The 57671-nt window shown below is 65.1% G+C and carries 46 protein-coding genes (2 of these 46 cut by a window edge); 38 read left to right on the top strand and 8 right to left on the bottom strand.

Annotated elements, in window-relative coordinates; all coding sequences use genetic code 11:
• The 4 genes in view from NTV05_11245 to NTV05_11230 are tightly spaced (at most 60 nt apart) and all read right to left on the bottom strand, a layout consistent with a single transcriptional unit that may run on beyond the window.
• On the bottom strand, positions 1 to 364 hold the beginning of the coding sequence (locus NTV05_11245) for a glycosyltransferase family 39 protein (GenBank protein ID MCX6544970.1). 1652 nt of this gene lie to the left of the window's left edge; the window shows 364 of its 2016 coding nt (coding positions 1-364); it begins with the start codon at positions 362 to 364; the stop codon falls past the left edge of the window.
• 60 nt (positions 365 to 424) lie between these two features.
• The gene (locus NTV05_11240; protein MCX6544969.1) at positions 425 to 2239 is read right to left on the bottom strand and encodes a glycosyltransferase family 39 protein; all 1815 of its coding nucleotides are present in this window, start codon (positions 2237 to 2239) and stop codon (positions 425 to 427) included.
• Positions 2236 to 3027, bottom strand: a complete 792-nt coding sequence (locus NTV05_11235) for a glycosyltransferase (GenBank protein MCX6544968.1) — start codon at positions 3025 to 3027, stop codon at positions 2236 to 2238. Before NTV05_11235 ends, NTV05_11240 begins: the two co-directional genes overlap by 4 nt.
• A 19-nt stretch (positions 3028 to 3046) precedes the next feature.
• Entirely contained in the window at positions 3047 to 4264 is a 1218-nt protein-coding gene (locus tag NTV05_11230; protein MCX6544967.1) for an aminotransferase class I/II-fold pyridoxal phosphate-dependent enzyme, read from the bottom strand.
• Positions 4265 to 4513: 249 nt separating this feature from the next.
• On the opposite strand from NTV05_11230, the gene NTV05_11225 reads away from it, so the two are divergent.
• From NTV05_11225 to NTV05_11150, 16 genes are all read left to right on the top strand, one after another.
• Positions 4514 to 4753: an Arc family DNA-binding protein gene (locus NTV05_11225; protein ID MCX6544966.1), complete on the top strand. Its 240-nt coding sequence runs from the start codon at positions 4514 to 4516 to the stop codon at positions 4751 to 4753.
• Positions 4750 to 5151 carry a type II toxin-antitoxin system VapC family toxin gene (locus NTV05_11220; GenBank protein ID MCX6544965.1) on the top strand — a complete coding sequence of 134 codons (402 nt, stop codon included), beginning with the start codon at positions 4750 to 4752 and terminating at the stop codon, positions 5149 to 5151. The genes NTV05_11225 and NTV05_11220 overlap by 4 nt, the downstream gene beginning before the upstream one ends.
• A gap of 48 nt (positions 5152 to 5199) precedes the next feature.
• Positions 5200 to 5940 carry an SDR family NAD(P)-dependent oxidoreductase gene (locus NTV05_11215; GenBank protein MCX6544964.1) on the top strand — a complete coding sequence of 247 codons (741 nt, stop codon included), beginning with the start codon at positions 5200 to 5202 and terminating at the stop codon, positions 5938 to 5940.
• Between the two features lie 76 nt (positions 5941 to 6016).
• Positions 6017 to 7201, top strand: a complete 1185-nt coding sequence (locus NTV05_11210) for a pyridoxal phosphate-dependent aminotransferase (GenBank protein ID MCX6544963.1) — start codon at positions 6017 to 6019, stop codon at positions 7199 to 7201.
• A gap of 113 nt (positions 7202 to 7314) precedes the next feature.
• Complete coding sequence (locus NTV05_11205) at positions 7315 to 8343, top strand: hypothetical protein (protein MCX6544962.1); 1029 nt, start codon at positions 7315 to 7317, stop codon at positions 8341 to 8343.
• Positions 8344 to 8373: 30 nt separating this feature from the next.
• A complete protein-coding gene (locus NTV05_11200; GenBank protein MCX6544961.1) occupies positions 8374 to 11034 on the top strand; it encodes a TonB-dependent receptor in 2661 nt (886 codons plus the stop codon).
• A 141-nt stretch (positions 11035 to 11175) separates the two neighbouring features.
• Positions 11176 to 12159, top strand: coding sequence for a pyridoxal-phosphate dependent enzyme (locus NTV05_11195; GenBank protein MCX6544960.1), 984 nt, complete (start codon positions 11176 to 11178; stop codon positions 12157 to 12159).
• The gene (locus tag NTV05_11190; protein MCX6544959.1) at positions 12156 to 13544 is read left to right on the top strand and encodes an MBL fold metallo-hydrolase; all 1389 of its coding nucleotides are present in this window, start codon (positions 12156 to 12158) and stop codon (positions 13542 to 13544) included. Before NTV05_11195 ends, NTV05_11190 begins: the two co-directional genes overlap by 4 nt.
• 64 nt (positions 13545 to 13608) lie before the next feature.
• Positions 13609 to 14802 carry a phosphodiester glycosidase family protein gene (locus NTV05_11185; protein ID MCX6544958.1) on the top strand — a complete coding sequence of 398 codons (1194 nt, stop codon included), beginning with the start codon at positions 13609 to 13611 and terminating at the stop codon, positions 14800 to 14802.
• Between the two features lie 65 nt (positions 14803 to 14867).
• The gene (locus NTV05_11180; GenBank protein ID MCX6544957.1) at positions 14868 to 15914 is read left to right on the top strand and encodes an SIS domain-containing protein; all 1047 of its coding nucleotides are present in this window, start codon (positions 14868 to 14870) and stop codon (positions 15912 to 15914) included.
• Positions 15915 to 15963: 49 nt separating this feature from the next.
• Positions 15964 to 17193, top strand: coding sequence for an FAD-binding oxidoreductase (locus NTV05_11175; GenBank protein ID MCX6544956.1), 1230 nt, complete (start codon positions 15964 to 15966; stop codon positions 17191 to 17193).
• Positions 17186 to 18400 (top strand): geranylgeranyl reductase family protein, encoded by a 1215-nt coding sequence (locus NTV05_11170; protein MCX6544955.1) that lies wholly within the window; start codon positions 17186 to 17188, stop codon positions 18398 to 18400. Before NTV05_11175 ends, NTV05_11170 begins: the two co-directional genes overlap by 8 nt.
• 40 nt (positions 18401 to 18440) lie before the next feature.
• Entirely contained in the window at positions 18441 to 19424 is a 984-nt protein-coding gene (locus tag NTV05_11165) for a thiamine pyrophosphate-dependent dehydrogenase E1 component subunit alpha (protein ID MCX6544954.1), read from the top strand.
• Positions 19425 to 19432: 8 nt separating this feature from the next.
• Entirely contained in the window at positions 19433 to 20416 is a 984-nt protein-coding gene (locus NTV05_11160) for an alpha-ketoacid dehydrogenase subunit beta (protein MCX6544953.1), read from the top strand.
• A 46-nt stretch (positions 20417 to 20462) separates the two neighbouring features.
• Entirely contained in the window at positions 20463 to 21146 is a 684-nt protein-coding gene (locus tag NTV05_11155; GenBank protein ID MCX6544952.1) for a lipid-binding SYLF domain-containing protein, read from the top strand.
• Positions 21147 to 21159: 13 nt separating this feature from the next.
• Positions 21160 to 23280 carry a hypothetical protein gene (locus NTV05_11150; protein ID MCX6544951.1) on the top strand — a complete coding sequence of 707 codons (2121 nt, stop codon included), beginning with the start codon at positions 21160 to 21162 and terminating at the stop codon, positions 23278 to 23280.
• Here the strand turns inward: NTV05_11150 and NTV05_11145 are convergent.
• On the bottom strand, positions 23273 to 24190 hold the full coding sequence (locus NTV05_11145) for a TIGR01777 family oxidoreductase (protein MCX6544950.1): 918 nt from the start codon (positions 24188 to 24190) through the stop codon (positions 23273 to 23275). The two genes, NTV05_11150 and NTV05_11145, sit on opposite strands and share 8 nt — an antisense overlap.
• A gap of 30 nt (positions 24191 to 24220) precedes the next feature.
• Between NTV05_11145 and NTV05_11140 the strand changes: the two genes are divergently transcribed.
• The 8 genes from NTV05_11140 (at position 24221) to NTV05_11105 (ending at position 35392) form a co-directional block, all read left to right on the top strand.
• The gene (locus tag NTV05_11140; GenBank protein MCX6544949.1) at positions 24221 to 25261 is read left to right on the top strand and encodes an efflux RND transporter periplasmic adaptor subunit; all 1041 of its coding nucleotides are present in this window, start codon (positions 24221 to 24223) and stop codon (positions 25259 to 25261) included.
• Between the two features lie 21 nt (positions 25262 to 25282).
• Positions 25283 to 26209, top strand: coding sequence for an ABC transporter ATP-binding protein (locus NTV05_11135; protein ID MCX6544948.1), 927 nt, complete (start codon positions 25283 to 25285; stop codon positions 26207 to 26209).
• Positions 26210 to 26221: 12 nt separating this feature from the next.
• Positions 26222 to 27583, top strand: coding sequence for a TolC family protein (locus tag NTV05_11130; GenBank protein ID MCX6544947.1), 1362 nt, complete (start codon positions 26222 to 26224; stop codon positions 27581 to 27583).
• Between the two features lie 87 nt (positions 27584 to 27670).
• Positions 27671 to 28606: an ABC transporter ATP-binding protein gene (locus NTV05_11125; GenBank protein ID MCX6544946.1), complete on the top strand. Its 936-nt coding sequence runs from the start codon at positions 27671 to 27673 to the stop codon at positions 28604 to 28606.
• Positions 28603 to 29721 carry an ABC transporter permease gene (locus NTV05_11120; protein ID MCX6544945.1) on the top strand — a complete coding sequence of 373 codons (1119 nt, stop codon included), beginning with the start codon at positions 28603 to 28605 and terminating at the stop codon, positions 29719 to 29721. The genes NTV05_11125 and NTV05_11120 overlap by 4 nt, the downstream gene beginning before the upstream one ends.
• Position 29722: 1 nt before the next feature.
• The gene (locus NTV05_11115) at positions 29723 to 30850 is read left to right on the top strand and encodes an ABC transporter permease (protein MCX6544944.1); all 1128 of its coding nucleotides are present in this window, start codon (positions 29723 to 29725) and stop codon (positions 30848 to 30850) included.
• Positions 30850 to 33120: a TonB-dependent receptor gene (locus tag NTV05_11110; protein ID MCX6544943.1), complete on the top strand. Its 2271-nt coding sequence runs from the start codon at positions 30850 to 30852 to the stop codon at positions 33118 to 33120. Before NTV05_11115 ends, NTV05_11110 begins: the two co-directional genes overlap by 1 nt.
• Positions 33121 to 33184: 64 nt before the next feature.
• Positions 33185 to 35392 (top strand): hypothetical protein, encoded by a 2208-nt coding sequence (locus NTV05_11105; GenBank protein ID MCX6544942.1) that lies wholly within the window; start codon positions 33185 to 33187, stop codon positions 35390 to 35392.
• A gap of 3 nt (positions 35393 to 35395) precedes the next feature.
• On the opposite strand, the gene NTV05_11100 is transcribed toward NTV05_11105, so the two are convergent.
• A complete protein-coding gene (locus tag NTV05_11100; protein ID MCX6544941.1) occupies positions 35396 to 35995 on the bottom strand; it encodes a sulfur transferase domain-containing protein in 600 nt (199 codons plus the stop codon).
• A gap of 125 nt (positions 35996 to 36120) precedes the next feature.
• Here NTV05_11100 and NTV05_11095 point away from each other — a divergent pair, with 125 nt between their 5' ends.
• Entirely contained in the window at positions 36121 to 37515 is a 1395-nt protein-coding gene (locus NTV05_11095) for an amidohydrolase family protein (GenBank protein ID MCX6544940.1), read from the top strand.
• Positions 37516 to 37548: 33 nt separating this feature from the next.
• Positions 37549 to 39153, top strand: a complete 1605-nt coding sequence (locus NTV05_11090; protein MCX6544939.1) for a serine hydrolase — start codon at positions 37549 to 37551, stop codon at positions 39151 to 39153.
• Positions 39154 to 39161: 8 nt separating this feature from the next.
• Here NTV05_11090 and NTV05_11085 read toward each other — a convergent pair whose 3' ends face one another.
• A complete protein-coding gene (locus tag NTV05_11085) occupies positions 39162 to 40229 on the bottom strand; it encodes a hypothetical protein (GenBank protein ID MCX6544938.1) in 1068 nt (355 codons plus the stop codon).
• 259 nt (positions 40230 to 40488) lie between these two features.
• On the opposite strand from NTV05_11085, the gene NTV05_11080 reads away from it, so the two are divergent.
• The 10 genes from NTV05_11080 (at position 40489) to NTV05_11035 (ending at position 55543) form a co-directional block, all read left to right on the top strand.
• Positions 40489 to 41220: an isoprenylcysteine carboxylmethyltransferase family protein gene (locus NTV05_11080; GenBank protein ID MCX6544937.1), complete on the top strand. Its 732-nt coding sequence runs from the start codon at positions 40489 to 40491 to the stop codon at positions 41218 to 41220.
• Between the two features lie 3 nt (positions 41221 to 41223).
• A complete protein-coding gene (locus NTV05_11075) occupies positions 41224 to 41724 on the top strand; it encodes a MerR family transcriptional regulator (GenBank protein MCX6544936.1) in 501 nt (166 codons plus the stop codon).
• 45 nt (positions 41725 to 41769) lie between these two features.
• Positions 41770 to 44679, top strand: coding sequence for a M14 family zinc carboxypeptidase (locus NTV05_11070; GenBank protein ID MCX6544935.1), 2910 nt, complete (start codon positions 41770 to 41772; stop codon positions 44677 to 44679).
• Positions 44680 to 44694: 15 nt separating this feature from the next.
• A complete protein-coding gene (locus NTV05_11065; GenBank protein ID MCX6544934.1) occupies positions 44695 to 46773 on the top strand; it encodes a S46 family peptidase in 2079 nt (692 codons plus the stop codon).
• A gap of 97 nt (positions 46774 to 46870) precedes the next feature.
• The gene (locus tag NTV05_11060; protein ID MCX6544933.1) at positions 46871 to 47545 is read left to right on the top strand and encodes a zf-TFIIB domain-containing protein; all 675 of its coding nucleotides are present in this window, start codon (positions 46871 to 46873) and stop codon (positions 47543 to 47545) included.
• Positions 47546 to 47668: 123 nt separating this feature from the next.
• Positions 47669 to 50842, top strand: a complete 3174-nt coding sequence (locus NTV05_11055) for a glycoside hydrolase (GenBank protein ID MCX6544932.1) — start codon at positions 47669 to 47671, stop codon at positions 50840 to 50842.
• Positions 50843 to 50884: 42 nt separating this feature from the next.
• Positions 50885 to 51184 carry a DUF485 domain-containing protein gene (locus tag NTV05_11050; protein MCX6544931.1) on the top strand — a complete coding sequence of 100 codons (300 nt, stop codon included), beginning with the start codon at positions 50885 to 50887 and terminating at the stop codon, positions 51182 to 51184.
• Positions 51185 to 51247: 63 nt separating this feature from the next.
• Positions 51248 to 52786 carry a sodium/solute symporter gene (locus NTV05_11045; protein ID MCX6544930.1) on the top strand — a complete coding sequence of 513 codons (1539 nt, stop codon included), beginning with the start codon at positions 51248 to 51250 and terminating at the stop codon, positions 52784 to 52786.
• Between the two features lie 11 nt (positions 52787 to 52797).
• A complete protein-coding gene (gene acs, locus NTV05_11040) occupies positions 52798 to 54756 on the top strand; it encodes an acetate--CoA ligase (GenBank protein MCX6544929.1) in 1959 nt (652 codons plus the stop codon).
• Between the two features lie 4 nt (positions 54757 to 54760).
• A complete protein-coding gene (locus tag NTV05_11035) occupies positions 54761 to 55543 on the top strand; it encodes a dimethylargininase (protein MCX6544928.1) in 783 nt (260 codons plus the stop codon).
• On the opposite strand, the gene NTV05_11030 is transcribed toward NTV05_11035, so the two are convergent.
• Positions 55521 to 56183, bottom strand: coding sequence for a hypothetical protein (locus tag NTV05_11030; GenBank protein ID MCX6544927.1), 663 nt, complete (start codon positions 56181 to 56183; stop codon positions 55521 to 55523). The two genes, NTV05_11035 and NTV05_11030, sit on opposite strands and share 23 nt — an antisense overlap.
• 127 nt (positions 56184 to 56310) lie before the next feature.
• Here NTV05_11030 and NTV05_11025 point away from each other — a divergent pair, with 127 nt between their 5' ends.
• Positions 56311 to 56808, top strand: coding sequence for a rubrerythrin family protein (locus NTV05_11025; protein ID MCX6544926.1), 498 nt, complete (start codon positions 56311 to 56313; stop codon positions 56806 to 56808).
• A 104-nt stretch (positions 56809 to 56912) separates the two neighbouring features.
• Positions 56913 to 57671 carry the 5' end (the start) of a DPP IV N-terminal domain-containing protein gene (locus NTV05_11020; GenBank protein ID MCX6544925.1) on the top strand. 2055 nt of this gene lie beyond the right edge of the window, so the window shows 759 of its 2814 coding nt (coding positions 1-759); its start codon is at positions 56913 to 56915; its stop codon lies beyond the right edge, outside the window.

Below are 57671 nucleotides of genomic sequence, written 5' to 3'. Positions count from 1 at the left end.
CCCAGAACCGGAACCCGAACTCAGTGTGGGGGAGCAAGCCGACTCGCATCGGCAGGGCGACGAGCCAGAACTTCAGCGGCGGCTTTTCGACGAACACGATATCGGGATTCGGGCTGCTGCTCGGGTTCAGCCAGTCGCCCGTCTCCAGGATGCTGTCGACCGCGTAGGAGTAGATCGCCTCGTCGTTGTCCAGATCCGTCCCGCCAAGTCCCACGAACAACGGCGCACAGAACATCACCATGACGAGCGCCAGCCACAACGGCTTCTGCCAGCGTTGCAGCCAGATCCAGACCGCGTCCGCAAGGGTTCGCGCGCGGGTTTCGTCGGCGATCATCGCGCCACTCCCACCATCAGGCTTGAACACGCCACCTCCCGAGAACCCGAGGCCAGACCGACACGGAGGACGCTCGCCGCGACGAAGCCATCACCGACGTAGGGCGCGGACGTAATCGATCGCGCACGCACCATACGGACCCGGCAGCAGCAGCACGTCGCCCAGCACGGGGACCGCCAGAACATCCGCCAGGCCACCGCCTGTCGGCCCCGCGCCTTCCATCGTATGGAAACGGGCCTCCGCCAGCAGAACCGGACGCGGCTTCAGATAGACAGACGCATGGACGCTGGCATCAGACGGAGCCTCAGGCGACCACCTGCCGAGCGTGCGCAGGTAGAAGGCGGCCGGATGACTGATGTTGCCGTTCTCCACATAGACGGGCGGCCGGCCAGCCGCGTTGGAGTCGCTTGTGGCGACTTGCCGAACGCAGTCCCGCAGCGAGCGCAGGGGATGATGTTCCACCGTCATCTGCGAAAGGTCGCGCCGATACGCATCGAGAGGAAGCATCGCCGCGACCATCAGCAGGGCGACCATCATCGCCAGCGGGCCGGCTCGCCGGCAGAAGATGAAGGCCAGCACGACGATCGGGAGCACGCGGTACGGCGACGAGGCACGCAGCAGCACCGCCCCCCAGAATGCAATCTTGACGGGACCGAGGACGAGCGTCGATATGACGATGAGGCTGCTCGCCACGATAACGATCAATAGCAGCCGTCGCACCGCCGGCAGATCCAGCGCTTCTCGCGCCGCGCGCGGGAGGATCCGGTCCCCCCGCTCGTGGAGCCAGGAGAACGTTTTCACAAGGGCCCTGAGCGCGACGGAAGCCAGGTAGCCTGCCGCCAGGGCCAGAGGCGGCAGGAAGGGATACGCGTAGTGATAGAGCTTCGACGTTCCGAGCGAGATGAGACCGAGCGGCAATCCAAACCAGAGCAGGATCGTGGCCCCATCAGACCAACCCGTCCGCATCGTTCTCCAGACGATCAGGCCGAGGCCGCCCAACGTCCACACCAATGTCTGCGCGGCTGCCAACTCGCGCCAGATCGTGCTGAAGTAGAAGTGCCAGGGCTCGACGTGGGTCGGATCGAGGTAGGACGTAAACCGCGTATAGACCGCCGCACCGAACAGGCTCTCCCAGAACAACGCACCGAAGCGGACGTACTGGTAGATAAACCACGGCACAATCAACACCCCGGCCAGCGTGGCCGCCGCCAGCCAGACACGCCACCGCCGGGCAAACCGCAAACGATCGTCCCGGCTCAACACAAGGGACGCAGCGATGATCACCGGCAGGAACAGCGCGGCGACGAACTTCGTCATGAACGCCAGCACGAAGCACAAGGCGATGGCGAAAACGTGGATCCACCCTCGCGAGTCCTCGCTGGATGTTCTCCACTTCAGGAAGTGAAAAAGGCCTCCGCAGTAGGCGAGCACGAGTGCCGCTTCCATGTTGTTGCTGCGCAGGCCGTGCTCGAACAGCAGCGGACGATGAACGAAAAGCATCAACACGGCGGTCACGCCGCACATCGGGCCGCCAATCCGGCGACCGATCGCGAACAGATACAGGAACGCCGCGCTGCCGAAGACCGCATCCCAGAAGCGGAGCCCGAATTCGTTGTCAGGCAGAAGGCCCAGGCGAATGGGCGCGGCCACGATCCAGAACTTCAGCGGAGGCTTCTCGAGAAACGCGACGGTCTCCCACGGACAACTCCTGGGCGTCAGCCAGTCCCCCGACGCCGCCATCGCGTCGGCGCCGAAGGAATAGATGGCCTCGTCGCTCTGCATGTCAATGCGCCCGAGGCCGACGAAGAGCGGAAGGCAGAAGAGCGCCCCGACCAGCAGCAGCCAGAGGCCGTCGTGCGACATCCGGGCGGTCAGCCGTCGGAAACGACCCCGGCCGTCGGTCACGCGATCTCCGACCGGCGAGGCACCGCGCCTTGCATCCGAAGCCGCTTCCTGAACTTGACCAGGTGCCAGATCATCACCAGAGGATCGCGCACCATTGACACTTTCGAACCACCCGCTTCCCGCCAATCAACCGGGAACTCGTGAATCCGCTCCCCCGCGTACAGCATGGCCATGAGAAGCTCGGTATCCCAGACCCACCGATCGTCGTCGGGGGTTTCCAGGTGGCACTGCAACGCCTCCCGTTCGAAGATCTTCAGACCGCACTGCGTGTCGTAGACGGCCTGGCCGAACCACTCCGAGACGAACGTGGCAAAGATGCGCCCGAGATAATGCCGGAGCGGATTGCGCACCACCGATCGGCCAAGCATGCAGACACGAGACCCGATCACGCCGGCGACGCCTGCGTCTCGATGCGCCCCCACCAGATACACCAGCGCACGGTGCATTTCCGGCACGGAGACGGCACAGTCTGCGTCGATAAAGCCCAGGTAGTCGAACGCTTCGGCCAGCCCGATTCGGAAACCCGCGCGGATGGCGCCGCCCTTTCCCTGGTTGCGGTTGAGGCGAATAAGCCGGACCGCCGCGCCAAACCCGCACTCGCGCACCAGTTGTTCCGCGGCCGCGAACTGTTCCTGGCGGCTTCCATCGTCGACGATGCAGAAATGAACGACGAGGCCCGCTGTCCGGGCGGCGTCGGATCGCAGATAGTCTGCCAACTGAGCCAGGAGCCCCGGCAAGCGGGCTGATTCGTTGTAGGCGGGGATGACGATGAAGGCTCGCACGCTCACCCCAGATCCTTCGTAAGCGCTATCCTCGCGCGAGGTACTCCCTCGTGAACTGCGCCACGTCGTCGTAGATCCGGCTCAATTCGGCAGGCGAGGCGAGGAAGACAACGCGAAAGAATCCCTGCTCGGGCGGCATGCCGAATCCGGATCCATGCACGCAGAGCACGCCAGCCTCGCGCAACAGGGCCAGCACGTAATCCTCGTCTGTACGGCCCGCCGGCAACGTCACTTGCGGCATCGCATAGAACGCGCCTTTCGGCGCGACGCAACGCATTCCGGGGATTGCGTTCAAGCGAGCGACCGTCAACGCGGCCCGTTCGCGAAGCGCGGCCCTGAAGGCCACCTGGTGCGACCGGTCGCCGGTGAGCGCGGCCGTGATGGCGTACTGCATCGGCACGGTTGCGCACAGCCGCCCGTCAGCGAGTTTGCGAATGCCCGCCAGCACGCCCTCGAGGCGCGGGTTCGTCCCGACAGCCATCCAGCCTGCCCGCCAGCCAGGCGCGAGATAGGCTTTCGACAGACTGCCGAACGAGATCACTGGCGCGTCAGTCGCGAGGCTGGCCATCGGCGGGGCCGTCGCGGCGTAAGACAGATCGGCGTAGACCTCATCGGCCAGCAGCACGAAGCCGTGCGTGTCGGCGAGGGTCAGCAGTTCGCGGCGGATGCTGTCGGGATAGATGGCGCCGGTGGGATTGTTGGGATCGATGACGACCAGCGCACGAGTGCGCGGCGTGATGAGTGACTTGATCTGATCGACGTCCGGCAACCACTCTCGATTCGGATCGGTCCGGTAGTAGATCGTCCGCGCCGAGATCTTGGCTGTCACCGCGGTGTAGAGCGGATAGGTCGGCATCGGGATGAGCACTTCGTCGCCCGGATTGACGAGCGCGTTCAATGCGATCTCGATGCCTTCTGACGTGCCCGCGGTCAGCACGACGCGATCGGGGGTCATCGGGACGCCGCGAGCCGAGAAGTCGGCGGCCACCGCATCCCGCGCGGGCTGAATGCCGGGCGAGGGGCCGTAGCCGTTGTGGCCGTCGCGCAGGGCTTTGATCACGCTCTCGATCAGGTGGGCTGGCGTCTTGAAGCCAAACGGGATGGGATCGCCGATGTTCAGGTACTTCACCGTTCGCCCGGCGGCCTCGACTTTCCGAGCCTCCGAGACGATGTTCCGAATGGCGTAGGTGAAGCCCTCGACGCGGTTGGCGACCGGGATGGCCGTTTGTCTTTCTGCGTTCATCGTCGGCATGCTGAACCTGAGTAACACTCCCGGAGTGATTACCGCCGCCCAATTACTCCCGGAGTGATTACAGTTTCGTAATTACTCCGGGAGTGATTATCACACCGGGAGTGATTGACGGCCGCGAGTGACTGGCGGAATCAAGTATGCCACACGCGAGCGGTCCGGTCTGCGGGGCCATTCCGATGCAAGGTATTGACACTGCCTCCGTAATGGATTCATAATAGCTCCATATTGGAGGCAAAACAGATGCCCGTCAATCTCTCAATCAAGGAAGTGCCCGACGAACTGGCAGAGGCGCTGCGGGATCGCGCGCGATGGAATCATCGGTCGCTGCAGGGCGAGTTGATGGCGATGGTTGAAACGCACACTCGCGCCCGGCCGTTCAAGGCGATGGCGCTGTGGCAGGAGATTCAGAAGCTTGGGCTCCACACCGACGACGATTCGACGCAGATCGTCCGTGAAGATCGCGATGAGAGAAGCCGATGAGGCGCGTCGTCGTCGACACATCAGTGCTTGCGGCGATCACGTTCGGCGAGTCGATGGCTCAGGAGTGGAGCGTGCGACTTGACGGCGCGACTCTGTATGCCCCGACGTTGCTCCAGTATGAGATGGCGAACGTGGCGCGCAAGAAATGTCGGCAGCGCCCTGAACGGACACGCGAGATTCTGACGGCTCTTGAACTGACGCTCGATCCTCGGAAGGGTATCGTCTGGATGGATCCGAATCCGATGGATGTCGTCGTGTTGGCGAATGCCACAGGTTTGTCGCCATACGACGCGAGCTATATGTGGCTTGCCGGGTTCCTCGGTGCAGACCTGGTGACGCGCGACCGCGCTCTCGCGGCTGCCGTCGATCCGTTCACCGGGGTCGAGCTGGTTGAGTAGGCTAGGGGACGCCCGAACCGCTACTGGCCCCGGCGGTAAGATAGCGGTATGGAATTGAAGGGTCGGGTTGTTCTCATCACGGGCCCGAGGCGAATCGGCGCCGTTCTGGCGACTCAGCTTGCGGATCGCGGCGCGGATGTCGGGCTGAGCTTCAACCGGTCTCGCGAAGAAGCCGAACTGGCGGCGGCGGCTGTTCGCGGCGCTGGCCGGCGAGCTGCCTGCATCAAGGCCGATCTCGCACAGGCGGACGATTGCCGCGCCCTGGTTGCCGAGACGGTGAAGCAACTCGGGCGGCTCGATGTGCTGATCAGCATGGCGTCGACCTACGCATCGACGCCGTTCGACGAATTGACCGAAGTTCAGTGGGACCGCGGGCTGACCGTTGACTTGCGGGCGGCGTTTCTCTGCGCCTCGGCGGCGGTGCCGCACATGCGGGCGGCGGGAGGCGGCCGTATCGTGAACTTTGCCGACTGGCTGCCGGCCAGTCGACGGACCCGCTACACAGGATATCTGCCGTACTACGTGGCCAAGGGTGGCGTGATCGCCCTTACCGAGGCGCTCGCACTCGAACTGGCCGGGGATCAGATTCTCGTCAACGCGATCGCTCCTGGACCCATCCTTGCGCCGCCCGGGTTGGATGAGGAAGGCATCCGGGCTGTCGAACAGGCCACGCCGCTCGGCCGATGGGGAGGGGCGGCGGAGGTGGCGAAAGCGGTGCTGTTTCTGATTGAATCGGATTTCATCACAGGAGAAGTGATTCGCGTCGACGGCGGGCGACATCTGAAGTAGTGAGGGCACGGCATGCCGTGCCCCTACGCGTTTCTACTGGCCACCGACTACCGTCTAACTCGTAGTGGAGAACCCCATGGGCGTATTTCTGGATTCGGTTCCGACCTCGGGCATCATTCGCGTTCGGGATCTTATGTACTCGGTCGACAAGCCGTTCCGGCTCGATCAGGGCGATGTGAGCTTCGACGCGCCCGATTCGCTCAAGGCGGCGCTCAAGGCTGCGGTTGACGCCAACCAGACGCACTATATCCAGACCGCGGGCCTGCCGCGGCTGCAGCAACTGCTGGCCGAGAAGCTGCGCGCGAAGAACCAAATCCCGGTGGCGAGCCCCGACGAAGTGATGATGACCAACGGCGGCGTCCACGCGCTCTATCTGGCGTGCCAGGCCCTGATCGAGCCGGGAGACGAGGTGCTGATTCCCGATCCGATCTGGCCGCAGATGTTCAGTGCACTCGTGGCTGCGCACGCGGTCCCGGTCCGGGTACCGCTGCGGGAATCGCTCGGCTGGCGGTTTGACCTCGACGAACTGGCGTCGCGTGTGACGTCCAGGACCAGGGGCCTCTACATCAACTCGCCGCACAATCCCACGGGCGGCATGCTGACGCAATCGGACCTGGCTGGCGTGGCCGACCTTGCGGCCGCGCACAACCTCTGGGTGATTGCCGACGAGGCGTACGAGGACGTCGTGTTCGACGGCCACGTGCATGTGAGCCTTGCGTCGCTGCCCGGCATGCACGAGCGGACGGTGTCGGTTTTCACGTTCAGCAAAACCTACGCGATTACCGGTCTCAGGCTTGGTTATGTCGTGGCGAAGGACGCGACGGTGCAGGACCGGGTTCGCAAGCTCATCGGCCTCACGACCAACAACGTGTCGTCGGTTGTGCAGTTCGGCGGCATCGGTGCCCTCGAGGGGGCGCAGGATGTTGTCGCCCAGTTTCGCGCGGAGCTTCAGGCACGGCGGGACCTGTTCTGTGCCCGTGCGGCTGACGTTTCGCGGGGTGCGCTGACCGCCTCGCCTCCGCCCGGCGCCTTCTACGCGTTCCTCCGCATCGCGGATGCGTGGCACCCGCCGGAGGCAGCCACGTCGGAGTCGCGATCGTGGGCAATGGTGGAGCACCTGATCGGCCGGGGCCGGATTGGCTGCGTGCCTGGCGTGGATTTTGGTCCGGCCGGCGAGAACCACGTGCGCTTCTGTTTCGCCCGCAGTCGCGCCGAGCTCGATGGGGCGCTCGAATCGATGCAGGAAGTGTTTCGGGCGTGATGGCGCGGAGCTGCCGTCGGGCGCCTCTTTTCCGCCACATATTGGGCAGACCGGGAGCGGCGTCGAGTCGTCTAACACTGGTGGCACGGCAGGATTGGGTTCAGGAGGAGTGTATGAGACGGAACGTTATGTCGGCGGCGATGGCGGTCGTCGCGATTGAAGCGCTGGTGGCCGGGCAGGGCAAGGACGTGAATCAGGTGATGGCCGACGCGCGCGCGGCGCTTGGCGGCGACAAGATCGCCACGGTCAAGACCATCACCGCTCTCGGCCGGACGCTGCGAACCGGTCCCTCCGGCAACACGACGGAGAGCGAATTCGAGATGGCAATGGAGCTGCCGGACAAGTACCTCATGCGCAGCGTGATGGCGGCGATGGGCAACATGAGCGTGTACCGGAACACCGGTTTCAACGGCGGCCAGGTGATCGAGGAGATCGACCGACCGCCAAACCTTCAGGGCGGCAACATCGTGATCCGGATCGCGGGTCCCGGCGGCGCGACGCTGGATCCAGCCAAGATGACACCGGAGCAAAAGGTGGAGGCGAACCGCCTGCGTCTGATGGTCAACAAGAAGGAATTCGCCCGATTGACGCTCGGCATGTTTGCGTCATCGCTCGCCGCCTTTCCGCTGGAATTCACGTACGCGGGGCAGGCCGAAGCCGCAGAAGGCAAGGCGGATGTGATCAATGTGAAGGGTGAGGGCGATTTCCGCGTCACGCTCTTTCTTGATGCGCAGACGCACATGCCGCTGATGCTGAGCTGGACGGACAAGGAGCCCCTCGTCATTCAGACGACCAGGACTAGCGGCCCCGGTGGTTCGGACGCATCTGGCGGCGGCGGCGGTGGCAGCAGCACGTTCACCGCGGCCGCGCCAGGCGCCGCGCAGGGCGGCGCCCAGAAGATGTCGAAGGAAGACATCGACAAGATGCAGAAGGACTTCGAGGAGCGCCGCAAGGAAGCCGAGGCCAAGCGCCGCATGGTCGAGTTCCGCGTCTACTACAGCGAGTACAAGTCGGTCGGCGGCGTGAAGCTGCCGTTCAGGATTGCGCGATCGATCGACGGGAAGACTACCGAGGAGATGCTGTTCGACACGATCAAGCTCAATCCGAAGATCGACGCGAAGAAGTTCGAGGCGTCGAAGTAGGCCGTGCGGGCGCGTAGCAACTCCAGAGACATGACGCGACGTACGCCGCGCCGGGCGTTGTTTGCCTGCGGATTCGCGCTGGCCGCCGCTGTGCTGGCGGCGGGCGGAGCCTCTGCGCAAACGCCAGAGCGGCGAGGGCGTCTGGTCATGACGGTGGCGGACCAGTCGGGGGCGGTGATTCCGCTGGCCGTCGTAACCGTCACGGGCAGCGAGAGCCTCACGCAGTCGGCCGCGATCCCGCCGACCTCCACGAACGGCGTCGGCATCGCGGTCGTCGAGGGCCTGCCGGAGGGTCGCTACACGATTCACGTGGAGTTTCCCGGCTTTGACCCGGTCGACGTCCGTGATGTCCGCGTGCGCGGCGCCGAAACACGGCGTCGGATCACGCTGCGCATCAAGAAGCTGGATCAGGAAATCACGGTGCGGCGCGACCGACAGTCGTCGTCTCTGGATCCGGCAGGCAGCGCCTTCAGCACTGTGCTCACGCGCGACCAGATCGACGCCTTGCCCGACGATCCAGACGAGATGGCGGAGGTGCTCAAGGCGATGGCCCCGCCCGGCTCCGTCATCCGCGTCGACGGATTCACCGGTGGCCGGCTGCCGCACAAGTCGCAGATTCGTTCGATCCGCCTGCCGCGCCTCGACATGTTCGCGGCCCAGAATCACGGCGGCATGAGCGGCATGATGTTCATCGACATCATGACGATGCCAGGCAATGGACCGATCCGGGGCAGCGTCGACGTGCACTTCCTGGATGATGCCTTCAACGCGAGGAATCCGTTCACCACCACGAAGCCCCAGGAACAACTGCGGCAGTACGGCGCCAGCCTGTCCGGCACGATCACGCCCAACAAGACGTCATTCTCATTGAATGGCGGCGGCTCGTCGCAGTACACGTCACCGAACCTGCTCGCGGTGCTCCCGAGCGGTTCGACGGTGACCGACACACTGCGCCAGCCGCGGGACGCCTACAACTTCAGCGCCCGCCTTGATCACGCGTTGACCAGGGACCACGCGATGCGCCTCAGCGTCGACCGCACCAGCAGCACGTCCCGCAGCCTTGGCGTGGGCGGTTTCAACCTGTTCGATCGCGCCTACGACAATTCGTCGTCTACCAACCTGCTGCGCATGTCAGAAAACGGCGCGCTTGGGCGCAAGTTCTTTACCGAGTCGCGTTTTCAGCTGAAGACGACCGGCGCCAGCAACCGATCGGCGGTGGAGGCGGAGACGATTCGCGTGCAGGACGCCTTCACGAGCGGCGGTGCGCAGCAGCGGGGCGGCCAGCGCTCAACCGAGTTCGAGCTGGCGAGCGATCTCGACTACGTGCGGGGGGCGCATTCGTGGCGGACGGGAGTCCTGCTCGAAGGCGGTCGATACCGATCCGATGACACGACCAATTACCTTGGCACGTATGGGTTTGCGAGCCTGACGGACTTTCTGGCGGGACGGCCGATGAGTTATTCGCGCAGGATCGGCGATCCAAATGTTACGTACTCGACGTATCGCGCGGCCATCTATGTTCAGGACGACTACCGCATCACGCGCAGCCTGCTGGTCTCGCCGGGGGTGCGGTATGGCGTGCAGAGCCAGGTCTCAGACCGGTGGAACCTCTCGCCCCGCATGTCGGCGGCGTGGTCGCCGTTCAAGGACGGGCGAATGACTCTTCGTGGAAGCTATGGTTACTTCTACGACTGGCTCGCGGGCGATCTATACAAACAGACACTGCTCGTCGACGGGTACCGGCAGCGCGAGTCGAACATCTTCAATCCGTCGTATCCCGATCCCGGTGTCGATGGGGCGACCGCGCCAACCAATCAGTACTTGTGGTCCGACAGTCTGGTATTGCCATCGGCGAATCGAGTGAGTCTGGGCGTTGACCGGACGCTCTCACAGAATGGACGCCTCAGCGTGAGTTACACGCGCGGCTGGGGCATCGACTTGCTGCGCGGCCGGAACCTGAACGCTCCGGCGGGCGGCGTGCGGCCGGATCCCGCCTTCGCCAACAGAGTTGAACTGGTCACCGACGCCGCATCGCGATCTCAGGCCGTCAGCATGTACTACAGCTTTGTGCGGATGGACAAGAAGCGGATGTTCCTCATGCTCAACTACACGTTGAGCAAGAGCGAGACCAACACCACTGGAGCGTTCTCGATTCCTCCGAGCGGCGACTCCCTTCAGTCCGAGTGGGGCCCGAGTGCCGGGGACATTCGCCACCGGGTTGGCGCGTCATTCAACATCTCGCCGATCCCCAACGTCACCGTCGGCATCAACCTGCGAGGCCAGTCGGGCATGCCCTTCAACATTACGACGGGCCGCGATGACAATGCCGATGGGGTGTTCAACGATCGTCCTGCGGGCGTCGCGCGCAATTCCGCGCGAGGGGCGGCGCAGTGGGATCTTGGCGGCCGAATCTCGTATGGATTTGGATTCGGGACGCCGAGACAGGCGGGCGGTCCGGGGGGCGGGCAGGTGGTCATCAATGCCGGGGGCGGCGGTGGTCTGGCGCCAGGATTTGGCGGCGCGGCCGCTGACAAGCGCCTTCGGCTGGAGTTCTATGTATCGGGTCAGAACCTGCTCAATCGCACCAACTACACCGCCTACAGCTTTGTGATGACGTCGCCGTTCTTTGGCCGGCCGCTGGCCGCCTCACAACCCCGCAAACTCCAGGTAGGCGCCCGGTTCACATTCTGAGCGTGAGCAAACCACTCCGGAGTGATTAGCCACACCCTAATTACTCCGGGAGTGAGTAGCCACTACCCAATTACTCCGGGAGTGATTGGCCACGACCTAATTACTCCGGGAGTGATTTTCCAGCGGGGATACAATACGCGGATGCTGTCGACCGCATTCATGCGAGAACGTCTGGCCGCGATCCCGGCGCTCGATCTCTGGCCGGCGCCATCACCTGTCCAAGAACTGTCGCGGCTCCGTCAGGCGCTGGGCGGCGGGCCCCGTCTGCTCATCAAGCGCGACGATGCCATCCCGTTCGGATTCGGGGGGAACAAGGTCCGGAAGGTTGCGCTCGTGGCCGCGCGCGCGGTCGCCGAGGGCGCCGACACCTTGTTGAGCATCGGCGGCGTCCAATCGAATTCTGCGCGCGTGGTGGCGGCGACGGCGGCACGCCTGGGATTGAAGTGCGTGCTCGTCGCCAATGGCACCCGGCCGGAGCGGCTGACGGCGAACGCCCTTCTCGACGACCTGCTGGGGGCCGAGGTGCACTACGTGGCCACCCGTGAGGAGCGCGCGCCCGCAATGGCGGCGATGGCCGATCGGCTGCGGCGGGAGGGCCGCCACCCGTTCGAAATCGCCCTGGGGATCTCGATGCCGCTTGGCGCGCTGGGTCTTGCGCGCGGCGTCGGCGAACTCGTCTCGCAGGGCGTCCGGCCCGACGTCATCGTGCACTCAACCTCGTCGGGGGGCACGCAATCCGGCCTGGTGGGCGGCTGCGCCATCTACGATCTGCCGGCACGCATCGTGGGAATCAGCGCCGACGATCCGGTGGCCGTGATTCGGGACACCGTTCGAACCGTGATGACGGGGATGGGCAATCTGCTCGGCGTCGACGGGCAGGCTCTCGCCGACGCGCAGGCGATCGAGGTTGACGACACGTTTATCGGTGACGGCTACGGCGTGCCGACTCCCGCGTCGCGCGAGGCAGTGAGTCTGCTCGCGCGCCACGAGGCGATCTTCCTGGATCACACGTACACGGCGAAGGCGATGGCCGGCCTTCTTTCCTACGTCCGACGGGGAGTCTTCCCGGCGAGCCAGACGGTGCTGTTCTGGCACACAGGTGGACAGGTAGGTCTGTTTGCATGACAAGCACACTGACGTTTCTTGGCGCGGCGCGCACGGTCACCGGATCCAAGCATCTGGTCGAGGCGGGCGGACGGCGCATCCTGGTTGACTGCGGCCTGTTCCAGGGATTAAAGGAGCTTCGCGAACGAAACTGGCAGGCGCTTCCGGTTGATCCGAAAGCGATCGACGCCGTCGTGCTCACACACGCGCACATCGATCATACGGGCTACCTGCCTCGCCTGGTGAAGGACGGCTTTCGCGGCCGCGTGTTCTGCACTCCGGGCACGGCCGATTTGTGCCGCATCATGCTGCCGGACGCGGGCCGGCTCGCCGAAGAAGACGCGCGCGAGGCGAACCGCGGCGGTTACACCAAGCACGCTCCGGCGTTGCCGCTGTTCACCGAGGAAGATGCGCAGCGGGCGCTGACGCTGCTGCAGCCGGTCGGGTACGACCGGCCGGTGCCAGCCAGCGGCGATATCACGATTACCTTTATCGACGCGGGGCACCTGCTCGGCTCGTCATTCGTCCAGATGACGCTTGGCGGTGGAGACGGGGGCCGGCAGATTCTCTTCAGCGGCGACCTGGGCCGCTACCAACGTCCGGTGTTGCCGGATCCCACCAGGATCGAAACCGCCGACGTCCTCCTGGTCGAATCGACCTACGGCGATCGTCTTCACGAACAGGACGATGACGGAGAGCATCTAGCCGGAATCATTGCCGCGACGATCGCGGGTGGCGGCAAGGTGATCATCCCGTCGTTTGCGGTGGGCCGCGTCGAGGAAGTGATCTACTGGCTGAAGCGGATCGAGGCCGCCAGGCGGATCCCAGTCGTGCCCGTGTATCTGGACAGCCCGATGGCCGTCGAAGCGCTTCGGCATTACGCCAATCACAATCGCGATCTCGATCCGGACATGCAGACGGGGCGGGGACAGGTGTCAGCGTTCACGACGCAGCGGTTCACGGCCGTGTCGTCGGTCGTGCAGTCGCGACAGATCCAGGCATCGCCGGCGCCGTGCATCGTCATTTCATCGAGCGGCATGGCGAGCGGCGGGCGCGTGCTGCACTACCTGAAGGCAGCGCTGCCGAACCCGCGGCACACGGTGCTCTTTGTCGGCTATCAAGCTGCCGGCACCCGCGGACGCCAGATGCTCGAAGGTGCGGCCACCGTCAAGATCCACGGCGAACTGATACCGGTCGCCGCGCGCGTCGAACGCATCGATTCGATGTCGGCTCACGCGGATCAAAACGAAATCATGAGGTGGCTTGGCGGGTTCTCGCGTCCTCCGGCGATCACCTACATGGTCCACGGCGAGCCGCCCGCTCAAGAGGCGCTCCGGGCACGAATTGAGAAGGAGCTGGGATGGAAGCTGCACGTGCCGGAGTACCGGGAACAGGTCCAGATCTGATGCGGACATTCTGACGCCCGGGTCCCTTCTTCCTGCGTTGAGGCGATAATAGGCGCGCGTGGACATGATCGGCAGAATTCGCGTTGCGGCACTCAGGCGGTGGTCGCCGATTCTGCTGCTGCTCTCGGTGGCCGCGCTCTCCGCGGCCTGCGAACGCGAGACCACGCTCAGTCTCGGCAAGTCCGAGAAGATCGCCGACGGCGTCCAACTCTACAAATTGAACGACCCCGGCCTTATCGACCCTCCGGGCGCCATTGCGATCCAGATTCTCCGCATCGATCCGTTCAGCGTCGACCTGCGATGTGCGCTTGCCCTGGATCGCCCGATGAACCTCGAGACGGTTCCAGACATCGCGGCCCGTCACCATGCCATCGCCGCGATCAATGCCGGATTCTTCGTCTTGAAGAACGGCGATCCGGCTGGCGTGCTCGAGCTCGATCGCGAACTGGTGAGCGATGCCGCGCTGACGCGAGGGGCCGTCGGCATCGTGCGGGCGCCCGGGAAGCCGCTGCGCTTGCTGTTTGATCGAGTCGGCGCGTCGGTGACGCTCACGTACCGGCAGGGCACCGAGACGGTCAACGTCCCGGTCGACGGCGTGGACACGACGCGCGCGCGGAGCAAGCTCATGCTATATACGCCCCGGTTCGGGCCAGACAGCGACACCGCCGACACGGGCATAGAGTGGCAACTGGCCGGGTCGCCGCTTCGGGTCACAGAACGGCGGCCCAATGCCGGCAAGACGGCTATCCCCAGGGATGGCGCGGTGCTGTCGTTTGGAGGCACGGTCCTGCCGACCGGCCTCGAGACGCTCGATCGCGATCAGGTCGTGGCGCTCGACACGCGATTCGAGACACGGCTGGGCACGCCAGTCGCCGACTGGGCGGCCGCCACCGACGTCGTGGGCGGCGCCGGACTCCTGATCCGCAATGGCCAGATGCTGACCGACTGGGTGGACGAGCAGCTGCGCGCCGGCTTCAACACGGAGCGGCATCCGAGAACGATGATTGGCTCCAGCCGGGGCGGCATCATCTGGCTCGTGACGGTCGACGGCCGGAATCCGGACGTCAGTGTGGGAATGACATTCAGTGAGCTTCAGAAGCTCGCGACGGGCCTGAAGCTGGAGAATGCCCTGAATCTGGATGGCGGCGGCTCGACGACGATGGTGGCGGGCGGGACCGTCGTGAATCACCCATCGGATCGAACCGGGCCGCGGAAGGTGAGTGACGCGCTGCTGGTCGTGGCGCGCGGGCGAAACTAAGTTTGGCCTGCGCCGGGGTGACGCAGCCAATACAGAATCCCGTCGCGAGACTCGAGGGACGTGAATTGACCGACTCCGTGCTGCGCGCCGAAATCGCCGAACAGCCAGAGGTGCTCTGTCGCCTCCTGCGTGACGGCGTGTCCGATGTTGAGAGAGTGGCCGAGCGGCTGCGGGCGCACCCGATCCGGCACATCGTGATTGCGGCACGCGGATCGTCCGACAACGCCGCCCGCTACGCGCAATACGTGTTCGGCGCCTACAACCGCCTCGTCGTGTCCCTGGCGACGCCGTCCTTGATGACGCGGTATCACGCGGCGCCACAGATGGAGGGCGCGCTGGTGGTTGGTGTCTCCCAGTCGGGCGAATCACCGGACCTGGTGGCCGTCGTATCGGAGGGGCGCAGGCAGGGCTGTCAGACGCTGGCCATCACCAACGCCGCGGACTCGCCGTTGGCGAAGGCGGCCCACCACGTGATTGAGCTTCGTGCGGGACCCGAGCGGAGCATTGCCGCGACCAAGACGTATACCGCCCAGCTCACCGTGCTGGCGATGCTCTCGACCGAACTTGCGCAGGACGAAGCCAGGCGGCGCGATCTGACGCGCATTCCGGAGTTCGTGGCGAGCGCGGCGGGCGTCGATGACGAGATGGTCGTGGCGGCGGCCGAGACGCTGCGCGGCGCACGGGGCGGAGTGGTCCTGGGCCGGGGATTCAACTTTGCGACGGCGTTCGAGCTGGCGCTCAAGGCCAAGGAACTGGCGCACGTGGCGGTGGAACCGTATTCGTCGGCTGATTTTCAGCACGGGCCGATTGCGTTGATTGAAACCGGGTTTGCTGCGATTGTCATTAACGTGGCCGGCGCGGTGAGCGAGGAAGTGGATGGGCTGATCGTCGACATCAACGGGCGCGGCGCGCGTCCGGTTGTGCTGTCGAATCTCCGTTCGTCGCTCGATCTGGCGGCGGCGCCGATTCCGCTCCCGGCCGACATGCCCGAGTGGCTGTCTCCCATTGCCGCGATCGTGCCTGGGCAGTTGCTCGCCTTTCACCTGAGCCGCATTCGTGGGCTTGATCCCGATCACCCGCGTGGCCTGCGCAAAGTAACGAAGACGACGTAGCGATTGTTCGTGTAAGATCGCGTCGCTCGGGATACGAGACTCTTCTGTCATGAAAACCCGCTACGGCGTTTCGTACTGGCTGGACCGGTTTCCGAAATCGCGACAGCCGCTGTACCCCAGGCATCGCGGGGAACTGACCACGCAGGTCGCCATTCTCGGCGGCGGCCTCACGGGCTGTGCGACGGCGTACGTGTTTGCGGCGGCCGGCCTTCGCGTGGCGTTGTTTGAAGCCGATCGTCTCGCGCAGGGCGGCACGGCGCACCATCCAGGGCTCCTGCGGCTCGAGCCTTCCGTGCCGTTCCGGTCGCTCGAGGAACGGTACGGCCGGCGCGCCGCGCGCCACATCTGGCAGACATTCAGGCGGGCGGGACTCGACTTCGCGGCGACGATTCGACGGCTGCACATCCGCGGGGAGCTCGTGACGGATGCCGCACTCCGAATAGGGACAGACGGGGCCGACGAGCAGGCTTTGCGCCGCGAGATGAAGGCGCTGCGTGACAGCGGCGTCGACGGCACGTGGCTGACACCGGGGCGTGTGCGTCTCGAGACTGGTCTGGAGACGACCGGCGGCATCAGGTCGGCCGGTGATGGCTACGTAGATCCGTACCGGGTTGCGATTGGTCTGGCCGCGTCGGCCGCAGGACGCAAGGCGGCGATTTTCGAGCGCACGCCCATCACGAGGGTACGCTCCCGATCGCGCGGCGTCGAATTGACCGTCGATGGCGGCCTCGTGAAGGCCGAGACGCTGATCGTGGCGAGCGATCATCCGCCGGCCGCCTACGCGCCATTGCGCCGCCACTTCAGCGTGATGGACGCGTACTGCGTCCTCACGGCGCCGGTTCCCTCGTTTGTACGCCGCGGGTTCGGGCGGTCGCGCGCCCTCGTTCTCGATCAGGAGGAACCGCGCCACGTGCTGCGCCGGACCAGCGACGAGCGAGTGCTGTTCATGGGTGCCGACCAGCCTCGCGTTGCGCCGCGGTCGCGCGAGAAGGTGCTGGTCCAACGTACCGGCCAGCTCATGTACGAGTTGTCCAGGCTCTATCCCGCCATCTCGGGCATCCGACCCGAATACGGCTGGGACGTGCCGGTATCGACAACGGCTGACGGCTTGCCGTGCGCGGGGCCGCACCGTAACTACCCGCATCATCTGTTTGCAATGGGCGTCGGCCACAACGGGAGCGCGGCGTCCTACCTGGCCGCGCGTGTGCTGCTGCGTCACTTCCTGGGCCAGGCCGAGAAGGGCGACGAACTGTTCGGCTTTGCGCGGATCCTTGGCTAAGTCTCCTGACGTCATCGTTGTCGGCGCCGGGCCAGCTGGCTCGACGGCCGCCCGCACCCTTGCGCTTGGCGGAGCGCGCGTCCTGATCGTCGACCGGGCCACGTTTCCGCGCTACAAGCCGTGCGGCGGGGGCCTGACCTGGCGAGTGCTTGCCAGATTCCCGTATCTGGAATGCGTCCTCCCGCGCATTGAGACCCACGCCGTCACGCGGCTCTACATGGAGGGACCGGGCGGACAGGCCGTCACCGTCGAAGGCGGCCGCCCGACCGTCCTGATGGTTCGCCGCACTGAGTTCGATCACCTGCTGCTGCAGTTGGCTCAGGAGGCGGGTGCCGAGTTGATTGAAGGTGCCGAGATCTCCCGGGTGGAGTATCGGGGCGGGATGGTCCACCTCGAAACGCGCGAGGCCCGCTCGTTCGAGGCCCCGCTCGTGGTGGCCGCCGATGGCGTCCACAGTGTGGTGGCGAGGCGCCTGGGGTTCAACCGGGGATGGCCTTCGTCGAGCGTGGCGCTCGACATGATGGAGGAGACGCCGGCCGACCAGTTGCGCGCGACCGACGGAACAACGCTGTGGGTATCGTTTGCGCCTGATGCCGCTCACGGGTACGGCTACATCTTCCCGAAGACGAACTGGGTCAATGTGGGCGTGGGCTACCTGCTGTCGTCATTCAAGGCCGATGTGTCCCGGCCGCCGTACCAGGTGCACGAATCGTTCGTGGCGAAGGCGAAGAGCCGCGGCTTGCTGATTGGCGCGTCCGATCGGGCGCGGTTTACACCGTACCAGATTCCAATCGGGGGACCGTTGCCGGTGACCGCGCGGCGGGGCGTCTATCTGGCGGGCGACGCCGGCGGCTTCGTCAACGGGTTTTCCGCCGAGGGCATGTTCTTTGCGATGGTAACTGGTGATCTCGCCGGCCGCGCGATTCTCGCCGGCCCGTCGCCTCGCCGGTACCGCCGGTACTGGCGCCGGGAGATTGGCACGGAACTGCGCGATTCGCGCCTTCTCAGCCGGTACCTCTTCGCGGATCTATCGCGCGTCGATCGGCTCGTGCGAGCCGTGCGCGTCATTCCGGACGTCAACCGGCTGCTGGTGTCCTACGCGGTCGGCGAACTGAGCTACCAGGAAGCACGACGCCAGTTCCTGATCCGCTTCCCTCGCGTCGGCATGCGGCTCGCGGCGAACTTTCTGCTGGGCCTGGCGCGGTAGACCGGCAGGCGGTTGGTGCTAAACTGCCTTCAGGCCTTCTATGCCATCGATCAAACGACACAAATTCAAGCTGTCGTCTGAACAACTGCTCGAGATGTTGTACTGGCTCAAGCTCATCCGGTCGTTCGATGAGCGACTGAGCATTCTCGTCCGTCAGGGGCTTGTGCGCAGCGGCGTCTATTCCGGCATCGGTCAGGAGGCGATCGTCGTCGGCACGTGCTACGGGCTGCGGACAGAAGACTACATCTGTCCACTCCATCGCGATCTGGGGACGTTCCTGATCAAGGGCGTGCCGGCGGGCGTCATGATGGCGCAGATGTATGGAAAGGCCACCGGGCTGTCGAAGGGCCGCGACTCCGCGCTGCACAGCGGTGTGCCCGAACTGGGCATTTTCGGAAACACGAGCATGCTCGGCGCGAACGCACCGGTTGGCGCCGGACTGGCGTTGACGTTCAAGCTCGAGCAATCCGACAACATTGTCCTGGTTTATTTTGGAGAGGGCGCGTCGAACACGGGCGACGTGCACGAGGCGATGAATTTCGCCGCCGTCCACAAGCTTCCGCTGGTGTTCATCTGCGAGAACAACATCTACTCGTACTCGACGCCGATTGAGAAGTCGATGGCCATCGAGGATGTGGCCGATCGCGCCGACGCGTACGGATTCGACGGCGTGGCCATCAATGGCAACGACGTGCTGGCCGTGTACCAGGCCACGCAGGGCGCCATCGCGCGTGCGAGGGCCGGAGAGGGCCCCACGCTCGTCGAATGCAAGACGTATCGCTGGCACGGCCACTCGGAGCACGACAAACCGTTCTACCGGACGGCCGACGAGGAAGCGGTGTGGAAGAGTCGCGACCCGCTGCCGACCTTCACGTCGTATCTTCGAGGCCAGGGCGTGCTGACCGACGACATCCTTCAGGGGATCGACCAGCGCATTCGGACCGAGATTGACGCCGCGGTGGCGTTCGCCGAGAGCAGCCCGGAGCCGTCACCCGAAGACGCGGCGACGGATCTCTATGCGTGATCGCTGACATGTCCCACGAACTGACCTACCTGGAAGCCATCCGCGAGGCGCTCGTCGAAGAGATGCGCCGCGACGACAAGGTGTTCGTGCTCGGCGAGGACGTGGGTGCCTACGGCGGGGCGTTCGGCGCCACCAAGGGGCTGTACGACGAGTTTGGCGAGTACCGCTGTCTTGACACGCCGATCTCCGAATCCTGCATCATCGGCGTCAGTGTCGGGGCGGCCCTGCGCGGCTACAGGCCGGTGGCCGAGATGCAGTTCGGCGACTTCATCACCTGTGGTTTCGATCAGATCGTGAACCAGGCCGCCACGCTTCGCTACCGCTACGGCGGACGCGCGGCATGCCCCCTGGTCGTTCGCGCACCGGTCGGGGGCAACGTGGCCGGGGGACTCTACCATTCGCAGAATCCCGAGTCGTGGTTTGTTCATCGCCCGGGATTGAAGGTGGTCGCACCAGGCACCGCGTGGGATGCGAAGGGCCTGCTCAAGGCCGCCATCCGGGACGACAACCCGGTGATCTACCTGGAACACAAGTACCTCTACCGGCGAGCCAAGGGGCCGGTGCCCGAAGGCGACGAGATTGTGCCGATTGGGAAGGCTGCCATCCGGCGCGAAGGTCGCAATGCTACGCTGGTCACCTATGGCGCGATGGTGATGCCGGCGCTCGAGGCGGCAGACCGCATGGCGGGCGAGGGCGTCGAAACAGAAGGGATCGATCTGCGGAGCCTGGCGCCCTGGGATAAAGAAGCTGTGTTTGCCTCGCTCGACAAGACCAATCGCGTCGTGGTCGTGCACGAGGATGTGAAGACGCTTGGGATGGGGGCAGAGATTTCGGCGGCCATCATGGAAGAGCGGTTCGACAAGCTCGATGCCCCGGTGATGCGCGTGACGTATCCCGACGCGCACTGCCCGTTTTCGAGCGTGCTCGAGCAGCACAATCTACCGAACGCCGACAAGATCACCGAAGCATTGAGACGGCTCGTGGCGTACTAATAGGGATCAGGCTGTGTTTGTTTTCGAGTCATGACTGGAGGCGATGATGAAGTGGCGAATCGTGGCATGTGCGGCGCTGGTCACCGCGTTCCTGTGGCCGGTCCGCGCGGTCGCGCAGCAGGACCAGGCGGATCGCATCCGGCGCGCCATTGCGGTGTTCGAGGAGATCATGCAGGCGCCCGACAAGGCGGTGCCCAATATCTATCTCAAGAAGGCCGAGGCCATCGTCGTGCTTCCCGGGACAATCAAGGGCGGATTCGGCGCCGGCATCCATCGTGGCCATGGCATTCTGAGCGTTCGTGATCCCAAGACCAACACGTGGTCGCCGCCCGCGTTCATGACGCTCACCGGAGGCAGTTTCGGCGCGCAGATTGGCGTGGAAGAAGTCGACATCGTGCTGATCGTGCTGAATCAGCGAGGCATCGAGAATCTCCTGCGCAACCAGTTCAAGATTGGCGCTGATGCCGGCGTCGCGGCTGGTCCTGTCGGCCGCGATGCCGAGGCCTCGACCGACATCCAGATGCGCGCTCAGATTCTGAGCTACTCGCGCACTCGCGGCTTGTTCGCGGGAGCGACGCTCAAAGGGTCGGCTCTCACGTCCGATGGCAACGCGAACTCGGATTTCTACGGCCGGCGGCTCTCCACCAGCCAGATCGTGTACGAAGGCGTGGGCGCCACCGTTGATCCGGTTCCGGCGTGGATCGCCATGCTGAAAAGGTATTTCCAGTAAGGCCAGATCCTTGATGTTTCAAGCGCGCCGCTTTCGAAATTTCGGCTTCGCGGCGACGTGCGCGCTTGTTGTGCTGTTGCCGGGTCTGAAGACCCGGCCTCCAGATCCAAAGACCCTGCCGACAGCTCTCCCGGTTCTCGCCGGCAGCGTGATCGCCGCGCAACAGACGCCACCGGCCGGACAGGTTCCGGCCATTCCGGTCGAGATCGTCGTCGTGACCAGGGATGGCAAGGTCGCCGACGGCCTGACACCGTCCAGTTTTGCCGTCGCCGTCGATGGCAAGCCACGGCGCGTGTTGTGGGTGCGTTATGTGAGCCGAGGCCCTGGTGCGACAGGCGAGGCTGCGCGGCGCCTGTCCGGTCGCACGGACACACTCAGCTTTGCTGCCGAACCGGCTCGCAACGTCCTTGTCGTAGTCGACGAGTTTTCGATTCTGCGTGGAAGCGAACGCCTGGTGGGCCAGGCGGCTGCAGCGCTGGTCGACCGCCTGGGTCTCGACGATCGCGTCGGGGTTCTCCGCATTCCTGTCGCGCGCGACGGGCAGTTGGCCCTGACGACCGATCGGCCGGACGTTCGGAAGGCTTTGGGCCAGATTGTCGGGCAAGCCGCGCCATCGCCTGGACTGGGCGTGGCTTCACCCTTTGCCAAGCCACAGATTCCCGTAATCGACTCGAGCCGCGCGGCCGGCGATCCCGACCGGTCCGCACCTCCAGAGCGCGAGCGCCCGCCGGACGAACACCGCGTTTCGGGCCGAGTAGACGACGAGGCCGCTTTGCAGCCAGGATTTCTTCACCACTTCCAGCGTACGCTGGACGCGGTGCGGGAGTCGCGCGGCCGCAAGATCATTGCAATATTCTCGACAGGATTTTCCCAGGGCGAGGAATCGAGAATCGCCGATGTTGCGCGCGCGGCCCTGGCGGCGCACGCGACCATCTACGCGATTGGCCTGCCCGGTGCCCGCGACGACGTGGCCGACCGGTTCGATGTCGGGGCAGTGGAGCGGCTGGCCAGGGCGACCGGCGGCACGTTCACGATGCTCGGCAAGAACGCGGACAAGAGCCTCGAGCGTGTGATGCCGGAACTCGCTGCGAGCTATGTCCTGGGAATCGAAGCGGGACCGGCCGATGCCGATGGCGGCCGCCACACCCTGCGCGTCGAGACACCGCGACAATCGCTCACCGTTCGCGCCCCGGGGTGGTTCGTTCCGCGAGCGGACGTCGACGACCTGGTTCCGGCGGTGGCCGCGCCGCCGATCGAGAACGCTACGGCCGCTCCGGGCGTGGTGCCCAGCCGGTCGTCAAACGCGCGGGCGAGCTCACCGGCAGCCGCGCCTGCCACCCTGTCGCCGCGCGAGATCGAACTGCAGCGACTGGTGGCCCGCGCCGCCGACTATGTCGCCGGGTACGAGCGCGAGTATTCGCTGCTGGTGGCCGAGGAGACCTACATTCAGTCGACGAAGTACCAAAGCCAGCAGATCCGATCCGATCTCCTGCTGGTCCGGCCGGAGCGCACCGACGGCTGGGTGTCGTTCCGCGACGTCTACGAAGTGAATGGCCAGGCCGTGCGCGATCACGATGATCGCCTGAAGCGGCTCTTTCTCGATTCGAGCACCGAAGCCCAGGCTCAGCTGGTGCTGATCAAGAACGAGAGCGCCAGGTACAACATCGGCCAGATCCAGCGGAATATCAACGTGCCCCTTTTCGCATTGTCGTTCCTGGAGCACAAGAACCTCTGGCGCGCTCGCTTCAAGCTCGGCGGGACCGAGGAGGTTGGCGGTGTGGTCTCCACGCGGATCGACTACGAAGAAACGGGGCGGCCCACGCTCGTGCGGCACAACCAGGATACCGACATTGCCGCTCGCGGGTGGTTCCTGATCGATCCCGCAAGCGGCGCGATCACCGGTTCGCGGATGGAGTTCACCTTTCCCAGCGAGAGCATTATCGAGTTTACCGTCAAGTACACAAGGGATCCGACGTTAGGTTTGTGGGTGCCGGTCGAGATGAAGGAGGCCTACTCTCGGAGCCCGTACAGCTCGATCGACGCGACTGTCGGGGCAATCGACGCGGTCGCCACGTATTCGAAGTTCCGGCGCTTCCAGGTGAAGGCCGAGACCGAAATCAAGATCGTCAAGTGAGCAGATTCGACAACGCGCGCTCCAGCGTGGCGTACCTGAACGAAAACCCGGCGCTGATCGCGCGCTCGGGCATGACGCGCTGGCTGAACAGGAGCAGCGGGCCGGCCATCTCGCCGAGCGCCGCTCTCAGGGCGAAGGCCGGGGCGGGCAGCCACGACGGTCGGCGCAGCGCGCGACCGAGCGTACGAGCGAACTCCGCATTGGTCACCGGGGCTGGCGCCGTTGCATTGACCGGACCCGAGACGTTCTGTGCAGCAAGCAGCCACACCGCAAGGGCCACCCAGTCGTCGCGGTGAATCCACGACACAAACTGGCGGCCCGATCCGAACGGCCCTCCCGCGAACAGCCTGAACGGCAACAGCATTTTGGCCAGCGCGCCGCCGCGTGGGTCGAGGACGAGGCCGGTGCGCAGCAGAACGACCCTGGTTTCGCCGCTCTGTGCCAGGCGCGCTTCGGTTTCCCAGTCATTGCAGAGCGAGGCGAGAAAGTCTGAACCGGCTCCGGCGTCTTCGGTCAGGACGTCGTTGCCGCGATCACCGTAGAAACCAATCGCCGACGCGTTGATCAGCAGCGATGGCCGGGGCGATGCCCGATCGATGAAGTGCACGAGGGTTCGGGTGGCGTTGACGCGGCTGGCGACGAGCGCGGCCTTGCGCGCCGGCGACCATCGGCCGTCGCCAATCGACTCGCCGGCGAGGTTAAAGATGGCGTCGATCGGGCCGCAGGCCTTCGCCCAGAGACCCGCTGAGCCATCGGGTGTCCAGGCGATCGTCCGCGGGCCCGTCGCGCGGCTTGCAGATCCCGGATTCGCCCGACGTGAGAGAATGCTGACATCGTGGCCGGCGGCGGTGAGGGCAGTCGTAAGATGGCTGCCAAGGAAGCCCGATCCGCCGGCGACAAGGATTCGCATCGGTACAGAATATCAAGACGGAGACCGTCCATGACGCCGTTTATGCACCGCCAGATCCTGCGCCACGCCACCGTCTGGGCCGCCGCCGCGGCCGTCCTGTTGACCGGGCCGTCGTGCGCGAAGAAGGCACCGGCCGACCGTGTCCGCGTGTCGGGTTACGTCGAGGCCACCGAAGTGCAGGTGTCCGCGGAAGTCGGCGGCCGCCTGCTCGACCTGAAGGTGGCCGAGGGGGACCGCGTTGCCGCCGGCAGCGTCGTGGCGCAGATCGACACGGCCGACGCGCTGCTGATCCTCAAGCGGGCGCAGGCGGATCGCGAGGTCGCCGACGCGCAACTTCGTCTGCTGCTCGCCGGTGCGCGCGTCGAGGATGTCCGGCAGGCCGAGGCGACGCGTGCGGGCGGTGAGGCCGATCTGGCCGCGGCCAGGGAAGATCTGATGGCTGCCGACCGGGATCTCAAGCGCTTCGAGTCGCTGATGGCCGCCAATTCAGGCGTCGAGAAGCAGCGCGATGATGCGGCGAGCAGAAAAGAGATGGCCAGCAAACGCGTCACGAGCGCCGAGCAGCGGGTCCGCGCCTCGGCCGAGGCGCTCAACCGGCTCAAGGCAGGTGCCCGCCCCGAAGAGATCGAGGCCGCCCGCGCGCGCCTTGCCTCCATCGACGCCCAGATCGGGATCGTCAATAAGGGCATCAAGGATGCGACGGTGTTGGCGCCCATCAGCGGCTTGGTCACGCAGAAGATGGTCGATCAGGGAGAACTCCACGCGCCGGGAGTGCCGCTCGTTGTGATGGCCGACCTCGACAACGTGTGGGCAAACGTGTACCTGGACGAGCCCCTGGTGCCCAAGGTGTCGCTGGGCCAGACCGTCACGCTCTACACGGATGCCGGGGGGCCTGGCATCGAGGGCAAGATAACGTTTATCTCTGCCAAGGCCGAATTCACGCCGCGCAATGTTCAGACCGCCGACGAGCGATCGAAACTGGTCTTCCGGCTGAAGGTGAGCGTGGACAACCGCAAGGGCGTGCTGAAGCAGGGCATGCCTGTCGAGGCGGAGATCCTGTTCGCGAAGTAGCCGCGATTGCCGCACACCCGTATGAGCGACGCCGCCATCACGCTTGACCACGTGACGAAGCGCTTCGGCCAGGTGGAGGCCGTCGGCGGCGTGTCGTTCGACGTCCGGAAGGGCGAGATGTTCGGGCTGATTGGTCCGGACGGCGCCGGCAAGACCACGACAATTCGCTTGCTCTGTGGCCTGCTACGCGCCGATGGCGGCACCATCACCGTGCTCGGCAAGGACCCGATCACGCAGCATCACGCGATCACCCGCACGGTCGGCTATTTCTCCCAGCGTTTCAGCCTCTACGGCGATCTCACCATCGACGAGAACATCGCGTTCTTCGCGGAGATCCACGGCGTGAAGGGCTACCAGGCGCGGCGCACCCGGCTGCTCGACATGATGCAGTTGACCAGGTTCCGGAATCGGCTCGCCGACCAGCTGTCGGGCGGTATGAAGCAGAAGCTCGCGCTGGCCTGCACGCTGGTGCACGAGCCCAATGTCGTGCTGCTCGACGAACCGACGACGGGAGTCGATCCCGTGTCGCGCCGCGAGTTCTGGCGGCTGCTGTCGGAGTTCCTGTCGCAGGGCATCACGATCTTCATGGCGACGCCGTATCTGGACGAAGCCGAGCGTTGCTCGCGTGTGGCGCTGATGAGCGAGGGGCTCGTGCTGGCGCTCGACCATCCGTCGGCGATTCGCGCCACCTTCCCGGGCGAGATCGTGGAGGTGATTGCCGAGCCGCAGGAGAAGGCCCTGGCCGTCGTGCAGCAGGATGCGGGCGTGCGGGACGTCCAGACGTTTGGCGAACGCCTGCACGCACGGCTGGAGAAGGGCCAGGGAGAAGCGGCGGTCGCGCGGATGGGCGGGGCGCTCCAACGGGCCGGTGTCGAGGTCACCAGCCTCCGCGTGGTGGCGACCAGCCTCGAGGATGTGTTCATCGACCGCGTGACTCGCGCGCAATAACGCAGGATGACCATGAGAAACAGAACAAGTCAGATTGTCTGTGTCACCGGCACGCTGGCCGCGATGATGCTGGCCTGCGCCGCGAGCGGGCGGGCGCAGACCGCCGGGACGGCAGGCGCACCGGACTCCGTCCGTCTGACGGTGGCTGATGCGATCGAGTTGGCGCTCAAGGCCAGTCATCGCCTCGGTGATTTCGAGGCGCGCGAAGACGCGGCCAAGGCGGGTGCCGCCGTTCGGGCGAGCGCCGGCAAGCCCATTCTCAATCTGCTTGGCGGGTATACCCGGACCAATCATGTCGACGAGTTTGCGATTCAGATTCCCGGCACGCCGCCGCGCGTGATCTATCCCGACCTGCCGGACAACTGGCGAACGCGTCTCGATGTGCAGTGGCCCGTCTACACGTCCGGGCGGCTGGCGGCACTCGGTCGAGCGGCGCAGGCCGAGCAGGACGCTGCGGGGAAGGACGTGGCCACGGTGCGGGCCGACATCCGGCTCGATGCCGCGCGCGCGTTCTGGACGCTGGTGACCGCGAGCGAGTCGGTCAAGGTCGTTGAAGAAGCCCTGAAGCTGGTCGAGGCCCACCTCCAGGATGTGCGCAACATGCTGGCCGTCGGGCTGGTCGCGCCCAATGACGTCCTGACCGCCGAGACGAACCGTTCGCGCCAGCAGGTGCTGCTGATTGAAGTGCGGAACGCCCGCGACGTCGCCGATGCCGACCTGCGGCGGGCAACGGGCCTTGGGCCGACCGTCCGCATCGATCTTGCCGCAGCGCTCGACGGACCGCCGCCGGGCATTCCGCCGTTCGACCAACTGCTGGCCGAGGCCAGGAAGGACCGTCCCGAGCGTCAGGCCCTGCAATTTCGCGCCGAGGGTGTCGGCCAGCAACGCACGGCGGCTGCGGCTGCGTCGAAGCCTGTCGTGTCGGTGGGCGGCGGCGTCGATTACGCCCGCCCCAACCCGAGGATCTTCCCGCGCGCGGGCGCATGGAACGAGTCGTGGGACGTCGGCGTCAACGTCGCGTGGCTGTTGTGGGACGCGGGACGAGTCAAAGCCGAAGTGGCGCAGGTCAGCGCCGCCGAGCGAGCCGCACAGCAGCGGCTGGCCGAGTCCGACGCCGTGCTCGACTTCGACGTGCGGCAGCGGCAGCTCGATTTGACCTCAGCCGTGGCGTCGATTGGCGCGGCCACCGCCGAGGTGGCGAGCGCCACCGAGGCGAGGCGCGTTGTCGCCGAGCGCTTCAAGGCCGGCCTCGCGTCGAACACGGACGTGCTCGACGCGCAGCAGGCGCTGCTCGGCGCGAAGCTCGACCGCACGCGCACGCTGGCGGCGGTCAAGCTGGCCCAGGCCAGGCTCGATCGCACAATCGGCCGTTGATCGGACGACCACTCCCGGAGTGATTGTTCCCGAACGTTCGGGAACAATTACTCCGGGAGTAATTGGCTTGGTGTAGGGGATCACTGGATGCCGGCTGTCACGGTTCGCGATCTCACACGGCGCTTCGGCGCATTCGTGGCCGTGGACCACGTGTCGTTCGACGTCGCACAGGGTGAGATCTTCGGGTTCCTCGGCGCCAACGGCGCGGGCAAATCCACGACGATCCGGATGCTGTGCGGACTGCTCAAACCAACTTCCGGCACGGCTCTGGTCGGCGGCATCGACGTCGGCCGCGACCCGGAAAACGTCAAGCGCCGGATCGGGTACATGTCGCAGCGGTTCTCGCTCTATGAACTGCTGACGGTCGAGGAGAACATCACGTTCTTCGGCGGCCTCTACGGTCTCGATGACCAAGCCATCGCCCGGCGCCGGGACTTTGTGCTGGAGATGGCCGGTCTGCACGGCCGGGAACGCACGCTCGCCCGCGACCTGGCCGGCGGATGGCGGCAACGGCTGGCGCTCGGATGCGCGATTCTCCACGAACCGCCCATCCTCTTCCTTGACGAGCCCACGGGCGGCGTCGACCCGGTGTCGCGCCGCCAGTTCTGGGCGCTCATCCATCAACTGTCACAAGGCGGCGTGACGGTATTCGTGACCACGCACTACCTCGACGAAGCCGAACACTGTCACCGCCTGGCGCTGATGCAGGCCGGCCGGATTGCCGCGCTCGGCACCGTTCACGAACTGAAGGGCGTGTTCGCCGACCGCGCGGTGGTCGAAGTGCGCACGCCCTCGCCGATGGAGGCGCTGCGCGCGTTGGACGCGGTTCCGTCGGTTGAGAAAACGAGCCTGTTCGGCACCGCCCTTCACGTGTGGCTCCGGCCGGGCAAGCGCGACACGCAGCCGCTCGTGGATCGGTTCGCCGAGCTGGGCCTGAAGACCGACTCCATTGAGTTCGTGCAGCCGTCGCTCGAGGACGTGTTCATGGACGTGGTCGAACGCGCAGGCGGAGGCCCGGCATGAGAAAGGCCCTGGCTGTCGGCCGCAAGGAGTTCTGGCAGATCGTGCGCGACGGGCGCACCCTGATGATTCTGCTGTTTGTCCCCGCCTTCTTCCTCGGGCTCTACGGATACGCCCTCAACTTCGATATCCGGCACATCCGGCTGGCCGTGATGGATCGCGAGCACAATCCCGACAGCCGGGAGCTGATCTCGTCGTTCACCCACTCGACGTTCTTCGACATCGTTGCCACCGTGACCTCGATGACCGACATCGAGCGGCTCATGGACCGCGGCGAGATCCGCGCGGCGCTGGTCATTCCGGAGGGCATGAGCCGCGACCTGAGGTCCGGCCGCGTCGCGCAGGTGCAGGTGCTGATCAACGGCGACAACGCCAACACGGCAACCACGGTATTCGGGTACGCGCAGGCGATCGTTCGCGGCGTGTCCGCGCAACTTCAACTGGAGATCATCACCGGGGGCCGTCTGCAGCCGCCGATCTCCGCCGAGCCGCGCATCTGGTACAACCCCGAACTCACCAGCACGCTGTTCCTGGTGCCGGGCCTGATCGGGTTCATCGTGATGATCAGCAGTGTCGTGTCCACATCGATGTCGATCGTGCGCGAAAAGGAACGTGGCACGTGGGAACAGGTGCGGATGGCCCCGATCAGCAACGTGTCGTACGTGGTCGGCAAGACGATTCCGTACTTCGCGATTTCGCTGGTGTCGGCGTTCTTCATCATTGCGGCCGCGATGCTGCTGTTCGGGCTGCCGATGCGGGGATCGTGGCTGCTCCTGCTGTTTGCGGTGTCGCTGTTCCTGGTTGGCGCGCTGGGCACCGGGCTGCTGGTGTCTACGCTGGTCGATTCCCAATCGCTCGCGTTTCAGGTCAGCCTGCTGATCTCGATGCTGCCGACCATCATTCTGTCCGGCTTCATCTTTCCCATCGCCAGCATGCCCGCGCCAATTCGGGCCATCACGTACGTCGTGCCCGCCCGCTACTTTCTCGCCGCGCTGCGAGCCATCGTCTTGAAGGGCGTCGACCTGCACGTCGTCAGCACGCAACTGGTGGCGCTTGGCGTATATGCCGTAGGCGTGCTCGGGCTGGCCTCGGTGCGACTCGGAAAGGAGAAGGTCTGAGATGCGACGGCTCGGCTTTCTCATCCGCAAGGAATTCCAGGAGATCAAGCGCAACCCTCGCATGCTGCGCGTGCTGCTGATCGCACCAGTGTTTCAGCTCGGGATCCTCGGCTATGCGGCGACCACGGACGTCAAGAACGTGCCCATGATGGTCGTCGACGCGGACCGAACGGTGGCCAGCCGCGATCTGATCGGTCGGTTCGAGGGCTCGCCGTACTTCAGCGTGACTGGCGTGACGTCGCGGCACCAGGATGTTGATGACGCGCTGCAGCACCGCACCGCGTGGATGGCCGTATCAATTCCGGCCGGCTACGGGCGGGACATCGCCGACGGCATTCCAGTGACCGTGCAGGTGATCGCCGACGGCACGGATTCGAATTCGGCTACGGTCGGATTGGCTTACGCCACCAGCCTGATCGCGGAGAAGGCCGTTGACGTGGCGCTGTCGAGACTGGGTGCCGGCGGAGTCGTGCTGCCCGTCGGCTCAATTGAGGCCCGCACACGCGTCTGGTTCAACCCTCAACTGCTGAGCCAGTGGTTCATGGTACCGGGCGTGCTGGCACTGCTGTTGATGATCACGACGACGGTGCTCGGCGCCGTGGCGATTGTGCGGGAGAAGGAACTGGGCACGCTGGAACAGCTCAACGTCACGCCGCTTCGCCGATGGGAGTTGACCGTCGGCAAGCTGCTGCCTTTCGGGCTGATTGGCGTCATTCAGGTGTTCCTGGTCGTGGCGGTGACCGTGCTGTGGTTTCAGATTCCGCTGCGGGGCAGTTTCGCCCTGCTGTTCGGGCTGTCACTGGTCTACCTGTTGTGCACGCTGAGCCTCGGGCTGCTCGTATCGACCATCTCGGCGACGCAGCAGCAGGCCATGATGACGGCGGTGTTCTTCTTCGTCGTTCCGATGATCTACCTGTCCGGGTTCATCTTTCCAATCGAGAACATGCCCCGCGTCATTCAGCCCCTCACGTACCTGATTCCGCTCAGGTACTTCCTGGTCATCGTCCGCGGGATCTTCCTGAAGGGCGTTGGATTGGAATCGTTCTGGCCGGACGCGCTGATGATGCTGGCGTGGGGAGTGACCGTGCTCACACTGGCCACCATGCGGTCTAGAAAGACGCTCAGGTAATGGCCGTTGGCGCGATCGGGGCGATCGGTGTCGCCATCCTGCTGCAAGCTGCGTCGCAGCAGCCGGGTCCGTGCCGCCTGTCCGGAACGGTCGTGGACCAGGCGTCGCGCGCCGGCGTGGCTGGCGTGGACGTCGTCGCGCGGCACGACGACACCGTCGCGGCATCCACGACCACCAGCGCCGACGGCGGCTTCGAACTCCTGAACCTGGCGCGCGGCTCATATCTGCTGGCCGCGTCCGCGCCGGGCTTCGCCGAGATCTCACCGCTCCGCGTTGAACTCGCGGGAGCGCCGTGCGACGCCATCGTCGAGGTGGCGTATCGGCTGAAGATGCAGGTCGAGTCCAGAGGCGCCGCTCCACGATTGCCCGACGCGACGACCATCACGAACGCGGCTGCACCAGTGTTGACGGGAGCCGCGATTGCGGCTGCCCCTGGCGCGCTCGAGGACGTGTTCCGCGCGTTTCAGTCGCAACCCGGCGTGGCCGCTTCCCAGGACAACCGCAACGACCTGCTCGTGCGTGGGGGAGGCGCCATAGAGAACCAGACGCGCATCGACGGGTTCGATGTGCCAAACCCGAATCACTTCGGGGCGCAGGGCGGCACCGGCGGAGGCCTGTCGATGATCCCGCCGTGGCTCATCGATGTCGGCACGATCGAGGCTGGCGGGTTCTCCGCCTCGTTTGGCGAACGGATGTCCTCGGTCGCCGACATCTCGCTGCGGCCGGCAAAGGCCGGCCGCCTGCACGGCATGCTGGGCTTTGGCGTCGGCGGCGCGATGGGCGAGATCGAACGGCCGTTTGGCGACGGCAAGGGGTCATGGGTCGTTTCCGTGCGGCGCAGCCTGCTCGAATTGACGTTCCACGAGGAGGGAGGGCAGGTCGTCCCGAAGTACGCGGACGCACTGGTGCGCGTCGAACGGAGGGTGGGCGGCAGACACAGTGTCAGGTTCCTTGGCATCGGAGCCAGTGATTCCGTCCAGATCGAGGATTACGACGGAGGGACGGACCGGATCGACGGCACTGAACGGGTCGGTCTGGCCGGGGTGAGGCTGGACTCGACCTGGTCGCCGAAGACCGCCTCGACCGTGGTGGCGAGCATTGGCACGAGCGAGATCGACGCAAAGTCCCGGAACGGGGCCATCGTCGATGGACTCGATCGCGGGCGCGATGTGGACATCAGGTTCAGAGCCGATCTGCGGCGGCAGACGCGGATTGGCAGCGTGCTGGCTGGCCTGGCCGTCAAGGCCTTCACGTTCGACTACGAGTTGCTCGCGTACGGCGTCTGGACGCCCTATTCGCCGATTCGCGAGAACATCTCGGCGAAGAGCCGGCAGTCGTTCGCCGATGTCGCCGGATACGTCGAGACGACGAAGCCGCTGTTCGGCCGGGGCCGGGTGTCAGCGGGCCTGCGTGTCGACAGATGGGGCGCGTCGGGGATCACGACGGGAAGCCCGCGCCTCAAGGGCGACTACCTGCTCGGGAACCGGGCGAGGCTGGTCGGCTACTGGGGCGAATATCGACAGGCCGTGCCCTACATCTGGATGGCGAGCGCGCCGCAGAACGTGTCGCTTGTCCCGATCGCGTCGACACAGGGCGGTGGGGGTGTTGATCTTGAAATGCACCGCGGGGTTCACCTTGGCATCGAAGGATTCGACAAGCACTACCGCAACTACCCGGTTGACCGCCTGGCGCCAGGCCATGTGCTGGTTGACGCGGTGGCGGACTTCGAATCGCCGTTTGTCGGGCAGCTGACAAGCGGCGGCAGAGTTCGTGCCCGAGGTGTCGATACCGTGGTGTCGGCGAGTCCCGGCGAGCATCTCAAGGTTGTCGCCAACTACTCGTACTGGCGGGTGTCACAGATGGGCTTCGACAATGTCTGGCGGCGGGCCCAGCACGAACTTCGCCATCAGGCCAGACTGGAACTGAACTACACCCGCCCCGCGAACTGGGCTGCCAGCCTGCGGTGGCGCTACGTGAGCGGTCATCCCTATACGCCATTCAGCCCGACGGCCTCGATCAAGGCGGGCCGGGCGGTCTTTGATCTGACGCGCATCAACACTCTCGAGTACGCGCCGTACCATCGGTTGGACGTTCGCGTCGACAAGACGTTGACGCGCGGCCGCGCGTCAGCGATCGTCTACTTCGAGGTCGACAACCTCTATGACCGCGACAACCTGCTGATCTACCAGTGGGACCGGAGGCTCCGCCGCCCGAAGCCGACCTATCAGTGGGGCCGGACGTACGTCGGGGGCCTGCGGGTGGAGTTCTAACGATCAGTACGAAGTGAGCCACTGGATCTGAGAGGTCCGGTGTCTAATGGCAGTGGAGGAATGAATGCGACTCCTGGTTCCCGTCACGTGCGTCGTTGCCCTTCTCGCCCAGGTCCCCGGGCTTGCGCAGCAGGCGCCGGCCGTCCCGCCGAAGAATCCGCCCCCGGCGGCGCCGCTCGTTGGCGGGCCCATTGTGACGGGGATGCTCGGCAGCGCGCCGGCACGACTGCCCGTCAAACGTGTCGTGCTCTACAAGAACGGCGTCGGGTTCTTCGAGCATCTCGGCCGCGTGCGCGGTACCGAGCAGGTGACCATCGACTTCACGAGCGGTCAGTTGAACGACGTGCTCATGTCGCTCACAACAGTCGATCTGGGCAACGGGAAGGTAACCGGGGTCAGTTTCAACACCGATGATCCCGCCAGCCGGAAGCTGGGGGCGCTGTCGCTTCCGATCGGCGAGGACACCACGCTGCTGGCGGTTCTTTCCGCGCTGCGTGGAGCGAAGGTCGAAGTGCAGAGCGCCGGCGGCCCGGTGACGGGACGCATCCTGGCGGTCGAGCAGCGGACGCGCGGGGAGGGCGACAAGCAGGTCGACGCACGCGAGCTGGCAATTGTCACCGACGCCGGCGACATCAAGAGCTTTGACGTCACACCGCGTCTTTCGGTGCGTGTTCTTGAAGGCGACCTGAGGACGGATATCCGCCGGTACCTCGACATCGTGTCGTCCACGCGGCAGAAGGACCTGCGGAGGATGTCGATTGCGACCGCTGGCGCTGGTGAGCGGCAACTCTACGTGAGTTACATCAGCGAGGTGCCCATCTGGAAGAGCACGTATCGCCTCGTGCTTCCCGCAAAGGCCGGCGACAAGCCGCTCCTTCAGGGCTGGGCGATTGTCGACAACACCATCGGCGAGGACTGGACCAACGTCGACCTCTCGCTCGTTGCGGGCTCGCCGCAGTCGTTCATTCAGCCGCTGTCGCAGCCGTTCTACGGGCGGCGGCCTGTGATCCCGCTGCCGTCGGCCGCGCAGTTGACGCCCCAGACGCACGACGCCGCGCTGTCGCCGGACGCGAAGATGGAAGCGGCGCCGGCAGCGCTAATGGCAGCGCCCCGGGCGCCGGTGCGCGTTGGCGGCAACCTTGCCGGCGGCTTCACTGGCGGCATCCCCGGTGGGGTGGTTGGTGGCTTGGTTGGTGGAATGGCCGAGGCGGTGACGGTCTCTGCCGCAGCCAGCATGGTCGACGCACTCTACGCGAATGCCGACGCGGTTGGCAGCGGCGTGCAGGGCCGCGAACTGGGCGACCTGTTCGAATATCGGCTCAAGGAACCTGTGACGATCCGCAAGAACCAGTCGGCGCTTGTCCCGATCGTGTCAGCGGCGGTCGAGGCCGAGCGCGTGTCGGTGTGGAGCAGTGCATCGCCGGCGCAGCGGGCGCGCAGCGCCGTCTGGCTGACCAATTCGACGCCGTTCACGCTCGATGGCGGAAGCTACTCGGTTCTGGAGGACGCCACCTTCACCGGCGAGGGACTGATGGATGCCGTCAAACCGGGTGAGAAACGGCTGTTGTCGTACGCGGCCGATCTCGCTCTACTGGTCGACTGGAAGCAGGATCCTGCCGGGCCCGAGCGCGTCAGCAGCGTGCGGATCGCGAAGGGCACGATGATCTTCCAGCGCGAGTTCCGCGACAAGCGCACCTACACCGTGCGCAACCAGGACGCGAAGGCCAGGATGCTGGTGGTTGAACACCCAAACCGGGCTGGCTGGAAGCTGGTCAGCGCGACGAAGCCGGACGAAACCGCGCCCAGCGTCTACCGGTTCCGCGTACCGATTGCGGCGAAATCCACGGCGACGCTAGCGGTCGAAGAGGTACGCCCGGTGGAATCGACCTACCAGGTGTCGGCCGTGACCGACGAACAACTCACGCTGTTCGTCAGTCAGCGCACGTTGACGCCTGAGGTGGAGCAGGCGTTGCGGGCCGTGATGGCCAAGAAGGGCGAGATTGCGGCAGTGGTCTCCGAGATCAACGCACGGAACAACGAAAAGGGCCAGATCTTCGCGGATCAGGAGCGGCTGCGCGAGAACCTGAAGGCGCTCAAGGGCAGCGCGGAAGAGAAGAATCTGGTCACGCGGTACACGCGCCAACTGGACGAGCAGGAAACCCGGCTCGACGCGATCAAGCGCGAAATCGCCGATCGCGTGACGAAGCAACAGAAACTGCAGAGCGAACTCGACGCGCTCGTGCAGGCGCTGTCATTCGACGGACGAAAGTGAAAACTATTTTGCCTGCGCCTTCTTCACGTAGTCCACGGCCAGCGTCTTTAGAGCTGCCGACGTGAGGCCGATTGACTCGGCCTCGGGCAGCGCTTTGTCGATGGTCCAGCCATCGACCAATACGCGCTTGAAGAACCACATCGCCGAAGCCCGGCCTCCAGACGCACAGTGGAACAGCATCGGCCGGTTTGCCGGGTCCTTTACGGCAGCCAGAAACGTGTCGACCGCGGACTGGAAGTTTGCGTCGGTGTGCCGGAAGGGTGCGTGGATGAACTTCATGCCGGCCTTCTCGACGGCCTCCTTCTCCGACGCGACATTGGCGCCCTCCTCGTCGGACGGCCTGAAGTTGACCACCGCGTTGTAGCCGCGCTTCTTCAGTTCGGCGGCGGCTTCCGGCTTCATTGCCCCGCCGCATGCAAACGTGTCGTCGACGGGTGCGAAGTTGACCACGCCCGGAAAGTCCTGGATTTTTGTGGCCTGTTGTGCGGCCCCTGACACAGAGGGTGGCGAGCCAGCCGGCGTTCCGGTCCGCGCCAGGGCGGACCCGGCGAAGATGAGCACTACAACGAAGAGTCCAACCGACGTGCGCACGCGATTCTTCATAGGTTCCTCTCAATGGAGCACGAAACGACAGCCCTACCCCTGACCCACAATGATACGACGTCAGCCATCGAGACGAGGGTCCGGGCCGCGTCCCCGTCAGACGCAAGAAGGAATATGATCTCACAGTGTTCAGTCCGAACCGCTGGTTCCCGATCCTGTCGGCCGCGCGGGCAACCAGGCGCATCGTGACGCTTGTCGCCGTCCTCGTCCTCGGCACCTTCATCGCCGCGCAATCGCCTGCGCCCGCCACTCCACCAGACGCTTCCTCCGTTCTCATCACCGGCGCACGCATCCTCGACGTGGTCGCCGGGAAGTACCTGGCGGTCGGAGCCGTGCTGATTGAGAAGGGACGGATCACGAGCGTCACGGAGGGGCTGCCGCCGAATGTTCCAGACGCGGTCAGGCGTCTCACTCTGAAAGATGCGACGCTTGTGCCGGGCCTGATTGACGCGCACGCGTGGGCGGCACCGACCAGCGATCTGGACGCCGACTACTTCTACATGCTGAGCCTCGCGCACGGTGTGACGACCACCCGCGTGGTCAACGTGCGAACCGCGTGGGGCGTGGCGCAGCGCGGGCGTTCGGCGTCTGGTGCGATCGATGCGCCGGCATTGTCGACCAGCGGACGCGGCATCGATCAGGCGGCGAGCCCCGGGCGCTTGTTGTTTGACGCTCCCGATGCGGCTGCCGCGGCCGACGAAGCGGCCCGCCAGGTGGCGTCCGGCGTGGATTGGATCGCGGGGTACGACAACGTGACACCGGATGCATACCGGGCGATGGTTGCGGCGCTGCGAGGATCAAGAGTCCGCATCTGCGCTCAACCCGGCGCGTCTTCCATGCGGGATCTCGTTGCCGCCCGCGTCCATTCGATCGAGACGCTGGCGTATCCGACTCAGGCTAGGACAGGCACGCCGGACGAGACATGGCTGGCGGCCTCCGCCAAGGAACTGGCGACGCTGGCCATCAGTCTGGCGCGGGCGAAGATCACCCTGGTACCGATGCTGGCGGCTGGGCGGGCGCGGGCGTACCCCAAGGCGGCCGCCAAGGACGCGTCGCTCCAATTGCTGCCAGCCGCGCGCCGGCAGGCGATTGTTGACGCGCTTGCGAAGCTCCCACCGGCAGAAGTGACCCGGGCGCGCAAGGTGTGGACCAGTCAGCTGGCATTTATCCGCAGGTTCGTCAGAGCTGGTGGCCGTGTGGCCGCCGGCTCAGGCTTCGAACTGGGCGGGTACCCGGCGCCTGGCGTCGCGGTGCAGCGGGAAATGGCGGCGCTGGTGGAAGCCGGCCTGACGCCCATTCAGGCCATTCGCGCGGCGACGATCAACGGCGCGCTGATGTTGGGACGCCCCGCCGCGCAGTTCGGCATCAAGCCTGGCCTTGACGCCGACTTCTTCATCGTAGCGGGCGATCCGCTGAACAATACCGCCGATCTCGCCCGAATCTCCTCGGTCATCCGGGGCGGCCGCGTATTCGACGCCAGCGAGTTGCTCGCCAGGAGCCGCGTCGCGATGACTAAGTAATCAGAAGCCCCTCCGATTTCGTATACTGCACGGATGCGCACCCTACGCCGCTGGGGCTTCGCCCCGCTTGCCGTCCTTCTACTCGTCAGCAGCATTCACGCCCGGCAGTCAGCGCCTGTCGCGGCACCAGCACCCGCACCGCCCGCCGCGCCAGCCGATCTCGACGCCTGGGTCACTCGCGCAATGAAGACGTTCGAAGTGCCCGGTATCGGCCTGGCCATCGTCAAAGACGGCACGGTGGTGGCGGCCAAAGGCTACGGTGTCCGCAAGCTCGGCGATCCGGCGCCTGCCGACGGCCGGACGCTTTTCGGCATCGCGTCGAACACGAAGGTGTTCACGGCAACGGCGATCGGGCTTCTGGTTGAGGAAGGCAAGGTTGCGTGGGACGCGCCGGTTGTCCGCTATCTGCCCGGCTTCCAGATGTGGGATCCGTTTGTCACGCGCGAATTGACCGTGCGCGATCTGCTCGTTCATCGAAGCGGGCTGGGCCTCGGAGCCGGCGACCTGTTGTGGTGGCCGTCATCGACGTACAACCGCAAGGAGATTGCCGCACGGCTCCGCTTCATCAAGCCTGCCACCAGCTTCCGCAGCGCCTATGCCTACGACAATGTGCTCTACCTCGTGGCGGGCGAGTTGATCGAGACCATCAGCGGCCAGAGCTGGGAGGATTTTGTCAGCACGCGGATTCTCGCGAAGGTCGGCATGACCGGCAGTAACGTGCGGCACTCCGCTGCGGCGGCCTCGGGCAATATCGGGACGCCGCATGCCAGCGTGGATGGCAAGGTCAGGCCGATCGCGCCCTTCGACAGCGACAACACGAATCCGGCAGGTGGCATCAACTCGAGCGCCGAAGACATGGCGAAGTGGATGCGCGTGCTGCTGGCCAACGGGCGTCTCCCTGACGGCTCGCGGCTGTTCTCGGAGGCGACGGCCCGTCAGTTGACGACCATCGTCACGCCGCTCTCGCCATCGAATCCGCCGGCCGAGCTGGCGCCTCAGCGCAACAACTTCTCGGGCTACGCGCTGGGGTTGAACATCCGCGACTACCGCGGAAAGAAGATGGTGACGCACACGGGAGGACTGCCCGGCTACGTGTCGAGGGTGATGTTGCTGCCTGAGATCGGCCTTGGCGTGACCGTGCTCACGAACCAGGAATCCGGTGAGGCCTTCGATTCAATCGCGTACCACGTCGTCGATCACTATCTCGGCGTGACACAGCAGACCGACTGGATTGAGGCGTACCGCGCCGTGGCGGCGCGGCAGGACGCCAGCGGGGCCGACGCTGAGAAGAAGGCCGCCGCCGCGCGCGATGCCACATCGAAGCCGTCGCTGCCGCTGGCCGGGTATGCGGGCACCTATGCTGATGGATGGTACGGCGACGTCACCATCGCGGTCGAGCAGGGCAAGCTCGTGATGCGCTTCTCGCACACGCCGTCGCTGGTAGGTGACATCGAGCACTGGCAGCACGACACGTTTGTTGTGCGATGGAGGGACCGCGAGTTGCGAGCCGACGCGTTCGTGACGTTTGCGCTCAACCCGGACGGATCGATTGACCAGGCGAAAATGCAGGCCGTGTCGCCCGCCACCGACTTCAGCTTCGACTTTCAGGATCTGCTGCTGAAGCCGGTCAAAAAGTAGGGGCGCTCCTACCGCTCGACGGTCACCGTCACGGCATCCTGCAGGCGCACCGTGATTGCCGTGCCGGCCTGCAACGTGGCGACACTGCGTTCGCCGCCCATCACGCTGGCGGTTCCGCCACCGGCTCCGAGGGCGCCGCCGAGAATCGCACCCTTGCCGCCGCCGATAATGGCGCCGAGAATCGCGCCTCCCGCAGCGGCCGCCCCGATCTTCGTTGCGCTCTGTGCACCCTGGGACTCGCTCTCGCGGAAGATCGTGTCCGTACGGATGGGCACGCGCGTCGCCGCGGCATCGGCGAGCACGAGCGTGTGGAAGCGAACGCCGAGCCGCGCTTTGCCCTTAACCTTGCCGCCGCGCTCAACGACCGTCACGACACCAAGGACACGGGTGCCGGCCGGGATCGCGACGGTTCCGCCAATCCTCACATCGCGCGTCACCTTGGCTTCGACCGGGTCTTCCACTTTCGCCTCTTCTGTCGAGGTCGTGGTCATCACCTGCAGTCCGAGCACCGACTCGGCCTGCACGACGACTTCCTCGAACGTCGGAAGCGGACGCGCAGGCTCCTGAGGCGCCGACGCCTGAGTAGCCGGAGCCGAAAGCACCGGCGATTCGACACTGGCCGGCGTGCCTGCCGCGGCGGCTGTTCCAGGCCGCCCGGTGACGATCATGTCTGAAGCTGAAGCGGTCGGCCGGGATGAGGCGGGGGCTGTCGGAACTGACCGCGTCGGTGCCGGCCTGGTCCGGGCGCCAGAAGCCACGGATGTTGCAGGCGGTGTCGCTGTCTGGACCGGGGCGACGTTCAAATTGGCCGGTGTGATCGGAGGCTCCTGAACCGCCGTTGCCGTCGCGGCCGGTGCGGAGACACCGATAGGGTTCACTCCTGCCGCGGCCGTTGTTTCGGCGGCTGGCCTGGACTCAGCGCCCTGCGTCTGTGCCCCGCCCACGGCATCTTGGGCCGCTGGCGGCGCGCTGGAGACGGCAACGGTCGACGACTGCCTCATCGCGACAAATCCACCCGCAGCGGCAGCCAGGGCGCACACGACGAAGAGCACGATGATGGTCAGTGTTCTGGGCATACTTTCTCTCCCGCGTTCTCTCTACCCGTCGGTAGCAAGTCCCGTACCTTCGGCCGGACCCCGGATGCCGCCGGAACACCGTTTGGTTTCATCAGTTTACCAAAACCAGTCCCCTGAACGGGTGTCGCCGGTGGGTGACAGGGCGTCCTTGTGCGGTTTCCTCAGGCGCGTCGAGACGCTGTCAGGCGGCATAGCCAGGGGCTCGAAATCCGCCCCGCATTTGCAAATAGGGCGTCCCCCCATGCAGAATGGCTGCGCGATGAGGCTTCTTGACCGTTTCGTCGACGATGGCGACCGCCTGTTCCGCTGGCGTAGCTATTTCCCGTTGCTGATGGCGCCCGTTCTTCTCGTCGGCCTTTGGACCTCCTCGTCGCCATTCACCCCGGGCACCCAGGAACGATTCTGGGAGACCTGTTCCATTCTTGTCGCGCTGTCGGGCCTCGGACTTCGAATGTGGGCGGTCGGTTCGGCGCCGTCCGGAACCTCGGAGCGGAGCACCGTCAACCCGCGCGCGTCCCAACTGCGCACGACCGGCCCGTACTCGATCGTCAGGCATCCGCTCTATCTGGCCAACGGGCTGATGGCCCTTGGCCTGGCGCTCTTTCCGGGGATCTGGTATCTCCCGATCATTCTCGTGTTGTCGACGCTGCTTTACTACGAGCGGATCGCCGCGCGCGAAGAGGCCTTTCTCTTCGAGACGTTCGGGCCGGCGTTTGATGCCTGGGCCAATCGCGTACCGGCCATCATCCCTTCGATTGCCTGTTATATCCCCGCCACCACATCGTTTTCCTGGAGGAAGGTGGCGCGTCAGGAGTTTCACGGTCTGATGGTCGTGGCGGCTGGCGCCTTCGTTCTCGATGGAGCGCAGGAATCGTGCCGGGCGTGGCGTTGGACGGTGGACGACATCTGGCTCTGGTTCTTTGCGGCGAGCGCCGGGATTTTCGTGGTGATGGCCGCCATCAAGAAGGGCACGCGGTTGCTGGAGAGTTGACGGATGCGCCTGAAGCAGTACTACAGCTCGCGAGACGTCACGGCATTGACCGGTCTCACCGCCGGTCAACTGCGCTGGTGGGAACGGCAGAAGCTCATCGAGCCGGCGCTCGCGTCGCATCCGACCGAGGCCGGCGGCTTCACAGAGCGCCGCTACACACCGGTGGATCTGCTTGAGATCATGGTGCTGGCCGACCTGCGCCGCCGTGGGTTTTCGCTTCCGCAACTGCGTCAGCTTATTGACACGCTCATCGACCACTTCGGCATCCGCCTCTTCGAGGCGTCAGGCGACGGCGGGCCGCTCACGCTGCTGACCGACTGCCGCGACATCTACGCGCGCACGACCGACGGACGGTTCTTCAACCTATTGAAGGACCCGAAGCAGCCGCTGCTCGTCGTTGGCGAAGAAGCCCGCTTCAAGAAACTGGCGTCTCGGGCGCGGCCGCGAAAGAAGCGGAAGCCCGCACCAGCCGCCCGCACTGCTCCCGATGCATCGGCCCGTTGATTCGGTGAATCTCACGTCATGCTTGCCCATAGGAGTTGCACCACGATGACCACGCCATTCACGCGTCGGATCCGGATTGCCGTCGTGCTCGCGTTCACCATCGCAAGTGGCGCCACGCTCACGCTGTCGGCCCAGAACGCGAAACCCGCGCCTGTTCAGAAGCAGGACGAGGCCTACACGAAGCTGATCAAGGAGTACACCCAGGATCCGCGCATCAGCACGGAGCTGGTGGACCACATGCCGGCGAGCGACAAGGTGCCGTCGCCGCTCAAGTTCCTGGGCCGCATCCCGGGAACGCCGGGCGAGCTGACCTATGCGAAGGACATCCAGCGTTATTACGAGGCGCTCGCCAAGTCCTCGCCGCGCTTCAAGTACTGGACGATCGGCAAGACCGAGGAAGGCCGGGACATGGTGCTGCTCGCGGTGGCCGACGAGCAGACGATCAGGACGCTCGACACCTACAAGGCCAATCTGGCCGCGCTGACCGATCCGCGCAAGACAACCGAAGCGCAGGCCCAGCAACTCCTCAAGACGTCGAAGCCCATTTACTGGATCACGGCCGGCATGCACTCGGGCGAGACCGGCGGACCGGAGACGTTGATCGAGCTGCCGTACCGCCTCGCGGTCGAAGAGACGCCGTTCATCCAGAACATCCGCAACAACGTGATTGTCCTGATCACGCCAGTGATCGAGGTGGACGGCCGCGAGAAGCACGTCGACACCTATTACTACGGGAAAAAGACGGGCAAGCAGCGGCCGCCGCTCATGTACTGGGGCAAGTACGTCGCGCACGACGACAACCGCGACGCGATGGGCCAGATGCTCAAGCTCACGCAGAACGTCAATCGGACGTTCCTCGAGTGGAAGCCGACCATCCTGCACGATCTCCACGAAGCGTCCAACTACCTGTATGCGTCAACCGGACGGGGGCCCTACAACGAACAGCTCGATGCCATCACGATTGACGAGTGGTGGGCGCTCGCCAACGCCGAAGTGATGGAGATGGCCAAGCGCAACGTGCCGGGCGTGTGGACGTACGGGTTCTACGACGGCTGGACGCCGAACTATATGTTCTTCATCGCGCACACGAAGAACTCGATAGGCCGGTTCTACGAAGTCCAAAGCTATGGCCCGGACATCGTCGAGAACCTGCGGATGGGCGCCAGCGCGACCAGCCGGGAATGGTACCGTCCGAATCCGCCGCTCCCGTCGATCAAGTGGGGACCGCGCAACAACACGAACATCCAGGAGTCGGCGCTTCTGATCGCGCTCAACTACGTGGCGAAGAACCGCGAGACGTTCCTCGAGAACTACTGGCTCAAGAACAAGCGCGCGCTCGACAAGGGCCGGACGCAGGCGCCGTATGCCTGGGTGATCCCGGCCGCGCAGCGCCGCAAAGCAGAGGCTGCCGATCTGGTCAACGCGCTCCGGCGCCAGGGCCTCGAGATTTCCCGCGCCACCGCGGCGTTCGAGGCAGGGACGGTCAGCGTGGCGGCGGGTGACTACGTCATCCGCGCCGACCAGCCGTACAGAACGATGGCCGACATGTACTTCAGCCTGCAGAACTACGCACCCGCCAATCCGGACCCGTACGACGACACCGGGTGGACGATGCAGTTGATGCGGAATGTATCGGTGGTGCCGGTTGGCGAGAAGAACGTGCTCGACCAGCAGATGGCGCTCATCACGGCCGACGTCAGGGCGGCGGGCGGCATTGAGGGCGCGGGCCCGGTGGTCATCGTCGATCACACGAGCGACAACGCCGTCGTGACGTTCCGCTTCAAGCATGCCGACGTCAAGATGCAGGCGGCCGAAGAGGATTTCGAGGCCGGAGGCCATAAGTTCAAGGCCGGGGCGTTCATCATCCCGGCAGGGGACCGGGCGAAACTCGACGGGACACTCAAGGAGCTCGGGCTGTCGGCCTGGGGCGTGGCCGCCGCGCCGAGCGTCAAGATGCACAGCCTCGACGTGCCGCGGATCGGCTATGTGCACTCGTGGTCGAACACCCAGAACGAAGGGTGGGTGCGCGGGGCGTTCGACACCTTTGGCGTGCCGTACATCTACTTCGCCGACATCAAGCTGCGCGAGGGAAACCTGCGCGCGAAGTACGACGTCATTGTGTACCCGCACGTCGGCGGCACGGCGCAGTCGCAGGTCAACGGGATTCCTAAGGTCGGCGATCCGGTGCCGTACAAGAAGTCCGAACTGACGCCCAATCTCGGTGTGCAGGACCAGGCCGACGACATCCGTGGCGGGATGGGCCTCGAGGGCCTGATGAACCTCTACCAGTTCGTCAAGGAGGGCGGGTTGCTCATCACCGAGGGCGCGACGTCGGTGATCTTCCCCGACTACAACCTCGTGAACGGTGTGAGCGTCGAGAGCCCGCAGGGGCTGTTCGTGCGGGGATCGATCCTGCGCGGCGTGGTGGCTGATGCAAAGAGCCCGATCATGTATGGCTATGACGGCGCGCAGATCCCGGTGTACTTCAGCCAGAGTCCGGTGCTGGCTGTAGGGGGCGGGGGAGGCGGCGGACGGGGCGGTGGTGGAGGCGCGCAGATCCCCGGCGTGGGCGCGGTTGTGGCGCCAAACGCGGGCAACGCGCAGAAGTTGTCGCTGTGGGCTCCGACGGGAATCTCAGGGGTGTCGCCTGGTGGGGGACCCCTTGCTGACATCGGCGGCCGCGGGGGCCGTGGTGGGGCCGGCTTTGCGGCCGGGACGGATGCTCCGCGCGTCATCCTGCGGTTCCCGGCCAACGCTGATGACATGTTGCTGTCGGGCGTGCTGGTTGGCGGCGGGGCGCTCGCCGGGCGGGCCCAGGTGATCGATTCGCCGATCGGGTCGGGCCACGTCGTGATGTTTGCCATTCGGCCGTTCTGGCGCTTCCAGACGCAGGGGACGTTCTTCCTTGGATTCAATGCGATTCTGAATTGGAATCACCTGGATGCGGGAAAGTAGGAAAGTAGAGCAATTATGAAACGCGCCGTATTCATCCCGCTGCTCGCCGCTGCTATCGCACTTGCCGTCACGGGTCTCGTCGCCGATGACGGCATGTGGACCTTCGACAACCCGCCGCGAAAGCTGATCAAGGAGAAGTACGGATTCGACATCACGGATCAGTGGCTCGAGCACATCCGGTTGTCCGCGGTGCGGGTGTCGGGCGCGTCGGCCTCGTTTGTGTCGCCGGACGGCCTGCTGCTCACCAACCAGCATGTTGGCCGGGATCAGGTTGCCAAGCTTTCGACGCCCCAGCGCGATCTGATCAAGGACGGGTTTTACGCCGCGGCGCGCGACGAGGAACTTAAGTGCACGGATTTCGAGGCGAACGTGCTGGTCTCATACGAGGACATGACCAGGCGCGTGCAGGGAGCCGCGAAGGCGGGGGCGACCGACAAGGACGCCAACGCGCAGCGCAAGGCCGAGATGGCGACGATCGAGAAGGAGTGCTCGACGCAGACCGGCCTCAAGTGCGAGATCGTCACGCTCTACAGCGGCGGCGAGTACTGGCTCTACCGGAACAAGAAGTACACGGATATCCGCCTCGTGTTTGCTCCCGAACAGGACATCGCGTATTTCGGCGGCGACTACGACAACTTCACGTATCCGCGGTGGAACTTCGACATCACGTTCTTCCGCGTGTACGAAAACGGCCAGCCGCTCAAGAGCGAGCACTTCCTCAAGTGGTCGAAGAATGGGGCGGTCGAAGGCGAGCTGATCTTCGCCCCGGGATATCCGGGTGCGACGTCGCGGCTGCTGACTGTGGGTCAGCTCAAGTATCAGCGCGACATCGGCAACCTTCTTCAGATGCACGTGTGGACGTCGCGGCGCGACGCGCTCGTCCGCTACCAGGCACTCGGGGCCGAGCAGGCTCGTCGCGGATCGACGCCGCGACTGGGGCTCGAGAACTCCATCAAGCGGCTCATCGGACAGCAGGACGGATTGAAGAATCCCCGGATCTTCAAGAAGAAGGAAGACGACGAATCGGCGCTCCGGGCGAAAGTGGCGGCCAGTCCCGAGTGGCAGAAACTGTACGCGGCTGGGTGGGACCAGATCGCCGCAGCGTACGCGGCGCTGCCCGCCTTCGCCAGGCGTATCGCCTTCTCCAACCTCACCGCGTCCCGCCTGGGCGGGATGGCGTCGACCATTGTCCGCTACGCCGATCAGATTTCGAAGCCGAGTTCGCAGCGCTATTCTGAATTCACCGATGCGCGTCTGGAAGGACTGAAGTTCAACCTCTTCTCGTCGGCCCCCGTGTATCTCGACATGGAAGAGGCGCAACTGACCGGGTGGCTCGCGGAGGGGCTCAAGACGCTCGGGCCGGCGGACCCGTTCATGAAGGCCGTGCTCGGCGGCCAGTCACCAGCCGCCGTGGTCAAACAGGTGCTGGCGGGAACGAAGCTGAACGACGTCGCCGCGCGCAAAGCACTTATTGAGGGCGGTCCGGCCGCCATCAACGCGTCGACCGATCCCCTGATTGATCTGGCGCGCCGCGCCGAACCCATCATCCGCGAGTTGCGCGCCTGGCAGGAGGAGAAAATCCAGAGCGTCGAGTCGAGCGCGGGCGAGAAGATCGCCCGGGCGCGGTTCGCCGCCTACGGGAAGTCGGTGTATCCGGATGCCAATTCGAACCTCCGGTTCGAGTACGGCACGGTGCTTGGCTACGAACTTGGCTCGACGCTGGTGCCTTACCGGACGACGTTCTACGGATTGTACGAGCGGGCGGAGGCGTTCAGCGAGAAGGTGCCGTTCAATCTTCCGACGCGGTGGCGGGAGGGGCGGAACAAGCTCGATCTCGCGACGCCGTTCAATTTCGTCTATACCGCCGACACGATTGGCGGCAATTCGGGCACGCCCATCATCAACCGCAACGCCGAGATCGTGGGTGTCAACTTCGACAGCAACATCCAGAAGCTGCCCAACCGATACATGTACATCGACGAAGCCGAGGGATCACGCGCTGTCGGCGTGCATTCGGCCGGCATCATCGAGGGCCTCAAGAAGCTGTACGGAGCCGACAAGCTCGTGGCGGAGTTGACCGGCGGGGTTCGCTGACCCGCAGGAGGTTCGTCATCTCGATCCGCCGTCCGAATCGTCGGGCGTCCGGTTCGTCAGGCAGCGGCTGTAGGGAATTGGGGACGGACCGATTTCTATGAACTGCCCAAACTGCCAGGCGGTGATGACCGGCCGGCCGTTCGATCGTCTTTATGGCCGGTCGATCGATCTCGACATCTGCCACGTGTGCCAGGTGATCTGGTTCGACAACCAGGAGATGCTGCAACTGGCGCCGCGCGCGACGCTCGATCTGCTGGCGGCGATTGCGACCGAGCAGAACGCTCCGCGTACTACGCTGGCGGCCACGTTGCGGTGCCCGCGCTGCGCGACGCCGCTCGAGGACACTCACGACATGCAGCGGGCGACGCGCTTTACCTACTTCCGCTGCCCGGCCGGGCACGGCCGCATCATGACGTACTACCAGTTTCTTCGGGCCAGGAGCTTCGTGCGCGTGTTGAACGCCGACGAAGTGAACGACCTGCGGCGCCGGATCAAGCAGATCAATTGCGCCAACTGCGGCGCGCCGATCGATCTCGGACAGGATGCGGCCTGCCGGTTCTGCCGCACGCCGGTCGCCGTCCTCGATCCGGATCAGATGCAGAAAGCCGTGGCGCAGTTGAAAGAGACAGCCGAGGCGAAGAGCCGGATCGACCCGCTGCTGCCCCTGACGCTGGCCAGGGAACGCGCCGCGGCCGAGGCGGCGTTCGCGGACACGGATCCCCCGGACTTGCTGGCCGATGGCCTACGCGCTCTCCGCGCGCTGTTGTCCTGACCAATCTCCTCTTCAGCGAGGGGAGCCACTGGGTCCACCGAAATCAGTGACTGCGCTACACTGGCGCCAGACTCAGGCTGGGCAGTAGTGAACCAACACGCAGCCCCAGGCGGGAGAAGAAACATGCGTTCAGAGCGGTGTGTCGTGTGGCTGTCAACCGTTGCGGCGATGGCGTGTGTCTTGGCAGCCGCGACGCCGACCGCCTTACTCCCCCCCGTGGCCGATGTGCCGTTTGCGCCAGGCTTGTTCAGCGAGATCCGCTGGCGTCACATCGGCCCCTTCCGCGGCGGGCGCACCAAGGCGCTGTCGGGCGTTCCGTCCCAGCCGGGCACGTTCTACATAGGCCCGGTGAACGGCGGTGTGTGGAGAACAACCGACTTCGGACGGACGTGGCAATCGATGTTCGATGACCAGCCGACCGGATCGGTGGGCGCCATCGCGGTGGCGCCCTCGAACCCGAACCGGATCTACGTCGGCAGCGGCGAGGGCATGCAGCGCCCCGACCTGTCCACCGGCGACGGCTTCTATCGATCCAACGACGGCGGAAGGACGTGGACGCATCTGGGCCTGCGAGACGGCCAGCAGATTCCGCAGATCATCGTCGACCCACGCGACCAGAACCGGCTGTTCGTCGCCGTGCTGGGCCATCCTTACGGCCCGAACGAAGAGCGAGGCATCTTCCGTTCGCTCGATGGCGGCGCCACATTTCAGAAAGTGCTCTACAAGGACGAGAACACGGGAGGTGTCGATCTGGCCTTCGATCCCGCCAACCCCGACACCGTCTATGCCGTGCTGTGGGAATCACGGCTCGGGCCGTGGGAAAACGCCGAATGGCGCGGCCCTGGCGGCGGGCTGTTCAAGTCGACCGATGGCGGAAACACGTGGAAGCCGCTCACCAAGGGCCTTCCGTCCAACGCGGACGGGCTCGGGCGGATCGGCATTACCGTCGCGCCGAGCGATCCCCGCCGGCTGTACGCGGTGGTCGAGGCGCGTCAGAGCGGTTTCTACCGGTCGGATGATGCCGGCGAAAGCTGGTACCTGGTGTGCAACGACCAGCGCGTCGTGGCACGGCCATCGGATGCTACCGATGTTCGCGTCAACCCGCGCAACCCCGACATCGTCTTTGTCCCGACGATCGTGACGTGGAAGTCGATCGACGGCGGGAAGACGTTCGCCGGCATTCGAGGCGCGCCCGGCGGCGACGACTATCAGCGCATCTGGATCAACCCGGACAACCCCGACATCATGGCGCTCACCGTGGACCAGGGGGCCGTCATCACGGTGAACGGCGGTGCGAGCTGGAGCAGTTGGTACACCCAGCCGACGGCGCAGATGTTCCACGTCAACACGGACAACAGCTTTCCGTATCGCGTGTGCGGCGGCCAGCAGGATAGCGGATCCGCCTGTGTGCAGAGCCGCGGCGATGACGGGCAGATCACGTTTCGCGAATGGCATCCAGTGGGTGTGGAAGAGTACGGCTACGCCGTGCCCGACCCCCTGAATGCCGACATCGTCTACGGTGGCAAGCTGACGCGCTACGACCGGCGCACCGGACAGGTGCAGAACGTCGGCCCGAAGCCGCTTCGTGGCGACGGCTACCGCACCGTACGGACGGCTCCGGTCGTGTTTTCTCAGGCCGATCCGCATGTGTTGTTCTTCGCCTCGAACACGCTGTGGAAGACGCTCGACGGGGGCCAGAACTGGACAAGCGTCAGCCCGGATCTCACGCGCAAGACATGGGAAGTGCCTGCCAACGTCGGCAAGTACCGGACTGACGCCCAGGCGGCGGTAGCCCAACGGGGTGTCATCTATACGATCGCGCCCTCGCCGCTGAGGCTCGGCCGGATCTGGGTGGGCACAGACGATGGCCTGATCCACACGACGGCGGATGGGGGCCTCACCTGGAAGGACGTGACGCCACCGGACTTGAAGCCGTGGGCGAAAGTGTCAATCATGGACGCCTCGCACGTCGACCAACTGACGGCGTACGCTGCCATCGACACGATGCGGCTCGACGACACGCGTCCCCACATCTATCGCACGCACGATGGCGGCAGGACGTGGGCGCACATCACCACCGGCATTCCAGATGGCGGTATCGTCCGTGTCGTGCGCGAGGATCCGAAGCGAAAGGGGCTGCTGTTTGCGGGCACCGAGCAGGCGGTCTACGTGTCGTTTGATGACGGCGACCACTGGCGGTCGCTGCGCCTGAACATGCCGGCCTCCTCCGTACGCGACCTGGTAGTGAAGGGTGACGACCTCGTTGTGGCCACGCACGGCCGGGGATTCTGGATTCTCGACGACATTACGCCTCTGCGGCAGATCAGCGAGCAGGTGATGGCGTCCGATGTTCACTTGTTCAAGCCGCAGGACGCGTGGCGATTCCGCTGGAACAAGAACACCGACACGCCGTTACCGCCCGACGAACCGGCGGGGCAGAACCCGCCCGATGGTGCCGTCATCAACTACTACCTGAAGACGGCTGCGGCCGGACGGGTGACGCTGGAGATTCTCGATAGCGCCGGCAAGATCGTGAGGGCGTACTCGAGCGACGAGATACCGGAGCCGCCGATTGAGGGGCGCAACATTCCCGACTACTGGATCCGGCCGCCCCAGGTGCTGTCGGCAGTGGCCGGGCTGCATCGGTTCGTGTGGGACGTGCGATACGCCGCGCCGGCGGTCACTGAGTTCGAGTATCCGATCTCCGCCATCTTCTGGAACACGCCGCGCGAGCCGCGGGGGCCATTCGTGCTGCCAGGCGTGTACACGGTGAGGTTGACTGTTGCTGGCCGGAGCCTGAAGCAGCCGCTAACCGTGAAGATGGACCCGCGTGTCAGGACATCGCTCGCGGGATTGCAGCAGCAATTCGCGTTGTCCATGCAGATGTACGACGGCATCGCGACATCGGCTGCGGCGTCGACCGAGATCGCGGCGGTCAGGGCGCAGCTTGACGCGGTGAAGGCGAAGGCTGGCGCCGGACCGGTGGCGGAATCGATCGCGGTGCTTGATCAGAGACTGGCTGTGCTCGGCGGCCAGACGACTGGACGGCGCGCCGGGCGCGCCGCAACGGCGGCGACCAATGATCTGGGACGGATCAGTGGCGAACTGACGCAGATGTTCGGTCTGCTTCAGGAAGCTGATGCCGCTCCGCCCACTCAGAATGCGGCTGTGGCGCGCAGGCTGGCTGATTCGCTCGCCCAGTTGCTGGCGCAGTGGAATCGAATCAGGACTGCCGATCTGCCGGCGTTGAACGCGAAACTGAAACAGGCGGGACTGGTGCAGATCACGTTGAAATAGATGATGATGCGTCGGGACGTGCACGAACGATCGGAGGCCGGAATGAAACAGACCGCCCGCCAGATTCTGGACTCACCGGAGTTCAAGCGCATGATCGCAAGGCGATGGATATGTTCGGTCATCCTGACCAGTGCGCTGTTTGCGATCTACTACGGCTACATCGTGCTCATCGCGGTGAACAAGCCCTTGATGGCGCAGAAGGTCGGCGAGGTGACGACGCTCGGGATTCCGATCGGCGTGGCCGTCATCGTGCTGTCGTGGGTGCTGACGGCCATCTACGTGGTGTGGGCCAACAGGGTGCACGATCCCGACGTCAATGATCTGAAGCGGAAGTTTCGTTAAAGACGGTTCCAAGCACCGTTCGATTCTTCGCGCCATACCCGGATCCGGCTGGAGACGCAGGAGATGCAGACGACCCTCGGCACCCCCACGACCGGAGCTATCGCGTTTTTCCTGGTCATCAGCGTCATTACCCTGGCGATTACGTACTGGGCCGCAAGGCGCACGCGCGGCAGCCAGGAGATCGGGGCGCCCCGCGGCACCATGAGCGCGCTGCAGAACGGCCTGGCGTTGGCGGGTGATTACATGAGCGCCGCGTCGTTTCTCGGTATTGCCGGCATGGTGGCCCTCCAGGGCTATGACGGCATGATCTACGCGACCGGCTGGCTGGTCGGATGGCCGGCGCTGATGTTCCTGGTTGCTGAGCCCTTGCGCAATCTCGGCATGTACACCTTCGCTGACCTCCTGGCCTTTCGGCTCAAGCAGGCGCCCGTCCGCGTCGCGTCTGCCATCGGCGGCGTCCTGACCGTGTTGTTCTATGCGGTCGCCCAGATAGTCGGGTCCGGCAACCTGATCCAGTTGATGTTCGGCATCTCGTACGAGTCGGCCCTGGTCATCGTCGGCGTGATCATGCTGGCGTACGTGCTGTTCGGCGGCACGATCGCCACCACCTGGGTTCAGATCATCAAGGCCGTGGTCCTGCTCGGCGGTGTGACGATTCTCACCGTCATGGTTCTGTCGCAGTTCAGCTTCAACCCGGGCCACCTCTACTCTGCCGTCGTGTCCCGCTACGGGCAGGCCGCGCTTGAGCCTGGCGGCCAGGTGTCGAATCCGTGGGATACGGTCTCGCTGGGAATCGCCCTGATGCTCGGTCTTTTCGGGCTGCCGCACATTCTGATGCGGTTCTACACCGTGCCTGACGCGAAGACCGCGCGCACGTCGGTGCTGTACGCCACAGGGTTCATCGGCTACTTCTACATCATCATCCCGATTGTCGGCTTCGGCGCCGCTGCGCTGGTCGGCCGGAAGCTGATCGCCCAGGTCGACACGGGCGGAAACATGGCCGCGCTGCTGCTCGCCGAGAGCATGGCCGGCACGCCGTTTCTCGGCTTCATCGCGGCGGTGGCATTCGCCACGATTCTCGCGGTCGTGGCTGGACTCGCCCTGGCCGGTGCGTCAGCCCTCTCGCATGACATCTACGTGCACGTCGTCAAGAAGGGCAAGGCGACCGAGCAGGGGCAGGCGCGGGTGGCACGCTGGTCCACCGTGATCTTCGGCGTCATCGCCGTGCTGCTGGGCGTGGTCTTCAAAGGGCAGAACGTCGCGTACCTGGTTGGCCTCGCCTTTGCCATTGCCTGCAGCGCGAACGTCCCGGCGCTGCTGCTGTCGATCATCTGGCGCCGGTTTACGACGGCCGGAGCGGTGGCCTCGATCGTCACGGGCTCGATCCTCGCGGTACTGCTCATCGTCTTGAGCCCGACGATCCAGATCGACGTGCTCAAGCACACGACAGCGTACTTCCCACTCCGGAATCCGGCGATTGTCTCGATGACCACTGCGTTTGCCGTCGCCATCCTCGTGTCGCTGCTGACGAGGGAGGAGGGCGCCGAGACGGCGTTTGCCGCACAGAAACTGCGCGCGTACCTGGGTATTGGCGCAGAGTGAAGGAGTCCCCCATGAAGGATCAGATGGACGTCTATCCCGTCAAACCCCACATCGCCGAGCGTGCCTACATCCGCAGCATGGAGGAGTACCAGCGGCTCTATCGCCTGTCACTCGACAATCCGGAGTGGTTCTGGGGCGAACAGGCGAAGGCGCTCACGTGGTTCCACCCCTGGCAATCGGTGCTGGACTCGGACTACGAGGAGGTCGACTTCTCCTGGTACTCCGGGGGCCGCCTGAACGCGTCGTTCAACTGCGTCGATCGTCACCTGCCGGAACTGGGTGATCGCACGGCCATCATCTGGGTCGAAGACGAGCCCGGCGTGTACCGGCACATCAGCTACCGCGAACTGAAGCACAACGTGTGCCGCGTCGCCAACGTGCTGCTGAGTCACGGCGTCCGGAAGGGCGATCGCGTCTGCGTGTACCTGACGATGATCCCCGAGCTCGTGTACACGATGCTCGCCTGCGCGCGCATCGGTGCGGTGCACTCGGTGGTGTTCGGCGGTTTTTCGGCCGACTCGCTGCGCGACCGGATCATCGACGCCAAGTGCAAGGTCGTCATCACGGCGAACGAGGGCCTGCGCGGCGGCAAGAAGGTGCCGCTCAAGAGGACCGTCGACAGGGCCATCGAGGGCATGTCACTGGTCGAGACCGTGCTCGTGGCGCGGCGAACCGACAGCGACGTGGAGATGAGGGCTGGACGCGACTTCTGGCTGGACGAGGAGTGCCGCAAGCAACGCTCCACCTGCACGAACGCGTGGATGGGTGCCGAGGATCCGCTCTTCGTGCTCTACACCTCTGGCAGCACGGGCAAACCCAAGGGTCTGATGCACACGACCGGCGGGTACCTCGTTTTTGCCGCGTTTACGCACCGGCTGATCTTCGACTATCACCCTGGCGACATCTACTTCTGCGCTGCAGACATCGGATGGGTCACCGGTCACAGTTACATCGTGTACGGGCCGCTGGCCAACGGTGCGACAACGGTGATGTTCGAGTCGACGCCGCTCTATCCCGACGCGGGCCGCTACTGGCGCGTGGTGGACGACCTTGGCGTCAATGTGCTCTACACGGCGCCGACAGCCCTGCGCGCGCTCGCCCAGGCCGGCGATGCATGGGTCAAGCGGTACAGGCGTGAATCGCTTCGTATCCTCGGCACGGTCGGCGAGCCGATCAATCCAGAAACATGGCGCTGGTATCACGACGTCTGCGGCGACAAGCGCTGCACGATCGTGGATACCTGGTGGCAGACGGAAACCGGGGGCGCGCTGATTACGCCGCTGCCGGGCGTCACGCCGACCAAACCGGGATCGGCGACGCTGCCGTTCTTCGGCATCAAGCCGGTGGTGATGGACGTGACCACGTCGAAGCCGCTCGAAGGCAATAACGTCTCGGGGGCGCTGTGCCTGGCGTCGCCGTGGCCGGGGCAGGCGCGGACGGTCTGGGGCGATCATCAGCGGTTCCGCCAGACCTACTTCAGCACGTACCCCGGGTACTACTTCACCGGCGATGGCGTGAAGCGGGACGAGGACGGGTACTACTGGATCACCGGTCGCATCGACGACGTGCTGAACGTGTCGGGCCACCGGATCGGGACGGCCGAAATCGAGAGTGCGCTGGTGGCGCACGAGGCGGTGGCGGAAGCGGCCGTCGTCGGTTATCCCCACGACCTCAAGGGCACGGGGATCTACTGCTACGTACTGCTCAACAACGAGTATCAGAACGGCGATCCGGAGCAACTGGTCGGCGCGCTGAAGCAGCAGGTGCGCAATGCGATCGGGGGGTTTGCCGCGCCCGACATCATCCATATCGCCTCGGGCCTGCCCAAGACGCGGAGCGGAAAGATCATGCGTCGCATTCTCCGGAATGTCGCCTCATCGGAATACGACGGCATGGGCGACACTTCGACGCTGGCCGAGCCGGACGTGGTCCAGCGTCTCATCGACGAGCACAAGAAGGAGCATACTTAAGGCCGTGCCCGTCGCCATAACCAGGCAGGTCTCGGCCGCCATCGGCGGATGTGAGCTGACGCACCTGCCGCGCGTTCAGATTGACGTGGGCCGTGCGCGTGCACAGCACGGCGCCTACGAGCAGGCGCTGGCCGCACAGGGATGCCAGGTGATCTCGCTGCCTTCGCAGCCTGCGATGCCTGATTCGGTCTTTGTCGAAGACGCGGCCATCGTGCTCGACGAGATTGCGATCGTCACCAGGCCGGGCGTCCCGTCGCGGCGCTGCGAGACGCTCTCAGTCGCCGAGGCGCTGACGCCATACCGGCGAATCCGGTTCGTGGAGGCTCCAGGCACAGTGGAGGGCGGCGATGTGCTGCGCCTGGGCCACAGGCTCTTCGTAGGCCTCTCCGGGCGGAGCAACCAGTCGGGCATCATGCAGTTGCGGGCGGTTGTCTGGCCGTGCGGCTACACGGTGACTCCCGTGCCGGTCGCCGGGTGCCTGCACCTGAAGTCGGCCGTGACGCAGGTTGCGGATCGGACGCTACTCGTCAATCCGAAGTGGGTTGACGCGTCGATATTTGGCCAGTGGACGGTGATTGACGTCGACCCGGACGAGCCGTACGCGGCCAACGGTCTGCTTATCGGCGACCGCGTCATCTACCCATCGTCGTTCCCGCGCACCCGCGATCGTCTCGAAGCCCACGGAATTGCCGTCGTGCCTGTCGACGTGTCGGAGTTGCAGAAGGCCGAGGGCGCCGTCACCTGCTGCAGCCTGATCTTTGCCTTCACCGCATCTGAGCGGCCATGACCCTGATCTTCAGGCAGGCCCTGGTGATCGCGAACAAGTCCGAGACAGACCGTATCTCCACAGGAACCGTCTGGATTGCGTCGTAGAGTTCGGCCGGCAAGCCCGACTGGTCGAGATCTGCCTGCAGCGTCTCCCGGTCTCTGGTTGTCAGTGTCGCGTACGGCTGGACGTGCTCCTCTTGCGGGATGCCCCGCGTCAGCACGTTGACCGTCTCGCCCATGTGGCCGATCGTGAATCCGACCTTGAACGCCCACAGCAACTCCGGATACGAGCTCGCCTCGAGCCGAGCCATCACGTCGTTCATCGCATCCGAGATGAGCTGGGATCCCCGCGTCGGATTCGGGTCAGCAAAGCCATCCAGCATGCCTGAAGCGACTCCCGCCGCCTCGGCCTCCGCGATCTGCAGCCTGCCCATGAAGGTGAACAGGTCGGATTCGCTTCTGGAAAATCCCACTGCCGACTCCTTGCGGAGTTCCATCGGCTGTGCGGCCTGCGCGACGAAACTGCCGGCCGCAAGTCCCAGCTGCATGGCTGCCCCCTGTGCGGATGGGGCGACGGGCGGCAGCGGCTTCTTGTTCGTGCAGTCCGCAAGAACGACGGCACAACACAGTGCGACGACGACGAGCCAGGAATGACGCATGGCCAGCCTCCCGAGCAGACTGTACGATGCTGTCTGGCCGGGGTCAATCGGCCGGCGTGGCCGACGCACATGCAATTTTGCCCGGTCACGTCTACAATACGGCCCATTGACATCCTGGAGGCCATTTATGCCGACGAGCATCGACAATCTGAAAAACGCATTCGCTGGGGAAAGCCAGGCGAACCAGAAGTACCGGGCGTTTGCCGCGCGGGCCGAACAGGAGGGATTTGCGAATATCGCACGTCTGTTCCGAACGACCGCCGAGGCCGAGCGGATACACGCCGAGGGCCATCTGCGGGCGCTTGACGCGGTGCAGTCCACCACGGACAACCTGAAGGCCGCCATTGGCGGCGAGACGTACGAGTTCACCGAAATGTACCCGCCGATGCTGGCGACTGCCGAGGCCGAAGGCCACAAGGCAAAGCGCATGTTCGGCTATGCCGTCAAGGCGGAAGAAGTTCACGCCCGGCTGTACCAGGCCGCACTCGACGCCGCATCGCAGGGCCGGGATCTTGCGGAGACACACTTCTACCTGTGTCCGGTCTGCGGTTACATCGAACCGGGCACGCCGCCCGACGAATGCCCGATCTGTGGAGCGAAGAAGTCCCGGTTTGTCCAGATCTAGTCTCGCGTGCACTTCACTATTTGCCCGTCCAGCCCGGGCTGGCTCCGGCCGGTCCAGGGGTCAGTCTGTTCTCAAGCGATCACGCATCTCACAAGGAGTCGGTCATGCACTTGCCAGGCGCTCATCAGCGTTCGAGTCTGTCCCGCTTAGTCGTCGTGTGTGGTCTCGCCGTGGCGTTCGCCGTGATGCCGGCCGCCACACCGCTCGCCCAGAAGGCGCCGCCGACGCCGAAACCGAACTACGATCTGGCATCGCAGTGGACGACGCAGAAGGTCGGCCGGCTCGTTTTCGACACATCGGTGACGCCGCGATGGCTCGAGAGTGGCGACCGGTTCTGGTACAGCTTCCAGACGCGCGACGGGCGTAAGTTCTTCATCGTTGACGCCGTCAAGAAGACCAGGACGCCGCTCTTTGATCACGCCAAGATGGCTGCCACGCTGACGGCGATCACGCTCCAGCCGTACGACGCGCAGCACCTGCCGTTTACCACCATCAGGTTTGTCAAGAAGGACACCGCATTCCAATTCGACGTCACCGTGCCGCGAGATGCCCAGATCGTCAAGCCGAAGAAGCCGGCGCCGGTAGAGCCGCCCGCGGTCGACAAGAAGGGCGCCGCGGTAGTGAAAAAGACCGAAGCGGTCGTCAAGAAGGACGTTCCGGTCCAGATGACCGACGGTGTCGCGGGGGACGAGGACGGCCAGCAAGAGAGCGCCCAGCAACAGCAGCGCGGCCAGACAGGTCAGACAGCCCAACGGCCTGGCGCGGGGGCCGCGCCTCCGCCCCGCCCGAGGACGCTGCACTTCGAGTACGACCTGGCGACCGGCATGCTCGACCTGATTGATGACGACTATCGGGCGCCCAGG

This window comes from Acidobacteriota bacterium, assembly GCA_026393755.1.
GTDB lineage: Bacteria > Acidobacteriota > Vicinamibacteria > Vicinamibacterales > JAKQTR01 > JBAXOX01.
Note: the sequence above shows the minus strand (reverse complement) of the source record. Positions and strands in the feature narration are given on the sequence as shown.

Coding starts and splice junctions, on each gene's coding strand:
- NTV05_11175 (MCX6544956.1), top strand. CDS start 15,964: ATGAAAACCCGCTACGGCGTTTCGTACTGGCTGGACCGGTTTCCGAAA.
- NTV05_11060 (MCX6544933.1), top strand. CDS start 46,871: ATGAACTGCCCAAACTGCCAGGCGGTGATGACCGGCCGGCCGTTCGAT.
- NTV05_11100 (MCX6544941.1), bottom strand. CDS start 35,995: ATGAAGAATCGCGTGCGCACGTCGGTTGGACTCTTCGTTGTAGTGCTC.
- NTV05_11090 (MCX6544939.1), top strand. CDS start 37,549: ATGCGCACCCTACGCCGCTGGGGCTTCGCCCCGCTTGCCGTCCTTCTA.
- NTV05_11200 (MCX6544961.1), top strand. CDS start 8,374: ATGACGCGACGTACGCCGCGCCGGGCGTTGTTTGCCTGCGGATTCGCG.
- NTV05_11150 (MCX6544951.1), top strand. CDS start 21,160: ATGTTTCAAGCGCGCCGCTTTCGAAATTTCGGCTTCGCGGCGACGTGC.
- NTV05_11155 (MCX6544952.1), top strand. CDS start 20,463: ATGAAGTGGCGAATCGTGGCATGTGCGGCGCTGGTCACCGCGTTCCTG.
- NTV05_11185 (MCX6544958.1), top strand. CDS start 13,609: ATGATCGGCAGAATTCGCGTTGCGGCACTCAGGCGGTGGTCGCCGATT.
- NTV05_11045 (MCX6544930.1), top strand. CDS start 51,248: ATGCAGACGACCCTCGGCACCCCCACGACCGGAGCTATCGCGTTTTTC.
- NTV05_11125 (MCX6544946.1), top strand. CDS start 27,671: ATGCCGGCTGTCACGGTTCGCGATCTCACACGGCGCTTCGGCGCATTC.
- NTV05_11135 (MCX6544948.1), top strand. CDS start 25,283: ATGAGCGACGCCGCCATCACGCTTGACCACGTGACGAAGCGCTTCGGC.
- NTV05_11105 (MCX6544942.1), top strand. CDS start 33,185: ATGCGACTCCTGGTTCCCGTCACGTGCGTCGTTGCCCTTCTCGCCCAG.
- NTV05_11120 (MCX6544945.1), top strand. CDS start 28,603: ATGAGAAAGGCCCTGGCTGTCGGCCGCAAGGAGTTCTGGCAGATCGTG.
- NTV05_11190 (MCX6544959.1), top strand. CDS start 12,156: ATGACAAGCACACTGACGTTTCTTGGCGCGGCGCGCACGGTCACCGGA.
- NTV05_11070 (MCX6544935.1), top strand. CDS start 41,770: ATGACCACGCCATTCACGCGTCGGATCCGGATTGCCGTCGTGCTCGCG.
- acs (MCX6544929.1), top strand. CDS start 52,798: ATGAAGGATCAGATGGACGTCTATCCCGTCAAACCCCACATCGCCGAG.
- NTV05_11140 (MCX6544949.1), top strand. CDS start 24,221: ATGACGCCGTTTATGCACCGCCAGATCCTGCGCCACGCCACCGTCTGG.
- NTV05_11080 (MCX6544937.1), top strand. CDS start 40,489: ATGAGGCTTCTTGACCGTTTCGTCGACGATGGCGACCGCCTGTTCCGC.
- NTV05_11110 (MCX6544943.1), top strand. CDS start 30,850: ATGGCCGTTGGCGCGATCGGGGCGATCGGTGTCGCCATCCTGCTGCAA.
- NTV05_11225 (MCX6544966.1), top strand. CDS start 4,514: ATGCCCGTCAATCTCTCAATCAAGGAAGTGCCCGACGAACTGGCAGAG.
- NTV05_11130 (MCX6544947.1), top strand. CDS start 26,222: ATGAGAAACAGAACAAGTCAGATTGTCTGTGTCACCGGCACGCTGGCC.
- NTV05_11205 (MCX6544962.1), top strand. CDS start 7,315: ATGAGACGGAACGTTATGTCGGCGGCGATGGCGGTCGTCGCGATTGAA.
- NTV05_11220 (MCX6544965.1), top strand. CDS start 4,750: ATGAGGCGCGTCGTCGTCGACACATCAGTGCTTGCGGCGATCACGTTC.
- NTV05_11115 (MCX6544944.1), top strand. CDS start 29,723: ATGCGACGGCTCGGCTTTCTCATCCGCAAGGAATTCCAGGAGATCAAG.
- NTV05_11075 (MCX6544936.1), top strand. CDS start 41,224: ATGCGCCTGAAGCAGTACTACAGCTCGCGAGACGTCACGGCATTGACC.
- NTV05_11230 (MCX6544967.1), bottom strand. CDS start 4,264: ATGAACGCAGAAAGACAAACGGCCATCCCGGTCGCCAACCGCGTCGAG.
- NTV05_11065 (MCX6544934.1), top strand. CDS start 44,695: ATGAAACGCGCCGTATTCATCCCGCTGCTCGCCGCTGCTATCGCACTT.
- NTV05_11030 (MCX6544927.1), bottom strand. CDS start 56,183: ATGCGTCATTCCTGGCTCGTCGTCGTCGCACTGTGTTGTGCCGTCGTT.
- NTV05_11085 (MCX6544938.1), bottom strand. CDS start 40,229: ATGCCCAGAACACTGACCATCATCGTGCTCTTCGTCGTGTGCGCCCTG.
- NTV05_11160 (MCX6544953.1), top strand. CDS start 19,433: ATGTCCCACGAACTGACCTACCTGGAAGCCATCCGCGAGGCGCTCGTC.
- NTV05_11195 (MCX6544960.1), top strand. CDS start 11,176: ATGCTGTCGACCGCATTCATGCGAGAACGTCTGGCCGCGATCCCGGCG.
- NTV05_11025 (MCX6544926.1), top strand. CDS start 56,311: ATGCCGACGAGCATCGACAATCTGAAAAACGCATTCGCTGGGGAAAGC.
- NTV05_11050 (MCX6544931.1), top strand. CDS start 50,885: ATGAAACAGACCGCCCGCCAGATTCTGGACTCACCGGAGTTCAAGCGC.
- NTV05_11165 (MCX6544954.1), top strand. CDS start 18,441: ATGCCATCGATCAAACGACACAAATTCAAGCTGTCGTCTGAACAACTG.
- NTV05_11215 (MCX6544964.1), top strand. CDS start 5,200: ATGGAATTGAAGGGTCGGGTTGTTCTCATCACGGGCCCGAGGCGAATC.
- NTV05_11145 (MCX6544950.1), bottom strand. CDS start 24,190: ATGCGAATCCTTGTCGCCGGCGGATCGGGCTTCCTTGGCAGCCATCTT.
- NTV05_11055 (MCX6544932.1), top strand. CDS start 47,669: ATGCGTTCAGAGCGGTGTGTCGTGTGGCTGTCAACCGTTGCGGCGATG.
- NTV05_11210 (MCX6544963.1), top strand. CDS start 6,017: ATGGGCGTATTTCTGGATTCGGTTCCGACCTCGGGCATCATTCGCGTT.